54 protein-coding genes (1 of these 54 only partly in view) are annotated in these 56,421 nt (G+C 72.7%); 20 read left to right on the top strand and 34 right to left on the bottom strand.

The window, feature by feature from the left end:
• The 5 genes in view from H958_RS0113250 to H958_RS0113230 are tightly spaced (at most 10 nt apart) and all read left to right on the top strand, a layout consistent with a single transcriptional unit that may run on beyond the window.
• On the top strand, positions 1-211 hold the 3' portion of the coding sequence (locus H958_RS0113250; RefSeq protein ID WP_028059023.1) for a M20/M25/M40 family metallo-hydrolase. Its footprint begins 1,046 nt before the window's first position; 211 of the gene's 1,257 nt are visible here — the last part of the coding sequence; its start codon lies off the left edge, out of view; its stop codon occupies positions 209-211.
• On the top strand, positions 208-2,274 hold the full coding sequence (locus tag H958_RS0113245; protein WP_037410091.1) for a hydantoinase/oxoprolinase family protein: 2,067 nt from the start codon (positions 208-210) through the stop codon (positions 2,272-2,274). Before H958_RS0113250 ends, H958_RS0113245 begins: the two co-directional genes overlap by 4 nt.
• Positions 2,271-3,944 (top strand): hydantoinase B/oxoprolinase family protein, encoded by a 1,674-nt coding sequence (locus tag H958_RS0113240; RefSeq protein WP_037409922.1) that lies wholly within the window; start codon positions 2,271-2,273, stop codon positions 3,942-3,944. Before H958_RS0113245 ends, H958_RS0113240 begins: the two co-directional genes overlap by 4 nt.
• Positions 3,941-5,599, top strand: coding sequence for a hydantoinase B/oxoprolinase family protein (locus H958_RS0113235; protein ID WP_028059020.1), 1,659 nt, complete (start codon positions 3,941-3,943; stop codon positions 5,597-5,599). Before H958_RS0113240 ends, H958_RS0113235 begins: the two co-directional genes overlap by 4 nt.
• Positions 5,600-5,609: 10 nt before the next feature.
• Complete coding sequence (locus tag H958_RS0113230; protein ID WP_196807335.1) at positions 5,610-6,278, top strand: GntR family transcriptional regulator; 669 nt, start codon at positions 5,610-5,612, stop codon at positions 6,276-6,278.
• 36 nt (positions 6,279-6,314) lie between these two features.
• On the opposite strand, the gene H958_RS0113225 is transcribed toward H958_RS0113230, so the two are convergent.
• A complete protein-coding gene (locus tag H958_RS0113225; RefSeq protein ID WP_028059018.1) occupies positions 6,315-7,829 on the bottom strand; it encodes a phytoene desaturase family protein in 1,515 nt (504 codons plus the stop codon).
• A gap of 162 nt (positions 7,830-7,991) precedes the next feature.
• Here H958_RS0113225 and H958_RS0113220 point away from each other — a divergent pair, with 162 nt between their 5' ends.
• Complete coding sequence (locus tag H958_RS0113220) at positions 7,992-9,566, top strand: acyl-CoA synthetase (RefSeq protein ID WP_028059017.1); 1,575 nt, start codon at positions 7,992-7,994, stop codon at positions 9,564-9,566.
• A 60-nt stretch (positions 9,567-9,626) separates the two neighbouring features.
• The gene (locus H958_RS0113215) at positions 9,627-12,068 is read left to right on the top strand and encodes a transglutaminase-like domain-containing protein (RefSeq protein WP_028059016.1); all 2,442 of its coding nucleotides are present in this window, start codon (positions 9,627-9,629) and stop codon (positions 12,066-12,068) included.
• A 6-nt stretch (positions 12,069-12,074) separates the two neighbouring features.
• Here H958_RS0113215 and H958_RS0113210 read toward each other — a convergent pair whose 3' ends face one another.
• The 8 genes from H958_RS0113210 to H958_RS0113175 all read right to left on the bottom strand — a co-directional run bounded on the left by H958_RS0113210 (position 12,075) and on the right by H958_RS0113175 (position 24,281).
• Positions 12,075-14,207: a sensor histidine kinase gene (locus H958_RS0113210; RefSeq protein ID WP_196807334.1), complete on the bottom strand. Its 2,133-nt coding sequence runs from the start codon at positions 14,205-14,207 to the stop codon at positions 12,075-12,077.
• Between the two features lie 108 nt (positions 14,208-14,315).
• Positions 14,316-15,512 (bottom strand): alpha-hydroxy-acid oxidizing protein, encoded by a 1,197-nt coding sequence (locus tag H958_RS0113205; protein WP_051324193.1) that lies wholly within the window; start codon positions 15,510-15,512, stop codon positions 14,316-14,318.
• A gap of 90 nt (positions 15,513-15,602) precedes the next feature.
• Entirely contained in the window at positions 15,603-16,868 is a 1,266-nt protein-coding gene (locus H958_RS37020; protein ID WP_156027959.1) for a hypothetical protein, read from the bottom strand.
• A complete protein-coding gene (locus H958_RS37015; protein ID WP_051324192.1) occupies positions 16,865-19,540 on the bottom strand; it encodes an MMPL family transporter in 2,676 nt (891 codons plus the stop codon). Before H958_RS37015 ends, H958_RS37020 begins: the two co-directional genes overlap by 4 nt.
• 57 nt (positions 19,541-19,597) lie before the next feature.
• Complete coding sequence (locus tag H958_RS0113190) at positions 19,598-20,995, bottom strand: MFS transporter (protein ID WP_028059013.1); 1,398 nt, start codon at positions 20,993-20,995, stop codon at positions 19,598-19,600.
• Between the two features lie 19 nt (positions 20,996-21,014).
• Complete coding sequence (locus H958_RS0113185; protein WP_028059012.1) at positions 21,015-22,244, bottom strand: RNA polymerase sigma factor; 1,230 nt, start codon at positions 22,242-22,244, stop codon at positions 21,015-21,017.
• Positions 22,241-22,600 carry a YciI family protein gene (locus tag H958_RS0113180; protein WP_028059011.1) on the bottom strand — a complete coding sequence of 120 codons (360 nt, stop codon included), beginning with the start codon at positions 22,598-22,600 and terminating at the stop codon, positions 22,241-22,243. Before H958_RS0113180 ends, H958_RS0113185 begins: the two co-directional genes overlap by 4 nt.
• A 91-nt stretch (positions 22,601-22,691) precedes the next feature.
• Positions 22,692-24,281: an FAD-dependent thymidylate synthase gene (locus H958_RS0113175; protein ID WP_028059010.1), complete on the bottom strand. Its 1,590-nt coding sequence runs from the start codon at positions 24,279-24,281 to the stop codon at positions 22,692-22,694.
• A gap of 21 nt (positions 24,282-24,302) precedes the next feature.
• Between H958_RS0113175 and H958_RS0113170 the strand changes: the two genes are divergently transcribed.
• The gene (locus H958_RS0113170; RefSeq protein WP_051324191.1) at positions 24,303-24,743 is read left to right on the top strand and encodes a VOC family protein; all 441 of its coding nucleotides are present in this window, start codon (positions 24,303-24,305) and stop codon (positions 24,741-24,743) included.
• On the opposite strand, the gene H958_RS0113165 is transcribed toward H958_RS0113170, so the two are convergent.
• The 18 genes from H958_RS0113165 to H958_RS0113080 form a co-directional block, all read right to left on the bottom strand.
• On the bottom strand, positions 24,731-25,879 hold the full coding sequence (locus tag H958_RS0113165) for a hypothetical protein (protein ID WP_028059008.1): 1,149 nt from the start codon (positions 25,877-25,879) through the stop codon (positions 24,731-24,733). The two genes, H958_RS0113170 and H958_RS0113165, sit on opposite strands and share 13 nt — an antisense overlap.
• Positions 25,880-26,809: 930 nt before the next feature.
• Positions 26,810-28,363: an NADH-quinone oxidoreductase subunit N gene (locus H958_RS37010; RefSeq protein ID WP_051324190.1), complete on the bottom strand. Its 1,554-nt coding sequence runs from the start codon at positions 28,361-28,363 to the stop codon at positions 26,810-26,812.
• Positions 28,360-29,838, bottom strand: a complete 1,479-nt coding sequence (locus H958_RS37005) for a complex I subunit 4 family protein (RefSeq protein WP_037410079.1) — start codon at positions 29,836-29,838, stop codon at positions 28,360-28,362. Before H958_RS37005 ends, H958_RS37010 begins: the two co-directional genes overlap by 4 nt.
• Complete coding sequence (nuoL, locus tag H958_RS0113150) at positions 29,835-31,841, bottom strand: NADH-quinone oxidoreductase subunit L (protein WP_028059007.1); 2,007 nt, start codon at positions 31,839-31,841, stop codon at positions 29,835-29,837. The genes H958_RS37005 and nuoL overlap by 4 nt, the downstream gene beginning before the upstream one ends.
• Complete coding sequence (gene nuoK, locus H958_RS0113145) at positions 31,838-32,137, bottom strand: NADH-quinone oxidoreductase subunit NuoK (RefSeq protein ID WP_028059006.1); 300 nt, start codon at positions 32,135-32,137, stop codon at positions 31,838-31,840. Before nuoK ends, nuoL begins: the two co-directional genes overlap by 4 nt.
• A complete protein-coding gene (locus H958_RS37000; RefSeq protein WP_051324189.1) occupies positions 32,134-32,754 on the bottom strand; it encodes an NADH-quinone oxidoreductase subunit J family protein in 621 nt (206 codons plus the stop codon). Before H958_RS37000 ends, nuoK begins: the two co-directional genes overlap by 4 nt.
• Positions 32,755-32,768: 14 nt before the next feature.
• The gene (gene nuoI / locus H958_RS36995; RefSeq protein WP_028059005.1) at positions 32,769-33,299 is read right to left on the bottom strand and encodes an NADH-quinone oxidoreductase subunit NuoI; all 531 of its coding nucleotides are present in this window, start codon (positions 33,297-33,299) and stop codon (positions 32,769-32,771) included.
• Positions 33,300-33,366: 67 nt separating this feature from the next.
• Complete coding sequence (nuoH, locus tag H958_RS0113130) at positions 33,367-34,350, bottom strand: NADH-quinone oxidoreductase subunit NuoH (RefSeq protein WP_037410072.1); 984 nt, start codon at positions 34,348-34,350, stop codon at positions 33,367-33,369.
• Positions 34,351-34,397: 47 nt separating this feature from the next.
• Positions 34,398-36,995 (bottom strand): NADH-quinone oxidoreductase subunit NuoG, encoded by a 2,598-nt coding sequence (gene nuoG, locus H958_RS36990; RefSeq protein WP_081685833.1) that lies wholly within the window; start codon positions 36,993-36,995, stop codon positions 34,398-34,400.
• Positions 36,995-38,380, bottom strand: a complete 1,386-nt coding sequence (nuoF, locus tag H958_RS36985; protein ID WP_231379241.1) for an NADH-quinone oxidoreductase subunit NuoF — start codon at positions 38,378-38,380, stop codon at positions 36,995-36,997. The genes nuoG and nuoF overlap by 1 nt, the downstream gene beginning before the upstream one ends.
• Complete coding sequence (locus H958_RS36980) at positions 38,362-38,991, bottom strand: NADH-quinone oxidoreductase subunit NuoE family protein (protein WP_051324188.1); 630 nt, start codon at positions 38,989-38,991, stop codon at positions 38,362-38,364. The genes nuoF and H958_RS36980 overlap by 19 nt, the downstream gene beginning before the upstream one ends.
• A complete protein-coding gene (nuoD, locus tag H958_RS0113110; protein WP_231379240.1) occupies positions 38,988-40,250 on the bottom strand; it encodes an NADH dehydrogenase (quinone) subunit D in 1,263 nt (420 codons plus the stop codon). Before nuoD ends, H958_RS36980 begins: the two co-directional genes overlap by 4 nt.
• Positions 40,247-40,744: an NADH-quinone oxidoreductase subunit C gene (locus tag H958_RS0113105; protein ID WP_051324187.1), complete on the bottom strand. Its 498-nt coding sequence runs from the start codon at positions 40,742-40,744 to the stop codon at positions 40,247-40,249. The genes nuoD and H958_RS0113105 overlap by 4 nt, the downstream gene beginning before the upstream one ends.
• The gene (locus H958_RS36975; protein ID WP_196807339.1) at positions 40,737-41,309 is read right to left on the bottom strand and encodes an NADH-quinone oxidoreductase subunit B; all 573 of its coding nucleotides are present in this window, start codon (positions 41,307-41,309) and stop codon (positions 40,737-40,739) included. The genes H958_RS0113105 and H958_RS36975 overlap by 8 nt, the downstream gene beginning before the upstream one ends.
• Positions 41,310-41,374: 65 nt before the next feature.
• Positions 41,375-41,737: an NADH-quinone oxidoreductase subunit A gene (locus tag H958_RS0113095; protein ID WP_028059001.1), complete on the bottom strand. Its 363-nt coding sequence runs from the start codon at positions 41,735-41,737 to the stop codon at positions 41,375-41,377.
• A gap of 56 nt (positions 41,738-41,793) precedes the next feature.
• Positions 41,794-42,231: a hypothetical protein gene (locus H958_RS0113090; RefSeq protein WP_028059000.1), complete on the bottom strand. Its 438-nt coding sequence runs from the start codon at positions 42,229-42,231 to the stop codon at positions 41,794-41,796.
• A gap of 75 nt (positions 42,232-42,306) precedes the next feature.
• Positions 42,307-42,774 (bottom strand): flavin reductase family protein, encoded by a 468-nt coding sequence (locus tag H958_RS0113085; RefSeq protein ID WP_037410063.1) that lies wholly within the window; start codon positions 42,772-42,774, stop codon positions 42,307-42,309.
• Positions 42,774-43,142: a cupredoxin domain-containing protein gene (locus H958_RS0113080; protein WP_028058998.1), complete on the bottom strand. Its 369-nt coding sequence runs from the start codon at positions 43,140-43,142 to the stop codon at positions 42,774-42,776. The genes H958_RS0113085 and H958_RS0113080 overlap by 1 nt, the downstream gene beginning before the upstream one ends.
• Before the next feature lie 24 nt (positions 43,143-43,166).
• On the opposite strand from H958_RS0113080, the gene H958_RS0113075 reads away from it, so the two are divergent.
• Both H958_RS0113075 and serS read left to right on the top strand, forming a co-directional pair.
• On the top strand, positions 43,167-43,580 hold the full coding sequence (locus tag H958_RS0113075) for a c-type cytochrome (RefSeq protein ID WP_156027958.1): 414 nt from the start codon (positions 43,167-43,169) through the stop codon (positions 43,578-43,580).
• 5 nt (positions 43,581-43,585) lie between these two features.
• Complete coding sequence (gene serS / locus H958_RS0113070; protein ID WP_028058996.1) at positions 43,586-44,833, top strand: serine--tRNA ligase; 1,248 nt, start codon at positions 43,586-43,588, stop codon at positions 44,831-44,833.
• Here serS and H958_RS0113065 read toward each other — a convergent pair.
• Positions 44,830-45,591 (bottom strand): cyclase family protein, encoded by a 762-nt coding sequence (locus H958_RS0113065; protein ID WP_028058995.1) that lies wholly within the window; start codon positions 45,589-45,591, stop codon positions 44,830-44,832. The genes serS and H958_RS0113065 overlap by 4 nt on opposite strands.
• Positions 45,581-47,242: a thiamine pyrophosphate-binding protein gene (locus tag H958_RS0113060; RefSeq protein WP_028058994.1), complete on the bottom strand. Its 1,662-nt coding sequence runs from the start codon at positions 47,240-47,242 to the stop codon at positions 45,581-45,583. The genes H958_RS0113065 and H958_RS0113060 overlap by 11 nt, the downstream gene beginning before the upstream one ends.
• Positions 47,243-47,294: 52 nt before the next feature.
• Here H958_RS0113060 and H958_RS36970 point away from each other — a divergent pair, with 52 nt between their 5' ends.
• Entirely contained in the window at positions 47,295-48,500 is a 1,206-nt protein-coding gene (locus H958_RS36970; RefSeq protein WP_081685832.1) for an AbrB family transcriptional regulator, read from the top strand.
• A 28-nt stretch (positions 48,501-48,528) separates the two neighbouring features.
• Positions 48,529-49,446 carry a YciE/YciF ferroxidase family protein gene (locus H958_RS43315; protein WP_051324185.1) on the top strand — a complete coding sequence of 306 codons (918 nt, stop codon included), beginning with the start codon at positions 48,529-48,531 and terminating at the stop codon, positions 49,444-49,446.
• Here H958_RS43315 and lgt read toward each other — a convergent pair.
• Entirely contained in the window at positions 49,412-50,203 is a 792-nt protein-coding gene (lgt, locus tag H958_RS36960; protein WP_051324184.1) for a prolipoprotein diacylglyceryl transferase, read from the bottom strand. The two genes, H958_RS43315 and lgt, sit on opposite strands and share 35 nt — an antisense overlap.
• A 62-nt stretch (positions 50,204-50,265) precedes the next feature.
• Here lgt and H958_RS0113040 point away from each other — a divergent pair, with 62 nt between their 5' ends.
• From H958_RS0113040 to H958_RS0113025, 4 genes are all read left to right on the top strand, one after another.
• Positions 50,266-50,562 (top strand): hypothetical protein, encoded by a 297-nt coding sequence (locus tag H958_RS0113040; protein WP_028058993.1) that lies wholly within the window; start codon positions 50,266-50,268, stop codon positions 50,560-50,562.
• Positions 50,563-50,636: 74 nt separating this feature from the next.
• Positions 50,637-51,149, top strand: coding sequence for a YcnI family copper-binding membrane protein (locus H958_RS36955; RefSeq protein ID WP_037410058.1), 513 nt, complete (start codon positions 50,637-50,639; stop codon positions 51,147-51,149).
• Positions 51,146-51,493, top strand: coding sequence for a copper resistance CopC family protein (locus H958_RS0113030; protein ID WP_028058992.1), 348 nt, complete (start codon positions 51,146-51,148; stop codon positions 51,491-51,493). Before H958_RS36955 ends, H958_RS0113030 begins: the two co-directional genes overlap by 4 nt.
• Positions 51,494-51,539: 46 nt before the next feature.
• Positions 51,540-52,304, top strand: coding sequence for a VOC family protein (locus H958_RS0113025; RefSeq protein WP_028058991.1), 765 nt, complete (start codon positions 51,540-51,542; stop codon positions 52,302-52,304).
• Here the strand turns inward: H958_RS0113025 and H958_RS0113020 are convergent.
• A complete protein-coding gene (locus H958_RS0113020) occupies positions 52,285-52,677 on the bottom strand; it encodes a CBS domain-containing protein (RefSeq protein ID WP_028058990.1) in 393 nt (130 codons plus the stop codon). The two genes, H958_RS0113025 and H958_RS0113020, sit on opposite strands and share 20 nt — an antisense overlap.
• Before the next feature lie 39 nt (positions 52,678-52,716).
• On the opposite strand from H958_RS0113020, the gene H958_RS0113015 reads away from it, so the two are divergent.
• Positions 52,717-52,896 (top strand): hypothetical protein, encoded by a 180-nt coding sequence (locus H958_RS0113015; protein WP_028058989.1) that lies wholly within the window; start codon positions 52,717-52,719, stop codon positions 52,894-52,896.
• 22 nt (positions 52,897-52,918) lie between these two features.
• Here the strand turns inward: H958_RS0113015 and H958_RS0113010 are convergent, their stop codons facing one another.
• The gene (locus tag H958_RS0113010; RefSeq protein WP_028058988.1) at positions 52,919-53,371 is read right to left on the bottom strand and encodes a nuclear transport factor 2 family protein; all 453 of its coding nucleotides are present in this window, start codon (positions 53,369-53,371) and stop codon (positions 52,919-52,921) included.
• A 233-nt stretch (positions 53,372-53,604) separates the two neighbouring features.
• On the opposite strand from H958_RS0113010, the gene H958_RS0113005 reads away from it, so the two are divergent.
• On the top strand, positions 53,605-53,862 hold the full coding sequence (locus H958_RS0113005) for a hypothetical protein (RefSeq protein ID WP_028058987.1): 258 nt from the start codon (positions 53,605-53,607) through the stop codon (positions 53,860-53,862).
• A 22-nt stretch (positions 53,863-53,884) separates the two neighbouring features.
• Here H958_RS0113005 and H958_RS0113000 read toward each other — a convergent pair whose 3' ends face one another.
• Positions 53,885-54,289 (bottom strand): arsenate-mycothiol transferase ArsC, encoded by a 405-nt coding sequence (locus H958_RS0113000; RefSeq protein WP_028058986.1) that lies wholly within the window; start codon positions 54,287-54,289, stop codon positions 53,885-53,887.
• The gene (locus H958_RS36950) at positions 54,286-55,023 is read right to left on the bottom strand and encodes an aquaporin (RefSeq protein ID WP_037409920.1); all 738 of its coding nucleotides are present in this window, start codon (positions 55,021-55,023) and stop codon (positions 54,286-54,288) included. Before H958_RS36950 ends, H958_RS0113000 begins: the two co-directional genes overlap by 4 nt.
• 45 nt (positions 55,024-55,068) lie before the next feature.
• Between H958_RS36950 and H958_RS0112990 the strand changes: the two genes are divergently transcribed.
• Both H958_RS0112990 and arsM read left to right on the top strand, forming a co-directional pair.
• Positions 55,069-55,422: an ArsR/SmtB family transcription factor gene (locus H958_RS0112990; protein ID WP_037409919.1), complete on the top strand. Its 354-nt coding sequence runs from the start codon at positions 55,069-55,071 to the stop codon at positions 55,420-55,422.
• 143 nt (positions 55,423-55,565) lie between these two features.
• The gene (gene arsM, locus H958_RS0112985) at positions 55,566-56,333 is read left to right on the top strand and encodes an arsenite methyltransferase (RefSeq protein WP_028058984.1); all 768 of its coding nucleotides are present in this window, start codon (positions 55,566-55,568) and stop codon (positions 56,331-56,333) included.
• The last annotated feature ends 88 nt before the right edge of the window (positions 56,334-56,421 follow it).

The raw sequence follows: 56,421 nt of genomic DNA, 5'->3' as shown, positions 1-56,421 counted from the left end.
TGCGCTCAACGCGGCGCACGAGCGGATCCTCGGCGAATCCGTCGCGCCGCTCGTGAACACCGGCACGGTCGACACGCGCTACGCGGATCACGGGCTCTGCTACGGCGGGATCGGCGAGAACCTGCACGGGACCGACGAGTGGGTCGACGTCGACAGCCTGGTCCATGCCGCCACCGTCGTGGCGCTGACGACCGCGGGGTGGACGGCATGATCCGCGCGGCCACCGACGTCGGCGGGACGTTCACCGACCTCGTCTACTTCTCGACGGACCCGGAGACCGGGCGCCAGACGATCGTCACCGGCAAGGCCGACACGACGCCGCCGGACTTCGAGCGCGGCGTCATGGACGTGCTGCACAAGAGCGGCGTCGCGCTCTCGCAGATCGAGTTCGTCGCCCACGGGACGACGATCGTCATCAACGCGCTGACCGAGCGCAAGGGCGTCAAGACGGGCCTGATCACGACCGAGGGCTTCCGCGACTCGCTCGAGATCGCGCGCGGGAACCGCCCCGACTTCTTCAACCTCCACTACGAGAAGCCGGCGCCGTTCGTCCCGCGCCACCTGCGCCGCGAGGTCCCCGGCCGCATGGGCCAGACCGGCAGCGAGCGCGCGCCGCTGGTGCTCGACGGGCTGCCGGAGATCCTCGCCGACTTCCGCGAGCAGGGCGTGCAGGCGGTGGCGATCTGCCTGCTGCACTCCTACGCCAACCCGGCGCACGAGCTGGCCGTGCTCGAGCGCGTGCGCGAGCTGGAGCCCGAGCTCGCCGTCGCCGCGTCGCATCAGATCAGCCGCGAGTGGCGCGAGTACGAGCGCACGAGCACGACCGTGCTGTCGGCCTATATCCAGCCCGTCGCCGAGCGCTACCTCGGACGCCTGGCCGACCGTCTCACCGACGAGGGCTTCGACGGGCAGCTGTACATCATGCAGTCCAACTGCGGCGTGGACTCCGTCGCCAAGACCAAGGACATCCCGATCACGATGGTCGAGTCCGGCCCGTCGAGCGGGTTCTGGGCGGCCGCGCAGCTCGGGCGGCTGATCGGCGAGCCGAACGTGCTCGCGCTCGACATCGGCGGGACGACCGCGAAGTGCTCGCTGATCGAGGGCGGCGAGGTGCGGATCGTGTCCGACTACTGGATCGAGCGCAGCCGGCGCTCGGCCGGCTACCCGATCCAGCTGCCGGTCGTGGACCTGGTCGAGATCGGCAACGGCGGCGGCAGCATCGCGTGGGTCGACGACTTCGGCAAGCTCCACGTCGGGCCGCAGTCGGCGGGCGCGCAGCCGGGCCCGGCCTCCTACGGGCACGGCGGCGCCGACGTCACGACGACCGACGCCAACCTCGTGCTGGGACGGATCAACGCGCACAACTTCCGCGGCGGCGAGGAGGCCGACATGGGCGCGGTCGAGCACGCTCTCGGGCGGCTCGCCGGCGGCCTCGGCGTCGATCCGGAGGAGGCGGCCCGCGGCGTCGTGCGGATCGCCAACAACAACATGATCAACGCGCTCAAGCTCGTGTCGGTCAACCGCGGCTACGACCCGCGCGACTTCACGCTCGTCGCGTTCGGCGGCGGGGGCGGGATGCACGCCGTCGCGCTCGCGGCCGAGCTCGGCATGCACCGCGTGGTGATCCCCTTCGCCGCCGACGTGTTCTCCGCCTGGGGGATGCTGATGAGCGACCTGCGGCGCGACTACTTCGTCACGCGCCTGCTGGGCCTGGAGCCCGGCAGCGCGTCCGCCATCGACGACCTGCTGCGCGAGGTCACCGACGGCGCGCTCGCCCAGTTCGAGGACGAGCGGGTCGCCGCCGAGCGCGTGCGCTTCATCCGTTACGGCAAGCTGCGCTACGAGAACCAGGAGCACAGCGTCGAGGTGGCGCTGCCCGACGGGCCGATCGACGCCGCCGCGGTGGCCGAGATCGCCGAGACGTTCCACGCCGCCTACGAGCGCGAGTACACGTACCGGCTGGACGCTCCGGTCGAGTTCGTCGGCACGCACGTTGTGGCGATCGCCGAGGTCGGCAAGCTCACGCCCGCGCCCCTGCCGCCGGCGACGCGCCCGCTCGACGCCGCGCGTGCGGGACGCCGCCGCGTCGACTTCGCGACGGAGGGCGTGCACGAGTCCGACATCTATGCGGGCGAGCGGCTCGAGCCCGGGATGCGCTTCGACGGGCCCGCGATCGTGGAGACGAAGGGGTCGACGATCGTGGTCCACCCGGGCAACGAGGCGCGCGTGGACGACTACGGCAATGTGATCATCGAGCTGGGGGGCGAATCATGACCGGCGTCCAGGACCGCAGCGCCGCGGACCAGATCACGCTCGAGATCATCCAGGAGGCGCTCGCGGCGATCAGCGACGAGATGTTCGCGGCGTACCGCAAGACCGCCATGAGCGCGATCATCTACGAGGTCCTCGACATGGGGACCGGCATCACCGACGCCAATGGCGACCTCGCCTCCTCGGGCGCCGGGATCCCGGGCTTCGTCGGCGTGCTGGACAAGGCGGTCAAGCGCGTCATCGAGGTCAACGGCCTGGACGGCATCCGCCCCGGGGACGTCTACGTGACCAACGACCCGTTCTACGGCGGCGTCACGCATCTCAACGACGTGGTGCTCGCGTTGCCGGTGTTCGCCGGCGGGACGCTGATCGCGTGGACCGCGACGATCGCGCACTTCAACGACGTCGGCGGGATGGTCCCGGGCTCGATCTCCAATGAGGCGAACGAGATCTTCCAGGAGGGGCTGCGGCTCCCCGCCGTCAAGCTGATCGACGCCGGCACGCCGATCCATTCGGTGCTGGAGATCATGAAGGTCAACAGCCGCCTGCCGGACTACCTGCAGGGCGACCTGTGGGCCGGCGTCGCGGCCGTACGGCTGGGCGAGCGCCGGATCACGGAGCTGGCCGGGAAGTACGGCGTCGACCTCTACCTCGCCGCCGTCGAGGCCTACATGGACTACGGCGAGCAGGCGGCACGGCACGCGCTCGCCGCGCTGCCCGAGGGCCGCTTCGAGCTCGAGGAGCTGCAGGACAGCGGCCAGGTCTACAAGGTGATCGTCGAGATCGGCGACGACGCGTTCGTCGTCGACGTGCGCGACAACCCGGACCAGGACAGCGGGCCGAACAACGGCTCGCGCGACGGCGTGATGATCGCGGCGCAGATGGTGTTCATGAACGTCACCGGCGTGGGCGTCGCCAACGCGGGGTCGTTCCGGCCACTGGAGCTGCTCACGCGCCCGGGCTCGGTGTTCGACGCGCAGGAGCCGGCGGCGATGGCGATCTACTACGAGGTCGAGATCCGGCTCTACGACGCGATCCTGCGCTGCCTCGCCCCGCATCTCGGCGAGCGCCTGCCGGCGGGCGGCTTCTCCTCGATCTGTGGCACCTTCATCGGCGGCCTGCACCCCGACACCGGCCGGCACTTCACGATCGTCGAGCCGCAGCTCGGGGGCTGGGGCGCGTCGGCCTGGCGCGACGGCAACAGCGCCATGTTCAGCGGCTTCCACGGGGACACGTTCAACTGCCCGGCCGAGGTCGCCGAGGCGCGCTACGGGTTGTTCGTCGATCGGCTGGAGCTCAATCCGGCCGACGGAGGGGAGGGGCGCTTCCGCGGAGGCAAGGGCATCGTGCTGGAGTACCGTGTCCGCAGCAACGGCTGCTTCCTCACCGTGGCCTACACGCGCAGCGTGAACCTGCCGTGGGCGCTCGCGGGCGCCGAGGAGGGCTCGGCCAACTACGCGGAGGTGATCCGGCCCGACGGCACGGTCGAGCGCCACTCGGTGGTGACGGCGCTGACGGTCGACGAAGGCGACGTGATCCGCATCCACACCGGCAACGGCGCCGGCTATGGCGACCCGCGCGAGCGGCCGCGCGAGCAGGTGCTCGCCGACCTGCGCGACGGGCTGCTGAGCTCCGAGCGCGCCCGCGCGGTGTACGGCCTGCCGGGCGCATGACCTCGCTCGCCGCCGACCCGATCACGCTCGAGATCATCCAGGAGGCGCTGCAGGCGACCGGCGACGAGATGTTCGCAGTGCTGCGCAAGACCGCCATGAGCGCGATCATCTACGAGGTCCTCGACGCCGGTACGGGGGTGACCGATCGCCACGGTGAGCTCGCATCCGCCGGCGCGGGCATCCCGACGTTCGTCGGCGTGCTCGACAAGGCGGTGCGGCGGATCATCGAGCTGCACGCCGAGATCCGGCCCGGCGACGTGTTCGTGACCAACGACCCGTTCTACGGCGGCGTCACGCATCTCAACGACGTGGTCCTGGCGCTGCCGGTGTTCGCCGACGGCGAGCTGATCGCCTGGACCGCGACGATCGCGCACTTCAACGACGTCGGCGGGATGGTGCCCGGCTCGATCTCCAACGAGGCGAGCGAGATCTTCCAGGAGGGACTGCGGCTGCCCGCGGTCAAGCTGTTCGACGAAGGCCGGGCCGTCGAGCCGGTGCTGGAGATCATGAAGGTCAACAGCCGCCTGCCGGACTTCCTGCACGGCGACCTGTGGGCGGAGGTCGCGGCGGTGCGGCTCGGCGAGCGGCGCGTGCTCGAGCTGGCCCGCAAGTACGGCGTGGACACCTTCCTCACCGCCGTCGAGGAGCTGCTCGCGCACGGCGAGCGGGTGATGCGGCGCGCGCTGGCCGAGCTGCCCGAGGGCCGCTATGAGCTGGCCGAGCCGCAGGACGACGGCAAGACGTATCGCGTGGCCGTGGAGATCGGCGGCGGCGAGTTCGTCGTCGATCTGCGCGACAACCCGGAGCAGGATCGTGGCTCGGCCAACGTGTCGCGCGACGGCGCGGTGATCGCGGCGCAGATGGCGCTGATGACGATCACTCAGATCAGCGGCTCGGCGAGCTCGGGCCACTTCGTGCCGCTGCGCGTGCTCACGCGGCCGGGGACGGTGTTCGATCCCGCTCCGGAGGCGGCGTGCTCGATCTACTCCGAGGTGCGCATCCGGCTGTTCGACGTGATCCTGCGCTGCCTCGCCCCGCACCTCGGCGACCGCCTGCCGGCCGGCGGGTTCACGTCGGTCTGCGGCACGTTCATCAGCGGGAGGCATCCCGACACGGGCCGGCACTTCACGATCGTCGAGCCGCAGGTCGGCGGGTGGGGCGCGTCGGCGCGGCGCGACGGGAACAGCGCGATGTTCAGCCCGTTCCACGGCGACACCTTCAACTGCCCGGCCGAGATCGCCGAGGCGCGCTACGGGCTGTTCGTCGATCGGCTGGCGCTGAACCTCGCCGATGGCGGCGAGGGCCGCTTCCGTGGGGGCAAGGGCATCGTCCTCGAGTACCGCGTCCGGGCGAACGGCTGCTCCCTGACCTGCGCGTACACGCGCAGCGCGAACCTTCCGTGGTCGCTGGCGGGCGGCGCGGAGGGCTCGGCCAACTTCGTCGAGGTGGTCCGGGCGCGCGACGGGGCGCGCGAGCGCTATGCGGTCGCGTCGATGATCCCGCTCGCGGAAGGCGACGTGGTCCGCATCAACACGGGAAGCGGCGCCGGCTACGGGGATCCCCGCGAGCGGCCGCGCGAGCTCGTCGTCGCCGACCTGCGCGACGGGCTGCTCGCCGAGCGGCACGCGCGTGACGTCTACGGGCCGGTCGTGTGAGGAAGCGCCGGTGGCCGACCGCACCGAGCTGAGGTCGATCCGGCGGACGAACCTGCGCGAGGAGGCGGTCTCCATGCTGCGCGCGGCGATCCTCGGCGGCGAGCTGGAGCCCGGGTCCATCCACTCCGCGGCGAGCCTGGCGGACCGCCTCGGTGTCTCGCCCACGCCGGTGCGCGAGGCGATGCTCGCGCTGGTCCTCTCGGGCCTCGTCGAGGTGCTGCCCAACCGCGGCTTCCGCGTGACGGTGATCGATGAAAACGACCTGGACGAGATCTGCGCGTTGCGCCTGATGCTCGAGGTCCCCGCCATCGCGCTGGCGGTCGAGCGCGCGTCTGACGCGAGCCTCAACGGGCTGCGGACGCGGCTGGCGGAGCTCGAGGACGCCGCGGCCAACAGCGACGTGTCGGCCTTCCTCGTCGCCGACCGCGCGTTCCACCTCGAGCTGCTCGCGCTCGCCGGCAACCGCCGGCTGGTGCGCATCGTCGCGGAGCTGCGCGACCAGACGCGGATCGTCGGACTGCAGTCCCTGGCCGCGGCGGAGACGCTCGAGGCCATTGCCGCCGAGCACCGCCCGATCCTCGAGGCGATCCAGGCCCGCGACGTGGCGGCCGCCCAGCGGAGCATGACGGTGCACCTCGAGCACACGCGTGGCGCCTGGGCGGGGCACGCAGAGGCCTGACCGCGGCGCCTCTAGCAAGCGACGCCGCGAATCGCATCAACGGGCAACGATGCCCTGAGAGGAAGACGAGCGCAGCGCCGCCCGCGCCGCGGCATCCCCGGGGACGCCGTGCACGGCGCCGCCCGGGAACGTCGACGCGCCGCCGAGGAAAAGGCCGTCGAGCGGCGTCTTGTACGGCGAGAGCGCCGGGACGGGGCGGAAGATCACCTGCCGCAGCCGGTAGCTTCCGCCGCCGACGTCGCCGTCGATCAGGTTCGCGTCGCGCGCCTGGAGGTCGCTCGGGCCCATGACGTGGCGGGCGAGGATGCGGTCGCGGAAGCCGGGCGCGTAGCGCTCGACCTGCGCCTCCATCCGCTCGGCGTGCGGCGCCCAGTCGGCGGCCGCCGGCCCGTGCGTATAGGCCCACGCGGTGTGCTTGCCCTCCGGCGCGCGCGTCGGATCGGCGACGGTCTGCTGGCCGAGGAGCAGGAACGGGCGCTCCGGCAGTGCGGTCTGCGACGTGGCGACGGTGGCGAGGAACTCGTCCTCGGACCCGCCGACGTGCACCGTTCCCGCGGTCCGGGCCTGCGCGTTGCGCCACGGGATCGGCCCGTCGAGCGCCCAGTCGAGCTTCATCGTGGCGGCGCCGACGCGGTAGCGCGAGATCCCCGCGCGGTACCACGCCGACAGCGCGTCGCCGGTCATCCGCAGCAGGTCCTGCGGCATCACGGTGGCGACGACGACGGGCGCGGTCAGCGCCTCCCCGCCGGCCACGCGCACGCCGGTGACGCGCCCGCCGGCCGACGTGATCGCCTCCACGCGCGCGCCCGTGCGGACCTCTCCGCCGCGGCTGCGCAGATAGGAGACGAGCGCGTCGGTGAGCGCCTGCGCACCGCCGCGCGGGCTCGGCCAGCCGACCGCGTGGCCGAGCAGGTTCAGATAGAACGCGGCGATCGCGCTGCCGGCGCGGCCGGGCGGCGTGTCGCCGTGCAGCGCGGCGCTGTAGAGCCACGCGCGCGAGCCGCCGTCGCTGAACAGCCGGCGCGCGAGCCCGGTCGCCGAGCCCGGCAGCAGGCGCGCGAAGTCGAGCAGCCGCAGCGGGCCCGCGCGCGCGAGCAGGTGCAGCGGGCCGCCGAGCGGCGGGAAGCCGGAGAGCATCGTGTCGCGCACGGCGGCGAAGTGGTGCAGGAACGGCCGGGCGAACCGCGCCCACGCCTCGCCGTCGCCGCGGTGCAGCGCGTCGAGCGAGTACGCGGTGCGGGCGAGGTCCGGGTAGAGCACCGCCGCAAGCCCGCCGGGCAGCACGTGGGCCGACGCGGCCTCGGGCTGGATCCACGCGAGCCCGTGCTCGTGCAGCGGCATGCGCCTCCACACCGGCGACGCAGCGCCGGCCGGGTAGACCGAGGAGAACGTGTCGTGCCTGAAGCCCGGCAGCGTCAGCTCCTCGGTGCGCACCGCGCCTCCGGGATGGGCGGCGGCCTCGAGCACGAGTACGGAGCGGCCCGCCTCGGCGACGCGGATCGCCGCGGCGAGGCCGTTCGGGCCGCTGCCGATGACGAGCGCGTCGGTCAAGCGACCGCCCGCGCGGGCCGGGTCGAGCGACTCGCGGTCGTGGATGTCGTGGTCATACGTGCCAGCATCGTCGGGAATCGGTCCATCCGGGCCTGGAGACGCCCGCGGGCCCGGTCCGGGACTTATCCTCCCAGGGGTCGGCTGCAGAGGAGGAGAGCCCGGATGAGCACGACGTCGATCGCGTCCTACGAGGAGGCCGTCGCCTCGCACGAGTGGCGCGTGCCCGAGCACTACAACATCGCCGAGGACGTCTGCGACAAGCATCCTCCGGACAAGCTCGCGATGATCCACGAGCACTTCGACGGCACGGTGCGCGAGGTCCACTGGGGCGAGCTGCAGGAGGCGTCGAACCGGTTCGCCCACGTCCTGCGCGCGCACGGGGTCGAGAAGGGCGACCGCGTCGCGATGCTGCTTCCGCCGACACCCGAGACCGCCGCCGCGTTCTTCGGCACGTGGAAGACGGGCGCGATCCTGCTCTCGATGTCGGTCCTCTACGGCGACGACGGCATCCGCCACCGCGTCAGCGACTCCCAGGCGAAGGTGCTCGTCACCAACGCGGCCAACAAGGACCGCGTCGATCCCTCGCTGGTCGAGCACGTCCTGCTGCTCGACGACGACCTGCTGGCCTCCGGGTCGCCCGAGTTCCAGCGCGAGGACACGCTGGCCGAGGACCCGGCGCAGCTCTACTACACGTCCGGCACGACCGGCCTCGCCAAGGGCATCGTGCACGCGCACCGGTACCTGCTCGCGCACGAGGAGTTCATCTACTGCCACGACGTGCGCGACGGCGAGCGCTTCCACGGCATGGGCGAGTGGGCATGGGCGGCGGGCATCGCGCCGCTGCTCGGGCCGTGGCGCTTCGGCGCGGTCCAGCTCGTGCTCCAGCGCCAGGGCGGCTTCGACCCGCATCAGCAGCTCGACTTCCTCTCGCGCCACGGCGCCACCAACGTGTTCACGACGCCGACCGCGATGCGCTCGATGATGACCATCGCCGACGCGGGCACGCGCTACCCGCAGAAGTTCCGCATCGTCTGCTCGGCCGGCGAGCCGCTGAACCCGGAGGCGATCCGCTGGTTCCGCGAGCAGTACGGGCTCACGGTGCTCGACTACTACGGCCTGACCGAGTCCTACCCGCTGGTCGCCAACTACCCGTTCATGGAGGTCCGCGAGGGCTCGATGGGGCGGCCGATGCCCGGCTGGGACGTGCAGATCCTCGACGAGGACGAGCACCCCGTGCCGCAGGGCGAGCGCGGCGAGATCTGCCTGCGGGCGCGCTCGAACCCGCACTATCCGCTCGGCTACTGGCGCAACGAGGAGGCGGCGAGGGAGACCTTCGGCGGCGAGTGGTTCCACACCAAGGACGCGGCCCGCTTCGACGAGGACGGCTACGTCTGGTACGAGGGCCGTGCCGACGACGTGATCATCGCGGCGGGCTACCGCATCGGCCCGTTCGAGGTCGAGTCGGCGTGCCTCGAGCACCCGGCCGTCAAGGAGGCGGCGGCGGTCGCGTCGCCCGACGAGCGCCGCGGGCACGTGGTCAAGGCGTTCATCGTGCTCGCCGAGGGCCACGCCGCGTCCGACGAGCTGGTGGGCGAGATCCAGGCGCACGTGCGCTCGCGGCTGTCGGCCTACGCGTACCCGCGCAGGATCGAGTTCGTCGAGGACCTGCCGAAGACGCTCACCGGGAAGATCCGGCGGATCGAGCTCCGCCAGCGCGAATTCGGCGACGCTCGCTAGGGCTCGCGTCGCCGGAGGCTCCGCGTACCTGCGGGATCGGCGAGTGGCAGACTCATAACCGTGCAGCACGTCCGTGCAAGGGTCGATCGCGCCTCGCGGGCGCGCTCGTCCTCGCGCGCGCTGCTGCCGCAGTGGGTCGCGCGGCTGATCGGGTTCGCCGCGCTCGGTTCGATCGGCGCGCTGGAGTGGCAGCGGCTCATCGCGGGGCTCGGCTCAGGCCGCGCGCTGCTGTGGGTCCTCGCGGCGCTGGCCGGCGCGGTGACCGTGGTCGCCGCGGGGCGGGCGCCGCTCGGCTGGCCGCGCGCGTTCGCCCTCACCGGCGCGGTCGCCGGCGCGCTGCTCGCCGGATACGTCGCGTCGCGCACGCCGCTCGCCTACCTGCGCCCGCGCAACTGGGACCAGCTCGTCTCCGGGCTGGCGACGGGATTGCAGGCGCTCGGCACGGTCAAGCTTCCGTACGGCAGCGTGGACCCGTGGCCCTCGATCGCGCTGCAGGTGCTCGGCGCCGAGCTGCTCGTGCTGGCCGCGCTGATCGCGTTCTGGCCCCGGTTGCCGCGCTCGGCGCTTGCCGCGGCGGAGGTCCAAGGCCCCTGGACGGGAACCTCGGGCGACGCGGCGAGCGTCGCCCGCTTTGCGCCGCCCGAGCGCGGCTATCCCTTCATCGCGCTCGCGGTGCTGCTGATCGTGATCGCCTCGCCGGTGGTCTCGCTCGGGGGCCGCAGCTCGCTCCTCCTGGGGCTCGCGATCGCCGGGCTGACGGTGTGCTTCCTGTGGCTCGAGCGGCTGCCGCTGCGCCCCGGGCTCGGGGTCGCGGCGCTGGTCGGCGTCGCGCTCGCGGGCGCGCTGCCGCTGGCTGCCGTCGCGGACCGCAACGAGGCGTGGTTCGACTACCGCGCCTTCGCCGAGAGCCTCGGCCCGGACGATCCGGTGCGCTTCGACTGGACGCAGAGCTACGGGCCGATCGTCTGGCCGCGCAACGGCAACGAGGTGCTGCGGGTGAAGTCGCGGGATCCGCTGTACTGGAAGACGCGCGACCTCGACGACTTCGACGGCGTCGCCTGGGACGTGCGCACCGATCCCACGCCGGCTCAGCACAACGGCGACCAGTCGTGGGAGGCCGACGTGCCGGAGGACTTCCGCGACCGGCCCGCGTGGACGAGCACGATCGAGGTCAGCGTCCGGCGCATGCGCACGACGACGGTCGTCGGCGCCGGGACGATCATCGGCATCAAGGACGCGTCGCGCGACGTGCGGCCCGGGCTCGCGTCCGGTACCTGGGACGCTCCCGGCGGGCTGCGCCGCGGCGACTCCTACACGGCCGAGGTCCATGCGCCCGATCCCGAGCCGGCCGAGCTCGCGCAGGCCTCGTCGGTCGGCTCGTCGGCCGAGCGCAGCCTGCGCATCCCGCTGCTGCCAGGCCGCAAGCTGCCGGGCGGGCGGCTGGACGAACGCATCCGCTCCGGCGTCGCGCAGTTCCCGCCCTTCGGCTCGATCGGCTCGCCGTCGGTCGACTTTCCCGGCACCTACATGTCCGAGCAGTACGACGTCGACGCCGTCATGCGGCGCTCGTACTACGCCGCCACGTGGCAGCTCGCCAAGCGGCTCAAGCGCGGCACCGTGCAGCCCTACGACTACATCCGCAACGTCGACCGCTACCTGCACCGGCCGGAGTTCCGCTACTCCGAGCATCCGCCGGCCACGCCGGCAGGCCGCGCGCCGCTGGACTACTTCCTGACCACCTCGCACGAGGGCTACTGCCAGCACTACGCGGGCGCGATGGCGCTGCTGCTGCGGATGGGCGGCATCCCGGCGCGGGTGGCGACCGGCTTCAGCCCCGGCGGCTACTCGACGCGCAAGAAGGCGTGGATCGTGCGCGACACCGACGCGCACGCGTGGGTGGAGGCGTGGTTCGACCGCTACGGCTGGGTCACGCTCGACCCGACGCCCGACGCGACGCCGGCGCGCTCGCAGATCGCCGCGCTGACGGCTCCGCCCTCGGCGGCGCCGCTCGCACCCGACCGCGCGACGCCGGGTCCCGGCGGCGGCACGGGACCGGGCGCCGACAGCTCGGGCCGCGTGCGGCCGGACCTGCTGCTCGAGAACCAGAGCGGCGGCTCGGGGGGCGGGCTGGACGAGGGCAGCGTGCCGCGGTGGCTGTGGGGAGCCGGGATCGGCGTCCTGCTCGGCGCGCTCGCCGTCTTCGTGGCGCTGCTCCGGCGCCCGCGGGGAGCGGTGCCCGAGCTCGAGGACGCCCTGCGCCGGCTGGGCCGCCCGATCAGCACCGGCACGACGCTGCACCAGCTCGAGCGCCGGATCGGCAGCCACTCACCGGAGGCCGCGGGCTACCTGCGCGCGCTCACGGCGGGGCGCTATGCGCCGGTCCCGGCGGCGCCGACCCGCGCCGGCCGCCGCGCGCTGCGCCGCGCCCTCGCGCAGGGGCTCGGACCGGCCGGCCGGCTGCGCGCGCTGTGGGCGCTGCCGCCGCGATTGCGCGCGCGCTGAGCGGGCTCAGCCGGAGAGCGGGAGCGTCGCCACCACGACCGTGCCGCGGCCCGGCGGGCTCACGATCCGAAGGCGGCCCTCCAGCGCGGTGACCCGGTCCTGCATCCCGACCATCCCCGACCCCGTGGCGCTCGCGCCGCCGATCCCGTCGTCGCGGACCTCCACGCGCAGCGCGCCGTCCTCGACCGTGACGGTCACCCAGGCCTGGCTCGCCTGCGCGTGCTTGGAGACGTTGGTCAGCGCCTCGGCGACGAGGAAGTAGGCGGTGGCCTCGACCGAGGCGGCGAAGCGCGCCGACGGGACCTCGAGCGCGACGGGCACCGACGCGCGCGAGGCGAGCGCGTTGAGCCCCGCGCGCAGCCCGCCGTGCGTGAGATCGGCCGGGAGGATGCCGTGCGAGAGCTCGCGCAGCTCCCGCATCGCGGCCTGCGCCTCCTCGATCGCCTCCTCGACTGCCGGCGTGGCGGTGGACGACTCGCGGCGAAGCGTCTCGAGCGTGAGCTTGAGGATGATCAGCGTGTGCACGAGGCGCTGCTGGGCGCCGTCGTGCAGGTCCCGCACCACCTGCCGCCGCTGCTCGTCCGCCGCCTCCACGATCCGCGCGCGTGACGCGAAGAGCTCCTCGCGCGTCGCCGCGTGCGACACGGCCGTCGCGATCAGGTCGGCGAAGCGCGCCAGCCGCCGCTCGGTCCCGGGTGGCAGCGGGTCTTGCGACGACGTCCCCGCGATCAGCGCGCCCCAGACGCGGCCCTCGACGAGCACGGGCGCGCCGACCTCGGAGTGGACGCCGACGTGGCGGATCACCTCGGCGAGCGCCCCGGACGCGTCGGCGTAGCTGTCCATGCGCGCCGGCTCGCCGGTGTCGCGCACGAGCACGTTGACGCTCTCGCCGTCCAGCGGCAGCCGCGTCCCCGCGGGGACGTGCTCGCCGCGCGGGCTCCAGCCCGCCACGGTCAGGCTGAACCCGTCGGGGATGAAGCGGACGAGGTTGACGCTGCACGCCTCGAGCACGCGGCCGGTCTCCTCGCAGACGCCGTCGAAGACCACCTGCGGGTCGGCGCCGTCGGCCACCATCGTCGCCAGTCGCTGGAGCGCCGCCCGCTCGTCGGCGAGGCGGCGCAGGTCGGCGTGGGCCTGCGTGTTCGAGATCGCGGTCGCCACGAGCGCGGTGAACTGGTTCAGGTGGCTCTCCGCGTCGGGCGGCAGCGGCATCCGCTGGTCGGCGCAGGCGCACACCGAGCCCCAGAGCCGGCCGTCGACGACGATCGGCGCTCCGACCCCCGCGCGGAATCCGGCGCGCAGCGCGGCCTCGCCGAGCACACCGGGGACGTCCGCGTAGTCCTCCACCCGTGCGGGCCGGCCCGTCCTGCGCACCAACGAGGCCGCGGTCGGGCCGTCGAGCGGCCAGTTGGTACCGGGTTGGAACGGGTGGTTGCCGGTGGCGCCGGCGACCGTCGCCGTGCCGTCCGGCTCATAGCGGTACATCCCGATGAGCGGCAGGTTGAGCACCTCGGCGGCCTCGCGCGCGACGGCGGCGAACACGTCATCGGGCGTGGCGCCCTCCGCGACGAGCGTCGCCACCCGCAGCAGTGCGGCCTGCTCGTCGGCGAGCCGGCGCAGCTCCTCGCGCGCCTGGCTGTTGGAGATCGCGGTCGCCACGAGCTCCGTGAAGCCGGCGAGCCGCTCTTCGATGTGGTCGGGCAGCGGCCGGTCCCCCGCCGGGGAGGCGGCGATCACGCCCCACACGCGGCCGTCTACGACGATCGGGGCGCCGGCCACCGCGAGGACGCCGAACGGGCGGGTCGCGGCGGCGATCGGACTGCGCAGCTCGGCGACGTCATCGACCCGCGCGGGCCGGCCCGACCGCAGGACGCGCGCGACCAGCGATTCCTCGCCGAGCGGCCACCGCGTGCCGGCGCGCAGCGGGTGCGGCCGCTCGCCCCACGCCCCGACGACGGTGACGGCGTCGTCGGCGTCGTAGCGGAACGTCGCCACCAAGGGAAGCCGCAGGACGTGGGCGACCTCCTCGGCGATCGCCGCGAACACCTGCGCCGGCGGCGCGCCGCCGGCGGCGAGCGCCGCCACCCGGCGCAGCGAGGCCTGCTCCTCCACGAGGATCGCCTCATGCCCGTCGGGCATCGGGCGCGCTTGCACTGCCATCAAGCCCGGGTGCCGAACCGGATCACTCATTCGACGATAGCCCGCAGATCCGGCATGGACGTGAGAGACGCCGGATCCGGTGTGGAGTCACGCCCGCCGAACGCCGGCCCGCCGGAGAGCCTCGATGCTGGGGTAGCCGTCGATCGCCATCAACAGGTCCAGCTCGGCGAGGATCGCGCCCAGCTGGTGGACGACGCCGTCGGTCCCACCCACGGCGAGCGCGTAGGCATACGGCCTGCCGACGCCGACCGCGGTCGCGCCCATGGCGAGCGCCTTCGCGAGGTCCGAGCCGCTGCGCACGCCGGAGTCGAAGATCACCGGCATGTCGCCGGCGGCCGCGACGACGTCGGGCAGCAGGTCGATCGCCGCGAGCCCGCCGTTGGCCTGGCGGCCGCCGTGGTTGGAGCAATAGATCGCGTCCATGCCGTGATCGAGCGCGCGGCGCGCGTCGTCGGGATGGCAGATGCCCTTGAGCGCGATCGGCAGCTCCGTCAGCGAGCGCAGCCAGTCGAGGTCGTCCCACCGCAGCGACTGGCCCCAGATGCGCATCCACTCGCGCGCCGCCGCGTCGCGGTCCTCGCGCGGCGACGCGGCGAGCCGGCGCAGGAACGTCTCGTCGGTGAAGTAGTTCTCGAGGCAGTAGCCGCGCAGCTGCGGGAAGCTCGCGGCGTTGAGGTCGCGCGGCCGCCAGCCCGGCGTCCACGTGTCGAGCGTGACGACGATCGCCCTGAAGCCGGCCTGCTCGGCGCGGTGCACGAGGCTCGCCGCGAGGTCGCGGTCGCGCGGCGTGTAGAGCTGGAAGAACCCCGGCGTCTCGCCGAAGCGCGCGGCGACCGCCTCCATCGGATCCATCGTCAGCGTGGACGCGATCATCGGCACGCCGGTCCGCGCCGCCGCCTCGGCGACGTGCAGGTCGCCATGGAAGTCCTGGGCGCAGAGGCCGATCACGCCGACCGGGGACATCAGCAGCGGCGTCTGCAGGTCGATGCCCATCAGCTCGACCGACAGGTCGCGCTCATAGGCCCCGTTGAGCATCCGCGGGACGATGCCGTACTTCTGGAACGCGCTGACGTTGAGGCGCTGGGTGTACTCGTCCCCGCAGCCGCCGGCGACGTAGGAGTGCACCCACCAGGGCAGCGTCTCGGCGGCCTTGCGCTCGAGCGAGGCGAAGTCCACCGGGTACTTCGGGATCCGGCCTTCGAGCCCGTCGAGGTAGATGTCGAGCTGGAGATCGCCGAACTGACGCGCCGGTACGCGCGGTCGAGGAGGTTCGGGCAGCGCCATGTGGCCGACGGTAGGCGCCCCTCGCGTACGCGCCACGCACCCGATGGACGGCGAGAACCGATCCTTCGTCCGGTCGGCCGCCGGCGCCTCTCAGCGGACCGCGACGCCGAGCTCGCCGCGGACGCCGGTGAGCGACGTCCGCGCCCATCCGGCGACGTCGCCGACGCGATCGCGCACGAGCGCCGGCAGCAGTTCTCCGAACAGGGCGGGCGCGAGGCGCAGGGTGAGCGCTCCGGCGGCGCCGGCCGGCGCGGGCCGCAGCGGCGCCCGGGCCGCGGCCGGGAGGTCGGCGCGCGGGTCGGTGGAGAGCACGAGCGTGCGCCCGTAGACGCCGGCGCGTCCCGCGAGCCGGCCGTTCTGGACGATCGTGTAGGCGCCGTCGCGGGCGTGGTCGATGCGCACGTCGGCGACGCCGGTGAAGCGGATCAGGCCCGAGAGCGCGTCCAGGCGCGCCAGCTTGGTGGACCAGTCGCCGGGATCGCGGGGCGTGGCGCGGACGGTGAAGACGCGCAGGTCCGGTGTCGTGATCGTGGCGTCGGGGCCGAGATCGGAGAGGTCCGGGCGCAGGAAGCCCGGCGCGCGGTCGAGCACGTCGAGCGCGGAGAGCAGGCCGGCCGCGCGCAGGAACGCGAGCGTCTGCGCGGGGGAGCGGACGGCGGCGACGATCGGCCCGGAGCCCTGCATGCGCGGGACCGCGGTGCCGGCCGGCACGGGCAGGTCGGAGAGCGCGACCCCTGATGGGTCGGCGGCGACCTTGAACGGGAGCACCACCCGTTCCCCGCGGCTGACGAGGACGGCCGCGCCGGCCCGCAGCGAGCGCCCCCAGCGCGTGGCGGCGGCCTCCGGCGAGCGGCCGGCCAGCAGCGCGTGGGCATCGAACGCGACCCGCGCGCTGGAGCGCGGGAGGCCGGTGAAGCGGCGGTCGAAGGCGGCGCGGGCGCCGTCGGCGGGCGTCACGGGCGCCGGCCCGACGACGACCGTCCCACCGCGCTTGACCGCGCCCGGCGGCGCCGGCGCGCGGGTGATCGCCGCGAGCCACATCCTCCCGCCGTCGAGCGCGATCGCCATCCTGGAGCCGACGAGCGGCTGCACCTGCGCGGCGGTCAACGTCGACCCTGGCAGCCGCGGAACGAGCTGCGCCGCGGCGATCGCGATCGACGGGACGTCGGTGTCGAGGTCGAGGACGACGTCCGCGCCCGGCGGCATGAACGCCAGCGGCTCGATCCCGGTCGGCACGCGCGGCGCCGGCGGAGCGGTGTCCTTGCCGCCGCGCAGCAGCAGCACCAGCGCCACGGCGGCCGCGACCAGCACCGGCGCGGCGATCAGCAGCGCGCGCCGCCGCCGCGCCACGCTCATGCGAACAGCGGGTCGTAGTCCTCGGAGAGCTGTGCGCGCACGTAGGCGAGGTCGTCGGGCACGGCCTCCCCGAGCGTACTGAGCACGGCGCCCGCGTAGCCCGCCATCTCCGCCTCGGTGACGCCGTCGCCGCCGGCGCGGGCACGGGCGCGGGCGAGGAACTCGTCCTTGGAGAAGCGCTGCGGGCCCTCGCCGGAGCGGGTGAGCGCCTCGCGCAGCTCCCGCGGCAGGTGGTGGGCGAGGGTCCGCCGCTCGCGCCCGGAGATGCGCTCCCCCAGCGCGGCCAGCGTGCCCTGGGTCAGCAGCTCCGCCTCCTCCCACGGCAGCCCCGCGCGGTCGGCGACGCGCTCGACGATCTCCTCGGCCGGCATCCCGCGCACGCGCCTCCCCGGCCACCACGCCGCCTCGCCGAACAGCGAGGTGAGCGCCGGGACGAGCAGCGAACGCACGATGAAGGTGTCGAGCAGCACGCCGGCGGCCATCACGAACGCGAACTCGCGGAACGAGCGCAGCGGGATGGCGACGAGCAGCGCGAAGCTCGCGGCCAGCGCGATGCCCGCGACGGTGACGGCCTTGGCGGCGGCCGGCGTCGCCACCGCGATCGCCTCGCGCAGCCGCATCCAGCGCGCCTCCTCCCAGATGCGGCCGGCGACGAACACGTTGTAGTCCGAGCCGAGCGCCACGAGCAGCACGGCGGCGGCGAACGGGACGTAGTAGGTGAGGTCGTCGTGGCCGAGGACGTCCTGGAAGACGAACGTCGTGACGCCGAGGCTCGCGGCAAGGCCGAGGACGCTGACCCCGACGAGGTACAGCGGCGCGATCACGGCGCGCAGGAACAGCATCAGCAGCAGCAGGTTGACGGCGATCGCGACGATGCCGATGCGCCGCAGGTCGTGCAGGACGCCCTCGACGGTCGCCTGCGCGAGCGCCGTCTCGCCGCCGACGCCGGTGCGGGGCGCGCCGAGGCCGCTCTGCCGCAGCAGCGCGGGGAGGCGCGACTGCAGCGCCTGGAGCTTGTCGATCGCCGGCGCGCCGAGCGGGTCGGAGTCGAAGACCACCGCGAGGCGGGCGGCGTTCCCGTCGCGCGTGACGAGGATCGGCGGGGCCGGGGGAGGAGGCTGCCGGGTCGGCCCGATCACGGCGGCGACGCCGGGTTGTGCGCGGACGAGAGCCTCGAGCTTCGCGAGCTCCGGCCGGCGCGTCGCGATCTCGGGCTGCTCGAGGTCGATCTCCGTCGGCGAGAGCACGCCGGGCGCGAAGCCGTCGCTCGCCGCCGTCGCCGCCTCGCGCACGACGTTGCCGGGCGGGAGCGCGCTGATGAAGCCGAGGCCGAGCTGTGTGCGGCTCGCGCCGGTGGCGAGGATCGCCAGGGCGGCGATGCAGGCGACCCCGATCGGCAGCGCGACGGGGCGCGCGGACGCGATGCGGGCGATGATCAGGCGCCAGTGGCTGGTCTGCGCGATGCCGGCGAGCTCGCGCGTGCGGCTCAGCGCTGTGCGCGGGCGGGTGAAGGCCAGCAGGCGGGCGGCGCGCCCCGGGCGGTCGGCGGTGATGCCGCGGCGCGCGCGCTCGATCGTGCGCGCGTCGGTGTCCTGCCTCGGGTCCGGGCCGTTGGCGCCGCGGCGCCTGAGGTCGCCGCCGTAGAGGCGGGCGCCGAAGAGGGCCAGCAGCGCGGGGACGAGCGTGATCGAGACCGCGAGCGCGATCAGCGTCGTGAGCGCGAGACCCGGCCCGAAGGCGCGGAAGAAGCCGAGCTTGCCGACCACGAGCGCGCCGGTGCCGGCGGCGACGATCAGGCCGGCCGTGAAGACGATCGGGGCGGTACGGCGGGTCGCCGCGAGCGCCGCCTGGCGGCGGTCCTGTCCCCGGCGCAGGCGCCTGCGCGTCTCGGAGAGGAAGAAGACCGAATAGTCGGTCACGAGGCCGAGCAGCAGCACGACGATGATCGGCTCGACCTCGGCGGGCACGTCGGCGCCGGCCTTCTGCCCGGCCCACGGCAGGACGCGGATCGCGATCAGGTAGGCGATCGCGGCGGCGAAGAGGGTCACGAGCGGCGCGCCGAGCGAGCGGAACGCGAGTGCGGTGATGATCAGGACGAGCGCGATGCTGGCCGCCTCGACGATCGGCAGCGCGCGCTGGATCTCCTCGTACTGCGCGAGCCGCGCGGGCGCGGCGCCGGTGGTGCCGACGACGTGCTCGCCGCCGAGGTAGCGCCGCGCGTAGCGGTCGGCCATGTCGCGGCGCTCGTCGAGGCCGGCGGCGTCGCTGAAGAAGAGGTAGGAGAGCGCGGTCGTCGCCCGGTCGCCGGGGGCGAGCGGGGAGGTCGCCGCGTCGCTCACCGGCAGGACGGCCCGCAGGTTGGGGAGGTCCTCGGCGCGGTGGTCGCGCACGGCCAGCGCGGCTCTCGCGGCGCGCTCCTGCGTCGCCTGCGGAAGCCCGCCCGGCGCGCGCTGGACGACGACGGTGTCGGTGTAGAGCGGGAAGCCGAACATGCGCGTCGCGCGCTGCTGCTCCTGCGCGGCGCCGCCGCCCTGCGACACGAGGTCGTCGAGCGGCGCGCTGCCGGTGGCCCCGAGCGGGGGGAGGTGGATCGTCACGAGCACCGCGGCCGCGATCCACGCAACGGGGATCACGGCGCGCAGGCTCACGACCAGGCGGGCGAAGACGCGCATCGTCCCGGTAGATCCCCGCGTCTTCGGGCGGACAAACGGGGCGACCGCGCCCGCCGATCAGTCTGCGGCGAGCGCGGGCTTCGCGGCGACGAGCGTCCGGCGCCGCGGGCCGATCAGCGCGGCGAGCACCCCGAGCACCGAGAGGCCGACGCCGAACCACAGCGCGGCGGTGAAGCCGTCGGCGAACTCCTGCGGCGTGCCGTACGAGCCCTTGTGCGCGAAGACGGCGGCGAGGACGGCGACGCCGAAGACGCCGCCGAGCTCGCGCATCGCGCTGTTGGTCCCCGACGCGACGCCCGCCTCGCCCGGCGGGACCGAGCCCATGACCGCGTTCGAGACGGTCGGGAACGTCATCGAGGTGCCGATGCCCGCGACGGTCAGCGCGACGCCCAGCTCCGCGTAGCCCACGTCCGGCCCAGCGATCGCGGCGACCCAGGCGAGGCCGGCCGCCTGCAGGGCGAGGCCGAGCGCCATGAAGAGGCGGTTGCCGTAGCGGTCGGCGAGCGCTCCCGCCAGCGGCGCGACGAGCATCGGCGTCGCGGTCCAGGGCAGCAGGCGCACGCCGGTCTCGAGCGGCGAGTGCCCGAGCGCCGTCTGGAAGAACTGCGACATCAGGAACAGCGCGCCGAACAGCGCGGCGGCGAGGAAGAAGCCGACCGCGTTGGCGCTGGCGAACGTGCGGTCGCGGAAGAGGGAGAGCGGCAGCATCGGCGTCGGCGTGCGCCGCTCCCAGGCGACGAAGCCGGCGAGGATCGCGAGCCCTGCGGCGAGGCATCCCAGGACCTCGGCGCTGCCCCATCCGGCCGCGTTCGCGCGCACGAGTCCCCACGCGATCGCGAGCAGGCCGGTGCCGGCCAGCGCGAGTCCGGGCACGTCGAGCTGCGGCCGCGGCCCGAAGCTCTCGGTCAGCTTGGCGAGCGCGAGCGGGATCAGCGCGAGGCCGACCGGGACGTTGATCCAGAAGATCCAATGCCAGCCGACGCCGTCGACGACGGCGCCGCCGACGACCGGCCCCGCCGCGACGGCGAGACCGGTGATGCCGCCCCACAGGCCGATCGCGGCGCCGCGCTTGTGCACCGGGAAGGCTTCGCTGAGGAGCGTCAGCGTGAGCGGCATGACGACGGCGGCCGCGGCGCCTTGGACGGCGCGGGCGGCGATCAGCGCGCCGACGCTCGGCGACAGCGCGGCGGCCGCCGAGGCGAGCGTGAAGCCGGCGAGCCCGAAGGCGAAGGTCCGCTTGCGTCCGAAGCGGTCGCCGAGCGCGGCGCCGCTGAGCAAGAAGCACGCGAACGCGAGGTTGTAGGCGTTCACCGTCCACTCCAGGTCGGACAGGCTGGCGCCGAGATCGGCGCGCAGGGCGGGCAGCGCGGTGGTCACGACGAGCGTGTCCAGCGCGGTCATGAAGACGCCGAGTCCGGTGATGATCAGCGTCCAGGTCTGGCGGTGCGGGGTCATGCCCGTACGTCGCCGGTGCCTACGGCGGATCGACAATCCTGGCGCGCCGGCGCTCGAGCTCCGCCCGCTGGACGGCGTTCTCGCTCAGCTCGATCGCGCGCGAGTAGGCGTCCGCCGCGGCCTCCCGCTCGCCGGCGCGGCGCAGCAGATCCGCGTGCGCGGCGTGCAGCGGCACGTAGCAGGCCAGCGCCGGATCGCCGAGCAGCGGGGCGAGCGTGCCGAGGCCGGCGCGCGGGCCGCGCGCGAACCCGACCGCGACCGCGCGGTTGAGCTCGACCACCGGCGACGGCCGGTAGTGCGCGAGCGCCGCATAGAGGTCGGCGATCTCCGCCCAGTCGGGCTCCTCGGAGACGTGCAGCGCGGCGATCGCGGCCTGCACCTGGTAGGCGCCGGGGCGGCGCAGCGCCATCGCCCGCTCCAGCGCCATCTCGCCCTCGCGGATGCGGCCGCGATCCCAGAGCGAGCGATCCTGCTCGTCCAGCGCGACGTAGCGGCCCGCGGCGTCGACCCGCGCGGCGCGGCGGGCGTCGTGCAGCAGCATCAGCGCGAGCAGCCCGTGGACCTCGGCGTCGTCGGGCATCAGCCGCGCCAGCAGGCGGCCGAGCCGGATCGCCTCGCCGCACAGCTCTCCGCGCACGAGCCGGTCGCCGTGCGCGGCGTCGTAGCCCTCGTTGAAGATCAGGTAGATGACCGACAGGACGCCGTCGAGGCGGTCGACCAGCACGTCGTCGGGCGGGACGCGGTAGGGGATGTGCGCGTCGGCGATCTTGCGCTTGGCGCGCACGATGCGCTGCGCCATCGCCGGCTCGCTGGTGAGGAACGCGCGGGCGATCTCGGCCGTCGTGAGGCCGCCGAGGGCGCGCAGCGTGAGCGCCACCCGCGCCGGCATCGCCAGCGACGGGTGGCAGCACGTGAACATCAGGCGCAGGCGGTCGTCGGCCACGGCGCTCTCCTCGGCGGGCTCGTCGCCCTGCTCGAGCCGGCTCAGCTCCGCGAGCCGCAGCGCGCGGTCGGCGATCGACCGGTTGCGCCGCAGCCGGTCGATCGCGCGGCGCCGCGCGGTCGTCGTGATCCATGCGCCCGGGCTCGCGGGCACGCCGTCGCGCGGCCACGTCGCGACGGCCGCCGCGAACGCGTCCTGCAGCGCGTCCTCCGCGAGCTGGAAGTCGCCGACCTGGCGGATCAGCGTCGCCAGGACGGAGCCGCGCTCCTCGCGGAAGACGCGCTCGACGGCGTCGCCGGCGGTCACGCCGGGGCGGGCTGCTGCTCCATGATCGGGCGGACCTCGATCGACGCGAAGTCGGCGTTCGGGATCCGCGCGGCGTAGGCGAGCGCCTTGTCGAGGTCCGGGCAGTCGAGCAGGTAGAAGCCCGCGAGGAACTCCTTCGTCTCGGCGAACGGGCCGTCGGTCAGCTGCGTCTCGCCCTCGCGGATGCGCACCGTCGTGGCGGAGTCGGCGTCGTGCAGGCGGTCGCCGCCGAGATAGACGCCGTCGCGCTTGAGCTCCTCGGTGAAGGCGAGGAAGCGCCGCCCGCGCTCCGCGAGGTCGACACCGGCGGGCGGGCCGCCGACGGGCGTGTAGATGAGCAGTGAGTACCTGGGCATACGAGCCTCCGATGGTCGGTTCGTAGACCCGACGCTACGCCCCGGGCCGGTTCGACACGTCGCCACCGATGTGGCGCGCCGCCACTCTATGTCAGCTCGTCCGCGCCAGCCGCGACTCCCCGCGGATCTCGGCGAGGAGGCGCTCGAGGCGCGTCTCGGTCGAGAGGTCGACGTGCTTCATCGCGCCCGCGACGGCCGGGTCGCGCTCGGCGATCAGCGCGTGCATCGCCTGTGCGACGGCGCGGTAGCCCGCGTGGCCTTCGCGGGCGGAGCGCAGCTCGATCAGGTGCATCGCCTCGCGGGCGTCGAGGTCGAGCACGTAGCGGATGCGGTAGCCGAGGCACAGCGCATACGGCGCCGCCTCGGTCAGTCCGGCCTCCCACAGGCGCTCGTACTCGCCGCGCGAGCGCTCCAGGGCGGAGGCGTAGAGGTCCCCGCAGCCGGCGGCGACGACCTCCTCCGGGACGTCGGCGCCGAGATCGGGCGTGAGCGCCTGCCACTGCACGGTCAGCATGCGGTGGCGCTGGAGGTCGCGGAACGCGCCGTAGTCGGACACGATCTCGAAGCGGTAGCGCAGCGCCTCGAAGCCGCGGCCCGGACGATGGCGCCGGTTGGTGCGCTCGCCGACCAGCTCGGCGAGCATCCGCTCGCGCTCCTCGGCCGGCAGCGCCGCCACCGTGGCCAGCGCGCGCTCCTCCGGCACCCCGGTGGCCTCGAACACGAGGGCGGCGAGCAGCCGCGTCTCGTCGCCGTCGGCGTGCACCAGCCGGACCGACGGACGCTGCTCGGCCTCGTGGTCGCGGTCGAGCCCCAGCCGCGCGACCCAGCGCCGCTCGGCCTCGCGCCGCTCGGCCAGGTAGCCCATCCAGACGTCGCCGCGGCCCGCGCGCTCGACGCGCGAGACGAAGCTCGGCATCACCGCCTTGACGGCGTCCAGCACCATCGCGCCGTACGCCCGCGCCTCCGGCAGCGGGTGCGCGAGCAGGTGCAGGATCAGCTGCTCGTAGGCCTGGCCGGAGGCGTAGATGCCCATGTGCGAGAGCGATGCGGCGGGGAGCAGGCCGCGCAGGAGATCCAGCGACTTGGCCTTGACCGCGCGCCGGCGCGCCGCCTCCGACTCGCCCGCGCCGGCCGGGAACGTCTCCTCGACCCACGCCGTCACGCGCGGGAGCGCCTGCGCGTAGGCGGCGAACAGCGAGTCCATCGCCGCCTCGTACTCGGGGCCGAGCGAGGCGTCGCGGTAGTAGCGGTAGCCGCCGCCGGGCATCGATGACGAGTAGTCGATGTATCGCGTCGACTGCTCCAGGTACGCTGCGAGCCGCGGCCGCTGCAGCACCTTGGTCAGCACGTTGGAGACCCACTCGCACGCGATGTGCGCGCCGCCCAGCTGGGCGACCGAGTCGTCCCCATAGCCCACGAAGATCGTCTCGTACAGCTTGGCGGCGCGGGCACCTTCCTCGCCGTGCGCGAGGCTCGCGGCACCCGCCGGGAGCGAGTCGGCGAACTCGTCGAGGAACAGCCGCCGCAGCGTCCCCGGGTAGCGCGAGTAGCGGGCGAAGAGCGCGCCCTTGACGGTCTCCGGCAGGTTGACGAGCGCGAAGACGGGCCCATCCAGGTCTGAGAAATGCGGTGCGAGCCGCTCGCGCTCGGCGGCGGTGAAGGTGTCCGACGGGTAGATCACGGACAGGCCACACTACCTCTCATGACCGACGGCAAAGAGGTACCGGCCGCCGGCGGTGGCATCCCGGTGACCGGCGTCAGCGAGCTCGTCCTCGAGGTGGTCGACCTCGAGGCGGCCGAGGAGTTCTACGCCGGCGCGCTCGGCCTGCCCGTCGTCGAGCGCTGGCCCGACCGCGAGGCGATCTGGGTGATGGCCGGCGACCGCACGCGAATCGGGCTCTGGCGCCCGCAGGTCGGCCTCGCCCGAGGCCGCGGCGGGATCCACGTCCACTACGCGATGCACATCGCCGAGGCCGACTACGATGCCGCCGTCGCGCGCCTGCGCGAGCGCGGACTCGTGACGGGGGAGCACGCCTTCGCGACCTACGAGACCTCGCGCGCGGTGTACGCCGACGACCCCGATGGCAACGTCGTCGAGCTGTGGACGTGGGACGTGGCGAACCACCTGCGTCACCGCAGCTGATCCAGGCAGTCGAACCGCGACCGCTCCTTCGAGCCCGGCACCTTGGCGGTCGCGTCGATCAGCCGCTGCCCGACGCGCACCGCCGTGTGCGCGAACCCCAGCTCCTCGCCGAACTTGAGCGTGAGGCCGAGCTGCTTGGAGGTGTCGTCGACGGCGTACGTGGCGCGCTCGATCGTGCCCTCGGTGTCGATCCAGTCGAGCACGCGGCGCAGGTCGCGGACGTAACCCGGCGTCGGCGGCCGGAACATGCCCGCGCCGAGCAGCGGCTGGGCGACGAAGCGGTTGCCCGGCATGCGCAGGTCCAGCCGCCGAAGCGTCTCTGTCACCCGGTTGCCCCCGTCGCCCGGGACCACCGTGCGAAGCGCGAGCTGCGTCGCCGTGCCGCCCACGAACGTGTACTCGAGCACCATCCGCCCGGCGCCGAGGCCGGCGACCTGCGACCCGAGCGCCCTGAGCTCGGGATGGGAGAGCGCGACCTCGCCGAACAGCGTCAGCGTGTCGCCGGGGCCGGCGCGAACGCCGCTCGCAAGCTTCGCGGCCGCGCCGAGCGAGGCCAGGTCGAACCCGCCCCCCTTCACGCCCGCGCCGGCGCCCGCCTGCCCGCCGAGCGCGCCGGACTGCCAGTCCGGGTCCCGAGCGCTCGCCGGCAATCCGGCGATGAAGCGCTTGGCCGCGGCGCGATCGCCGAAGCGCCAGCCGCTCATGGTCTGCACGCGCAGGCCCGCCGACGCCTCGGCGCCGGCGTCGAGCTCGTAGCCCGCCTCGATCCCGACGCCGGCGACGAGCGCCGCGCTCCCGGCTTCGGTGTGGACGATCGAGACCGAGCCGTCGGACGCCACGGAGACGTTCCACTGGTTGTTCTCGCCGAGCCGGAAGTTGAGCAGCGAGACCTCGCTCTCACGGCCTGAGACACGGCTGCCCAGCGTGCACGGGAGCACGCGCTCCGCCGCGGCGTCACCCGCGCGGCAGTAGTCGCTCGCGACGATGCAGACGCCGAGCCGCACCGCGCGCGCGATGCCCCCGGCGAGCGCGGGGGCGCCCACCGCCGGTGCTGCGAGGACAAGCACGGCCGTCACGAGGGAGATGACGGCGACGTACTCCAGGCAGGCCTGGCCGGCGGTGGGCGATGGGCGCACGACCCCGATAGGACTCGCGCGCGCGGAACTCGCCCCGAAGCTGGCGCGCAGACGCGATCGAGCCCCGGGATCGTGGCCCGAGCATCGGCGCGCTCGGCGGGATCGGCGAACTGCGCGGGTGAGGGGATGCGGTTCCATCCCGCGTGCGGGGCTCCCGGTCAAGAGCGATCAGTCCTCGGGCGCGATCGCACACGAACGATCACCGGCGCGCACGAGGTCCGGGGGTGCCTCACAAACCTTCGAACTATTCGAAGTTTCGTGAGGCACCCCCTGGGCGCGCCGCTCCAAACGATCACCCGGCCTCGCGAACGGGGCAGGCAAGCTGACCCAAGCCCTTACCAGCGCAGTTCGCCGATCTCGCACGGCGGCGGCGCGGAGACCGGGGCGGCGGCGCGATCCCGCGGGCGGCGGCGCGGAGACCGCGGCTGGGCACGGAGACCGGGGCGGCGGCGCGGAGACCCCGCGGCGGCGCGGCGCAGAGAACCGGGCGGCGGCGCGCGGAGACCCGGGCGGCGGCGCGCTCCCGCGGGGGCGGCGCGGAGACCGGGGGACGGCGCGGACACCCAGGCGGCGGCGCGGTGCGGAGAAGCCGCGGCGGCGCGGCGCAGAGAACCGGGCGGCGGCGCGAAGACCGCGCCCGGGCGCGGAGACCGGCGCGACGGCGCGGTCCCGCGGGGGCGGCGCGGAAACCCGGGCGGCCGCGCGGAGACCCGTGCGACGGCGCGGTCCCGCGGGGGGCGGCGGCGCGGAAACCCGGGCGGCGGCGCGGAGACCGCGGCGGCGGCGCGGAGACCCCGCGGCGGCGCGGCACGGCGACCCCCCGGCGGCGCGGCGCGGAGACTCGCCGGCGGCCGGCGCAGGCCCCGCGCCGGCGCGGCGACCCCGCGGACACCCCCCGCGGTCCGTGACGCGGGCGATGCGGCCTACGGCCTACAGCAGCGAGGTGAAGGCCGCGCCCGCGTCCTTCGCGATGTCGAACAGCGGCCCGGGGTAGACGCCGAAGAAGATCGTCGCCGCCGCGCAGATCAGCGCGACGAACGCGACCTCGGGCTGGACCAGCCGCCGCGCGTGCCCCGGCTCCAGGCCCGCCGCGCGCGACGCCTCGTCGGCCTCGACCGAGCCGCCCGCGATCGCGGGACGGGTCCCGCCGCCCGCGAGCGCAGCCGCGGCCGGCACGACGGCGGGACGCATCCAGACCGCGGCGACGACCCGGAGGTAGTACGCCAGCGAGACCGCGGAGCCGAGCACGATCACGATTCCAAGCCAGGCGTAGCCGTTGTTCACGGCCGCGTCGATCAGGTAGATCTTGCCGAAGAAGCCCGCCGTCGCCGGGAAGCCGGCCAGCGCGAGCATCGAGATCGTCATCGGCCACGCCAGCCACGGGCGCGAGTCGCCGAGCCCGTAGAGCGATGAGATGTCGTCGCCCAGGCCCGTCTCGCGCTCGCGCGCCGTGATGACCGCGAAGGCCGCGACGTTCATCAGCATGTAGACCATCAGGTAGAAGATCGTCGCCCTCACGCCGAGCTGCGTCGTCACGACGACGCCGGCGAGCATGTAGCCCGCCTGCGCGACGGACGAGTAGGCGAGCATCCGCTTCAGCGACGACTGCCCGATCGCGCCGACGTTCCCGACCACGATCGTGACCACGGCGAGCGTCGCGAACGCCGGCGCCCACGTCGAGGACGCCTCGATCAGCGCCACGTCGAACAGCCGCAGCAGGACGCCGAACGCGGCCGCCTTGGTGGCGACGGCCATGAAGCCGGTGACCGGCGTCGGCGCGCCCTCGTAGACGTCGGGCGTCCACTGGTGGAACGGCGCGACCGACGCCTTGAACGCGAGCCCCGCGACGATCAGCGCCGTGCCCGTCAGGAACAGCACGTCGCCGGACATGCCGGGCGCGGCCTTGGCGATCGCGTCGAACGACGTCCCTCCCGAGGCGCCGTAGATCAGCGCCAGCCCGTACAGCAGCGTCGCCGAGCCGACCGAGCCGATGATCAGGTACTTCAGGCCCGACTCCAGCGAGTGCTCGCGCCGCATGTGCGTCGCGCACAGCACGTACAGCGGGATCGAGAGCAGCTCGAACCCGAGGAAGAGCACGACCAGGTCATTGGCCGCGACGAGCACGACCATGCCGAGGATCGAGGTGAGCAGCAGCGCGAAGTACTCGCCCTCGCCCGCCTCCGCCGTCGCGGTCGAGCGCCACGACAGCAGCACGGCGCCGATGCCCGCGGCGAGGAAGACGAAGGTCAGCGCCAGCGTGACGTTGTCGATCGCGAGCGCCCGCTCGACGATCGCGGTGTTGGCGTCCCACTGCCAGACGGCGAGGCCGGCGGTCACGCCGAGCGTCACGATCGTCAGCCCCGGCACGAGCCCGCGGCGCACGAAGCGCGAGCGGGCGAGGCCGAGCAGCAGCACCAGGCACGCGCCCGCCGTCAGCGCGATCAGGGGAGACAGCGCCTCCCAATCGATATGCGGACCCTTCATCGCTGCGTCACCGCCTGGACCGTCGACTTGACCGCGCCCTCGCCGGCGTTCAGCGCGAGCTGCGGGTAGAGGGCGAACGCCACGATCGCGACCACGAGCGGCACGAGCACCAGCGCGTCGCGCAATGTGATGTCGAACGACGTGACCTTCGGCCCGACGCGGTTGTGCATCGAGCGGATGTACATCCGCAGCGCGTAGACCGACGCCAGCACCACACCGGTCGAGGCGATGAGCGCGATCGCGAGCTTGGAGTTGAAGATGCCGAGCAGGATCAGGAACTCGCCGGCGAAGTTCGCCGATCCGGGCATGGCGAGCGTGGCGAGCACGGCGACGAGGAACAGCGACGCGAGCACCGGGGCGCGGAACGCGATCCCGCCGTAGTCGCGGATGTCGCCCGAGCCGCCGGCGCGCTCGGCCAGGAGCGCCACCACGAAGAACAGCGGCGCCACGACCAGGCCGTGGTTGACGGCCTGCAACAGCGCGCCCTGCGCGCCCTGGCCGGCGGAGTCCAGCGCGAAGATCCCGAGCGTGATGAAGCCGAGCTGCGCCACGGACGAGTAGCCGAGGATCAGCCGCGCCCGCGTCTCCGTGAACGCCATCACCGAGCCGTAGAGGATCGAGACCAGGGCGACCAGCAGGATCACGATCTGGAAGTCGTGCGCCGCCTCCGGGAACAGCGGGAGGACGAGGCGCAGGAAGCCGTAGGCCGCGACCTTCGAGACCACGCCGGAGAAGAACGCGAGCGCCGGCAGCGGCATCGTCCCGTAGGCGTCGGGCATCCAGCCGTGGAACGGGAACGCCGGCATCTTGATCAGGAACGCGAGCGCGAACGTGATGAAGATCCACTTCTGCGTGCCCTCGGGCAGCGGGATCTTCTGCAGGTCCGAGAGCACGAACGTCAGCGACCCGCCCGACTGGTCCTGCGCCAGCACGGCCGTCGCGACCGCGCCGGCGAGCATCAGGAGCGAGCCGACGAGCGTGTAGATGACCATCTTCACGGCCGCCGGGACGCGGTTCGGCCCGCCCCACTGCCCGACCAGGAAGTAGAACGGCACGAGCATCAGGTCGAAGAACAGGACGAACAGCGCCAGGTCCTGCGCGACGAAGGCGCCGAGCACGGCGGTCTCGCCGAGCCCGAAGTGGAAGGCGAACAGGCCGGGACGCTCCGGCGGGCGCACCATCAGCCACAGCGCGACGGCGAAGGCCACCGTGGCGGTCAGGAGCACGAGCCAGAGGTTCAGCCCGTCGATGCCGAGCTTGTAGCGGATGCCCAGCTCAGGGATCCACTTGTCGTCGGTGACGTGCTGCAGGCCGGCGACGCCGGTGTCGAAGTCGGCCACCAGCATGACCGCGTAGGCCAGCGGGATCAGCGTGCCGACGAGCAGCGTGAAGCCGACCGCGCCGCGGGGGGCGAACGCGCTCAGCACGCCGAACAGCAGCGGCCAGAAGACGAGGATGGTCAGATGGACGGTCATGCGGACACGAGGAAGTAGGCACCCAGGGCGGTCAGGCCGACCAGCAGGAGGGCGGCGTAGTAGCGCAGATAGCCGGTCTGAACGCCGCGGACGGCCGCCGACAGCGCGCGGATCGTCCCGCTCGCGCCGCCGACCAGCACGCCGTCGACGATCCCGCGCTCGATCGCTCCTTGGGCGAAGCGCCCGAACCACGCGACGGGCCGGACCACGAGGAAGTCGATGACCTCGTCGAAGTACCACTTGTTGACGAGGAAGCGGTGCAGCGCGCCGAAGCGCGTCGCGAGCTCCGGCCGGCGGCCGTCGCCCCACAGGCGCCAGGCGATCGCGATGCCGGCGAGGCCGATCGCGGCGCCGACGATCAGGCCGACCCACTGCGTGCCGGCGCTCGGCTCGAGGTCGGCGTAGAAGCGCGAGTCGGCGAACGTCGGCTCGAGGAACGTGTGCAGCGAGTTCGTGACGCCCGGGATCTGGAGGAAGCCGCCGATGATCGCGAGCACCGCGAGCGAGCCCATCGCGACCTTCATCGAGCCCTCGCGCTCGGCGATGTGGTGCTCCGGCCCGGGGAAGCCGACGTCGGTGTCCTCGACCTCGCCGGTCGCCGGGTTGGTCGGCTCGGGCGCGTGGTAGAGGTGGCCGTGCTCGAGCTCCTGCGCCTCCGGCGAAGGCTCGCCGAAGAACGCCCGGAAGATCATCCGGAACGTGTAGATCGCGGTCATGAACGCGCCGAGGTAGCCGGCCACGCCGAGGATCGTGTGCCAGCCGCCGCGGTCGAACTCGAGCGAGATGATCTCGTCCTTGGAGAAGAAGCCCGAGAACGGCGGGATGCCCGACAGCGCGAGGCCGCCGATGACCATGCACGCGAACGTGAACGGCATCGCCTTGCGGAAGCCCGACATCCGGTCGAGGTCCTGGATGCCGCCCATCGCGGAGATCACCGAGCCGGCCGCCATGAAGAGCAGCGCCTTGAAGAAGGCGTGCGTCATCAGGTGGAACATGCCGGCGGCGTAGGCGGCCGACGAGACGCCCATGATCATGTAGCCGATCTGGGACATCGTCGAGTAGGCGATGACCCGCTTGAGGTCGGTCACGACCAGGCCGATCGTGGCGGCCACCAGCAGCGTGATGCAGCCGATGATCGCGCCGACGGCGGCGGCGTCCGGCGCCCGCTCGAACAGCGGGTGCAGGCGCGCGATCAGGTAGACGCCGGCGGTCACCATCGTCGCCGCGTGGATCAGCGCGGACACGGGCGTCGGGCCCTCCATGGCGTCCGGGAGCCAGGTGTGCAGCGGGACCTGGGCGGACTTGGCGAACGCGCCGACCAGCAGCAGGATGCAGCCCGCCACGAGGCTGGGCTCGTTGACGGTGAAGGCCCGGTCGACCTCGTGGAAGGTCGTCAGGAAGTCCAGCGTGTGCGTGCCGCGGAAGATGAAGTAGGTGCCGAGCACGAGCCCGACGTCGCCGAGCACGTTGATGACGAACGCCTTGATGCCGGCCCTCGTCGCGGTCGTGCGGCGGTACCAGAAGCTGATCAGGAAGTAGGAGGCGGCGCCGACGAAGGCCCAGCCGACGATCAGCAGGAAGAAGTTCGCCGCCAGGACCAGCAGCAGCATGCTGAAGACGAAGAAGTTCAGGTAGGCGAAGAAGCGCGAGTAGCCGCGGTCGCCGCCCATGTAGGCGAAGGAGTAGAGATGGATCAGCGTCGAGACGCCCGCGACCACGAGGCACATCAGCGTCGACAGCGGGTCGACGAGGATCGACAGCTGCGCGTCGACCCCGACGGTCTTGGCGTAGTCCCAGCCGACGGAGACGACCTGGCGGTGCTCCTCGCCGAGGTCCTGCAGCTTGAAGAACATCGCGACCGCGCTGAGGAAGGCGAGCAGGATCGCGAGGACCCCGATCACACCGTGCAGCCGCTGCGGCAGCGCCTTGAAGGTGAGGCCGATCAGCAGCGATCCCGCAAGCGGGAACGCGAGCACGAGCCAGCCGTATGTCGTGACGGTCATCCCTGAAGCTCCCGCAGCTCATCGACGTCGATCGGCAGCCGGCGCCGGAAGAGCGCGACGACGAGACCGAGGCCGATGGCGACCTCGCAGGCCGCGACGACCATGACGATCAGCGCGAAGATCTGCCCGCCCATGTCGCCGTGGTTGCGCGCGAAGGCGACCAGCGCGAGGTTGGCGGCGTTGAGCATGAGCTCGAGGCAGAGGAGGATCACCAGCGGGTTGCGGCGCGTGAGGACGCCGGTGACGCCGATGCAGAAGATCAGCGCGGAGACCATCAGGTACCAGGTGATGCTCATCGGTTCGCGGGACCTCCGGCCTCGAGCATCGTCTCCCCGCCCGACTCGCCGGCCGTGAGCTCGCCCGAGCGCAGCAGGTCGGTCACCGAGATCTGGCGCGGATCGGCCAGGCCGGCGCGCCGGCGCGCGAGGATGACCGCGCCGACGGCGGCGATCAGCAGCAGCAGCGAGGCGAGCTCGAAGGCGACCAGGTACGTGGTCAGGAACAGGCGCCCGACCTCGGCCGGCTCGCCGAACGGCGTGTGATACGGGGCGCCTTCGCCGTCCAGGCCCGCGAGGCCGGTGCCGATCAGCGCGATCGCCAGCTCGACGAACAGCGCGAGCGCGAAGAAGCCCGAGAAGAGCTTCAGGCCGCGGCCGGTCCCGCCGGCGAGCGTCGGCTCCATCCCGCCCACGTAGGCGACGACGAAGACGTAGAGCACCATGACCGCGCCGGCGTAGACGATCACCTGCGCCGCCGCCACGAACTCGGCCCGCAGCAGCAGGAACAGCGCCGCGAGCGAGATCAGGTGGCACACGAGCGCGAGGACCGAATGGAACGGGTTGCGCAGGGCGACCGTTCCGACGGCCCCGGCGATGGCCCCGATCGCGGCCAGGAAGAAGAAGACCTCTGCCATTCCGCCGCGCCAGGCTACTCGTCCGCGGAGCGCAACGGAGTGCGCTCCAACGGCTCGGCGAGCAGCATCTCCTTGGTGAAGATCAGGTCGGACCGGTTGTAGTCCGCCATCTCATAGTCGTGGCCCATGGTGATCGCGTCGAAGGGACACGCGATCTCGCAGTAGCCGCAGAAGATGCAGCGCGACAGGTTGATCTCGTACACGGCCGCGTAGCGCTCGCCGGCGCTGACGCGGTTGTCGGGCGTGTTCTCGGCCGCGACGACGCGGATGCAGTCGGCGGGGCAGGCCGCCGCGCACAGCGAGCAGCCGACGCACTTCTCGAGGCCCGTGTCCTCGAAGCGGTGCAGCTTGTGGCGCCCGCGGAAGCGCGGGTAGACCGGCGTCTTCTCCTCGGGGTAGGAGTTGACCATCGGCCCCTCCACGAGGCGGCCGAAGGTCATCTTCAGGCCCTTCATCGTCGCCGCGAAGGCACGGTAGGTCCCGGCGGCCGCGCCTTGGCGCGGGCCCCGGACCACCTCGACGACGTCACCAGGGTCGTACGGCATCAGTGGTTCCTCCGATGTGCCCGTGCGTGCACGGGCGAGATGCAGGTGGATGCCTGGCGAGGACGCACTAGGAAAACACCACCACGAGGATCGCGGTCACAAGGGCATTGAGGGTGGCCAGCGGCAGCAGGATCTTCCACCCGAGGGACATCAGCTGGTCGTAGCGCAGGCGCGGGAGCGTCGCGCGGACCCAGATGAAGAAGAACACGAAGCCCAGCATCTTCACGATCACGATGATCGGGTCGACCCAGGTCGGCGGGCTCAGCCACGGCAGGTTCCACCCGCCGAAGAAGATCGTGACGATCAGTCCCGAGACGACGACGACGTTGAGGTACTCCGCCGCGAAGAACGCCGCGAAGCGCCCGCCGCCGTACTCCGTGTTGTAGCCGCCGACCAACTCGGCGTCGGCCTCGGCGAGATCGAACGGCGCGCGGTTGGTCTCGGCGAAGCCGGCGACCATGAAGATGATGAAGCCGAAGAACTGCGGGATGAAGAACGCGATGTGGGACGCCTGCCACTGGACGATGTCCACCAGCGACAGCGAGCCGACCATCATGATCACGCCCATCAGCGAGAGCCCCTGCGCGACCTCGTAGGAGATCAGCTGCGCGGCGGCGCGCATCGAGCCGAGGAACGAGTACTTCGACGCCGAGGACCAGCCGCCGAGCATCAGGCCGTAGAACGCGATGCCGCCGAAGGCGAACGCGTACAGGATGCCGATCGACGGGTCCAGCCCGTAGAGGCCGGTCTTGGTCCCGAAGATGTCGACCGTGTCGCTGAACGGGATGATCGCGATCGTCGCCGCGGCGGTCAGCATCGAGATCGCCGGCGCGACCGCGAACAGCCAGCCGGTCGACGTCGCGGGACGGAACTGCTCCTTGAAGACGAGCTTGCCGATGTCGGCGATCGGCTGCAGCGCGCCGAACGGGCCCACGCGGTTGGGTCCGTAGCGGTGCTGGAAGCGCCCGAGCACCTTGCGGTCGGCGACCAGCGCGATCGGCACCAGGTTGAAGACGACGAAGAAGATGATCAGCGCCTTGGCGAGCTGCATCCACCACGGCTCGAAATAGCCGACCTCGGCGATTACGGGATGGAGGTTCACGTGAGCTCCCGCGGCGGGATCGGCAGCGGCGCGGACGGCGGCATCTCGGACAGGCCCTCGGCGGCGGGGGTCAGCTGCTGCGGCACCGCGGAGGGCTCCCAGCTCGCGCCCGCGACGCGCTCGATCGTGACCAGCGCGCCGGTGAGCACGTTGACCGGATCGTCCTTCGTCGCCTCGGCGAGGAAGACGGTGCCCGACGGGATCGCGCTGCGCAGCTTCACGCCGGCCTCGACGCTCGAGCCGTTCTCGCGAACCGCGACGCGGTCGCCCTCGCGGACGCCGAGCGCCTCGGCGTCGGCCGGCGAGAGCTCGGCGATCTGGCGCGCGCGGGCGAAGTGCAGGATCGGCGACACGTCGACGTCCTTGTTGGCCCACAGCGGGCGCCACGTGCCGAGGCGCAGCGCGCCGTCCTGCGCGGGCGGAGCGGCCGGCGGGATCTCCAGCTTGGCGGGCTCCCACGCGGGCGAGACGAAGTCGTGGCGCTCGGGCCAGCGCACGCCGCGGCCGCCGATCTCGTCGAGCGTCAGGCCCTCGAAGAACGGCACCGTGGCGAACAGCTTCACCGACGCCTGCGCGCCGCTGATGTGGACGCCCTCGTCATGGCCGAGCGCGGCCGAGATGTCGGAGATGACCTGCCACAGCGGGCGCACGCCGGTGCCCGGCAGGCTCGCGACGGCGCGCGGGCGAGCGGTCGCCGGGCGCAGCCGCTGGACCCGCCCGTCGGGGTGCACGAGCGTGCCCTCCTTCTCCGGGTAGGCCTCGGCGGGGAAGACGACGTCCGCGTGCTCGCGGATCGAGTCGGTCATCACCGAGTCGACGGCGATCACCGTCTGCGCGGTGTGCAGCGCGCGATCCCAGAGGCGGCGGTTCGGGTGCGTGCGCAGCGGATCGGCGTTGTGCAGCCAGATCGTGTGCAGCTCGCCGTCGGCGAGCGCCTGGGCGATCCCCTGCGCGTCGAGGCCGGGCGCGGCGAGGGTGCTGTAGCCCGGGCCGTGGCCGGGCGCGAAGCCCGCCTCGCGCACGCCGCGGCCGTTCGGCGTCGCGGGAAGCTCCAGCAGGCCGGCGCCGGCGATCCCGCCGAGGTTCAGGCGCGAGGCGACGTTGAGCAGCGCGCGGCCGGCCTGGCCGCGCAGCGCCCGCTCGCCGTAGACGATCACGATCTCCTCGCCGCGCGCGCGCAGCGCGTCGACGAACTCGCGGATGGCCGTCGCGTTCGTGCCGGCGGCGCTCGCGGCGCCGCCGAGGTTGCCCCCGTCGCCCGAGAGCGCCGCGTCGAGCGCGACCAGGAACGCCTCGCCCGCACCGGGCGCGAAGCGCAGCGTCGCCGACGCGCTCGAGTCGAGCGCCGTCGGGCGCGCGCTCGCCACGGCCAGCTTCATGCCGTGGCGGCGGATGCCCTTGCGGATGCGCAGGTCCCAGACGGGCGCGTCGTCGATCGGGTCGCAGTCGACGAGCAGGACGGTGTGGGCGAACTCGAGGTCCGGGACCGTCGCCTGCAGCTTCGGATCGGCCAGCGCGCGCTGGACGTCGAGCGGCTGCTCGCCGTAGATGCGCGAGCTGAGGTGGTTGGACCCGAGGTGGCCGCGCAGGAGCTCCTGCAGCAGGAAGGCCTCCTCGTTGGTGCTCGTGCCGTCGGCGAGCGCCGCGGCGCGGTCGCCGGCCTTCTTGAGCGCGCCGGACGCGGCGGCGAGCGCCTTGTCCCAGCTCGCCGGGAACAGCTCGCTGCCCTCGCGCACGAGCGGCTGCGTGATGCGCTCGTCGACGTTGGCGGCCTGGTAGCTGAAGCGGCCCTTGTCGCACAGCCAGCCGTCGTCGACGCCTTCGTGATCGCGGGCGAGCACGCGCATCACGCGCTCGTCGCGGACCGTGAGCTCGACGTTGCACTGCGCGGCGCAGCCGGCGCAGACCGTGCCGGCGCCCTCGATGTCCCACGGCCGAGCGCGGAAGCGGTACGCGCGCGAGGTGAGCGCGCCGACCGGGCACAGCTCGATGATGTTGCCGGAGAACGGGGCGACGTACGGGTGCCCGTCGAACGTGCCGACGAACGAGCTCGCGCCGCGCTCGAGCAGGATCAGCTGGTAGTCCTCGGAGACCTCCTGCGAGAAGCGCACGCAGCGGTAGCAGAGGATGCAGCGCTCGCGGTCGATCGCGACCAGCGGCGACAGCTCGAGCGGCTTCTTGAAGTGGCGCTTGGGCTCGATGAAGCGCGACGTTCCCGGGCCCCAGCCGTAGGTGATGTCCTGCAGCGGGCACTCGCCGCCCTTGTCGCAGACGGGGCAGTCGAGCGGGTGGTTGACGAGCAGGAACTCGACCACCGCGCGCTGCGCCTGGTGCACCCGCTCGGTCTGCGTGTGCACGACCATGCCGTCGCGGACGGGCGTGGAGCACGCGGTCTGGAGCTTCGGGATGCCCTCGATCTCGACCAGGCACATGCGGCAGGCGCCGACCGGCTGGCCGAGCTTGGGCTCGTAGCAGAAGACGGGGATCTCGACGTCGCCGTACTTGGCCCCGTCGACGAGCATCACGCCCTCGGGCGCGGTGACCTCGCGCCCGTCGATCGAGAACGTGATCTGCTTGATCTCGGGACGGGGCATCAGTACGACACCGGCACGGGGTCGACACCGGCGGGGGCGAGCATCGGCTTGGGCCCGGCCTGCCGCCCGCGGTTGACCTGCGGGACCGCCGGGCCGAGGCCGGCGCGCTCGCGCGCGGTCTCCATGTACTCCTCGAACTCGGCGCGGAAGTGCTTGATCATCGAGCCGACCGGCATCGCCATCGCGTCGCCCAGCACGCACAGGCAGTTGCCCATGATCTGCTCGCAGACGCCGGCGATGATGTCGAGGTCCATCGGGGTCGCCTCGCCGTCCTTGATGCGCTTGAGCATCTTCTCGGTCCAGTTGGTCCCCTCGCGGCAGGGCGAGCACTTGCCGCAGGACTCGTGGCGGTAGAAGTGCGCCGTCTTGTACGCGACGTCGACGATCGAGGTCGAGTCGTCGAACACGATGATCGCGCCGGAGCCGAGCATCGAGCCGGCCTTCGCGAGCGTGTCGAAGTCGTAGCTGAGGTCCAGCACGTCGTCCGTGAGCGGCAGCACCGGGGCGCTCGAGCCGCCGGGGAAGAACGCCTTGAACGTGCGGCCGTCGAGCGGGCCGCCGGCGACGTCGAAGAGGATGTCGCGGACCTTGGTGCCGAGGATGATCTCGTAGTTGCCCGGGCGCTTGATCTGCCCCGAGATCGAGATCAGCTTCGTGCCGGTCGAGGTCTCCGTCCCGACCTTGGCGAACTGCTCGCCGCCGACGCGCAGGATGTACGGCACGTTCATCAGCGTCTCGACGTTGTTGACCAGCGTCGGGCCCTGGTAGAGGCCCTGGACGGCCGGGAACGGCGGCTTCAGGCGCGGGTTGCCGCGCTTGCCCTCCAGCGAGTCGAGCAGCGCCGTCTCCTCGCCGCAGATGTACGCGCCGGCGCCGCGGTGGACCACGAGGTCGATCGTGTGGTCGGAGCCGAGGATGTTCTCGCCGATGAAGCCGGCCGCGCGCGCCTCGCCGAGGGCGGCGTCGAGGATGTCGGCCTGGTGCTCGTACTCGCCGCGGATGAAGATGAAGGACTTGTTGGCGCCGATGCAGTAGGCGCCGATGATGATGCCCTCGATCAGCTGATGCGGGTTCTTCTGCATCAGCTCGCGGTCCTTGAAGGTGCCGGGCTCGGACTCGTCCGCGTTGCACACGAGGTACTTGTCCATCGTGCCCTTCGGGATGAACGACATCTTGCGGCCCATCGCGAAGCCGGCGCCGCCGCGGCCGCGCACGTTGGACGCGAGCATCTCCTCGAGTACCGCCGCGGGCTCCATCTGCAGCGCCTTGCGCAGCATCTCGTAGCCGCCGCGGCGCCGGTAGACGTCGATCGTGTTGAGCCCGGGCTCGTCGATGTCCTTGAACAGAACGGTGTCGATGCCGTCGATCACGAGTTCTCCTGCCAATGAATCGATGCCGCCTTGCGGCGGCGGAGCTGCTTGTCGGGGAGGACCTCGCGCCCGGCCTCGAGGTCCTCGACGATCGTCGTGCAGTCCTCGGCGGTCAGCGGCCCCACGTACTGCCCGTTGACGGACGCCATCGGGGCGATGTCGCACGCGCCGAGGCACTCGAAGGCGCGCACGTTGACCTTGACGCCGGCGACCGCCTTCATCGTCGCGTAGATGTCGTCGGCGCCGAGCAGCGAGCACGAGATGTTCGTGCAGACGTAGACGTCGTGCTCGGGCTTGGGCGCGAGCTCGAACATGTCGTAGAAGGTCGCGACCGCGGTCAGATACGCGGGCGTGAGGCGCATGACGCAGGCGGCCTGCTCGATCGCCGTCGGCGAGCACCAGCCGTGCTCGCCCTGGACCACCTTCAGCGCCGGGATGGCGGCCGAGCGGATGTCCGGGTACTTCGCCATCTGCGCCTCGATCGCCGTGCGCACGTGCGCGGGCACGGGCGTCGTCGCGGCATCGGGGACGACCGACGGGTCCTTGGACAGGTCGTTGGACTCGTCCCAGCCCGGGACGCGCGAGCCGTGCGCGTAGCGCTTGACCTGGAGCGGATCGATGCTCACCGGTCGATCCCCCCGAGGATCGGGTCGAGCATCGCCAGCGCGGCGATCAGGTCGGCGATGTAGAGGTCCTGGACCATCGGCTTGAACGCCTGCAGGTTCACGAACGAGGGGTCGCGCATGTGCACGCGCGCCGGCTTGGAGGAGCCGTCGGAGCGCACGTACACGCCCATCTCCCCGCGCGGGGACTCGATCGGGTAATAGAACTCGCCCGGCGGAACCCGGAAGCCCTCGGTGACGAGCTTGAAGTGATGGATCAGCGCCTCCATCGACGTCGCCAGCTCGTGCCGCGGCGGCAGCGCGTACTTGCGGTCGGACGTGATGTAGGGACCCTCGGGCAGGCCGTCGAGCGCCTGGTCGATGATCTTCACCGACTCGCGCATCTCGGCCATCCGGACCCGATAGCGGTCGTAGTTGTCGCCGACCGTCCCGACCGGGATCTTGAAGCTGAAGTCCTCGTAGGAGGAGTACGGCTGCGCCTTGCGCAGGTCCCACGGGTTGCCGGTGGCGCGCAGCAGCGGGCCCGTCACGCCGAGGTCGAGCATCGTCTGCTCGTCCACCGCCGCGACGCCGCGCAGGCGCTCGAGCACGATCTGGTTGTTGTCGATCAGCTCCTCGAACTGATCGAGCCGCTTCGGGAACATCGCGGTGAACGCGCGCGTCTTGCGCTCGAAGCCGGAGGGGATGTCCTCCGCCACGCCGCCGATCTGGAAGTAGCGCGTGTGCATGCGCTGGCCCGAGGACATCTCGAACAGGTCCAGGATCAGGTCGCGGTCGCGCCAGCCGTACCAGAAGACCGACATCGCGCCGAGGTCCAGGCCGCCGGTGGCGAGCCAGAGCAGGTGCGAGGCGATCCGGTTGAGCTCGGAGTGGATCACGCGCAGGTACTGCGCGCGCTTGGGCACCTCGAGGCCGATCAGCGTCTCCACCGCGCCGCAGTACGCGTGCGCGTTGAAGTAGTAGGCCAGGTAGTCCATCCGCTCGATGACCGGGATGACCTTCCAGTAGGACTTGTCCTCGCAGGTCTTCTCGATGCCGGTGTGCACGTAGCCGATCACCGGCTTGATGTCGCGCACGACCTCGCCCTCGAGCGTCGTTATCAGCCGCAGCACGCCGTGCGTCGCCGGGTGGTGCGGGCCGAGGTTGAGCGTCAGCAGCTCCTCGTGCTCCGGGTGCTCGACGTGCGCGAGGTCGATGGAGGACTCCATCTCGCGGTAGGAGAGGCCCGGCGCCGCGGTCGGGCGCGGCGTGACGTCGCTCACTTCCACCACCCCGGGAGGCTGCGCTCGTTGTTGGTGAACAGGACCGCCTCGCCGCCGATCGGGAAGTCGCGGCGCTGCGGATGCCCCTCGTAGTCCTCCGGCATGAGGATCCGGCGCAGGTCCGGATGCTCGTCGAAGACCACGCCGAACATGTCGTAGATCTCGCGCTCCTGGTGGTCCGCGGTCGGCCACTGCGGCGTGACCGAGGGGACGTTGGGCGCGTCGACCGGCACGCGGAGCTTGACCGTGATCCGGTCGACCTCCTTCATGTCCAGCAGCTCGTAGTGGACGCCCAGACGCGGCTCCTCGGGGAAGTAGTCGACCCCGTGGACGGACGCCATGAACCGGAAGCCCTTGCCGCGCAGCGCCTCCAGCACGTCGCGGATCGACTCCGGCTTGACGAGCAGTGCGGCCTTGTCGCGGAAGTAGGACGTCTCGATGACGGGGTCGCCCAGCTCCTGCGCGATCAGCTCGAGCCCGGTCGCGTCAGGCACGCGCGGTGCCCTCGATCTGCAGGTCGGAGTCGACGAACTCCTCGGTGCCGCGGCCGCCGTAGCGGGTGCGCCAGCCCTCGTCCGGCTTGGCCATGACCATCGCGCGCAGCTTCAGGATCCCGTAGACCAGCGACTCGGGGCGCGGCGGGCAGCCCGGGACGTGCAGGTCGACGGGCATGAACTTGTCCGCCGGCACGATCGCGTAGTTGTTGAAGACGCCCTGCGAGGAGGAGCAGGCGCCCATCGCGATCGCCCACTTGGGCTCGAGCATCTGGTCCCAGATGCGCCGGACGACCGGAGCCATCTTGATCGAGATGCGGCCCGAGATGATGATCAGGTCCGCCTGGCGCGGGGAGGCGCGGAAGGCCTCGAAGCCGAAGCGGGCGATGTCCATGCGCGCGTTGACGGCGGCCATCATCTCGATCGCGCAGCAGGCGAGGCCGAACGTGGCGGGCATGAAGGCGTTCGCGCGCGCCCAGTTGGCGGCCTTGTCGAGCGTCGTGGTCCAGACACGCTCCTCGACGTACTGATCGAGCTCGGGGCCGTCGAGCTCGCCCTTGAGCATCTGGCGCGCTTGGAGCTGGCGGGCGCGGAAGTCCCCGTCCTTGCCGTTGCCGAGCCGCTGGCGGCTTACTTCCATTCGAGCGCTCCCCTTCGCCACACGTAGACGAACGCCACGAACAGCAAGACGATGAACACGATGATCTCGACCAGCGCGAACGTTCCGAAGGCCTTCAGCTGGATCGCCACCGGGAACAGGAAGATGGTCTCGATGTCGAACAGGATGAAGAGCATCGCCACCAGGTAGAAGGAGATGCCGAAGCGCATCGACTTCTTGACCTCGGACGGGAGGCCGCTCTCATAGGGCTCGCCGGTCGCGGCACGGACGTGCTTCGGCTTGGGGCCGAGAAAGCTGTTCAGCGTGGCGAAGACCGCGCCGAGGATCGCCCCCAGCCCGACGAAGACCAGTGCCGGCAGATACGCGCGGATCACATCTGGGATTTGTAGCACCTTGTGCGGGCGTGTCACTTAGTGCCGAAACGCACGCGCTAAAGCCATCCTTGAGCGCGCAGGCACAGCAGCGTCACGACCGCCGCCGAGGCGGCCATCACGCCCGTCTCCCGGCGGATGATGCTCGCGACCAGCGCGTGCTGCTCGGGCTCCGGCAGCGTCGCGACCTGCTTGGCGTCCTCGAGGCCGCGCTGCTGCAGGACGATCTCGGCGGAGGCCAGGCGCAGCTGCTCGGCGACGAAGCTCACCGCGATCGGCATCAGGCCGTAGATCAGGTGCAGCCGCGGGAGGTCCTTGCCGTCGAGCAGGAGCGCCGCCCCGATTATCGCCTCGAGCATCACGAGGACCTGGCCGGCCCGCAGGAACGGGGCGAAGAGCCTGGTGGGCTGCGTCCTCCACGCGACCAGTCCGATCACGGCGGCAAGTGCGTTGACCGCGATCGTGATCGCGCCGAGGACAGCGTGAAGATCACGCATCGATCGACCTCCGGGAGTTTCGCCCCCTGGGCGAACGCTCCCAGCGAAACGAGCCCGCAGGGCGAGGCTTCGCCCTCATCCGTAGCCGCCGCGATACCAGATCAGCGGCTCGCCGGTCCCGGCCTCGGCCGCGGTGACGGTGCCGATCCCGATCGTGTGATCGCCGCCGGGAATGAGCTCCTGCAGCGTGCAGCCGACCCACGCGAGCACGCCTTCGATCACCGGGATGCCGTCGTGCACGCTGTGCGGGACCTCGGCGAACTTCTGGTCCTCCGGCGCCTTGGACGCGAACAGGCGCGCGAGCGGCTCCTGCCCCTTGGCGAGCACGTTGACGCCGAAGCGCTCGCCCTCGGCGACGACCGGGAGCGTGCGCGCGCCGTTGTCGAAGCAGACGAGCAGCAGCAGCGGGTCCAGCGAGAGCGAGCAGACCGCGTTGGCGGTCATGCCGACGGGACCGTTGGCGCTGGTGGCGGTGACGACGGTGACGCCCGTGGCGAAGTGGCCCATCACGGCGCGGAAGCGCTCGGGCGCGACGGTGCGCATCACCCCACCACCAGCGTGCCCGACATGCCCAGCTCCTCGTGGTTGGAGAGCGCGCAGTACATCGTGTACGTGCCGGCGGCCAGCTTGAACGTGCGCGACTTCGTGCCGTTGGGCGGGATCGTCGTGAGGTTCATGACGTTGTGGGTGGCGCTGCGGATCCGGAACGTATGGCCCAGCCGGCCGATGTTGTGCACGGTCACCGTCAGCGGCTCGCCCTTGGGGACGCGCAGCTTCTGCGGCCGGATCAGGTAGTCGTCGAGCGTGACCTTGAAGGACGCGGGTTCGCGCGTGGTCGCGGAACCGCCGCAGCCGGCGGCGGCGAGCAGGGCCGTGAGAGCGAGCGGCAGTGTGCGGGTCAGGGCGCGCATCGGTCCCCTATGCTGTCGCACCCGATGCCGAGAGCCCGTCGTCTGCTGCTCATCGCCGCCTTCAGCCTGTCCGCGACCGCGCTTGCGGGATGCGGAGAAGAGGGCATCTCCAGCCCGCCGAAGGAACGTGCGGCGGCCGACATCTTCGTCCAGCACTGCTCCGGGTGCCACACCCTCAAGCAGGCCGGGACGCAGGGATCCGCGACCGACGTGCGGACGCGCGAGTACAAGGACGGACCGAACTTCAACCAGCGCACCGAGACGGTGAACTGCGTCCTGTTCGCGATCCGCAACGGCGGTTTCTCCAGCGGCCCGATGCCCCAGAACATCCTCACCGGCCGGGAGGCCGAGGAGGTCGCCAAGTACGTGTCCGAGAACTCCAAGCCGGCGCCCACCGGGGCGACGGCCGTGAAGATCCCGGACTGCCCTGCGGGGTAGCCGCCGTGCTCGATCTCCGCTCCATCTCGCGCGACCCGGCGCCGGTGCGGGCGGCTCTGGCACGCCGGCGCGACGGCTCCGAGGAGCGGCTGGACCGCGCCCTGGAGCTGCAGGCGCGCCGGACCGCGCTGCGGCCCGAGCTCGAAGGCCTGCAGGCGCGCCGCAACGAGGCCTCCGCCGCCATCGGGCAGGCCAAGAAGGCGGGGGAGGATGCCTCGACGGCGATCGCCGAGATGCAGGACGTCGCCCGCCGCGTGAAGGAGCTCGAGGCGGAGTCGGCCGCCGTGGAGGCCGAGCTCGCCGAGGCGAACGCGTCGCTGCCCAACCCGCCGGACCCGAGCGCGGCGGACGCCGACACGGTGCTGCGAGATTGGAGCCCGCCCACCCCGGGCGCGTCCGCGGGCCGCGATCACCTCGAGCTCGCGGGCGGGATGATCGACATGGAGGCGGGCGCCAAGGTCGCCGGCTCGCGCTTCGCCTACCTCAAGGGCGATCTCGTGTTCCTCGAGCTGGCGCTGGTGCGCTGGGTGCTCGAGAAGCTGCGCGGGCATGGATTCGAACCGGTCATACCTCCCGTACTGGTGCGTGAGGAGGCGCTCTTCGGCACGGGCTTCCTGCCTGACACCGAGCAGCAGATCTACCGCCTCGCCGATGATCCGCTGTTCCTCAGCGGGACGTCGGAGGTCGCGCTGGCATCGCTGCACGCGGGCGAGATCATGGAGGCGGTCCCGCGCCGCTACGCCGGCTTCTCGCCCTGCTTCCGGCGCGAGGCCGGAGCCGCCGGGCGCGACACCCGCGGCATCTTCCGCGTGCACCAGTTCGACAAGGTGGAGATGTTCTCTTTCGTCGAGCCCTCTGAGTCGCCGGCCGAGCACGAGCGGCTGCTGGCGATCGAGGAGGAGATCCTGCAGGCCCTCGGCATCCCCTACCGCGTGGTCAACATCGCGGTCGACGATCTCGGCGGCTCGGCGGCGAAGAAGTACGACCTCGAGGCGTGGCTGCCGTCGCAGCAGCGCCACCGCGAGCTGACGTCGACGTCGAACACCACCGACTTCCAGGCGCGCCGGCTGGACATCCGCCACCGGCCCGAGGGCGGCAAGCCGGCCCACGTGCACACGCTCAACGGCACCGCGGTCGCGGTGGGGCGGACCCTGATCGCGCTGCTGGAGAACCACCAGCGCGAGGACGGGTCGGTCGAGATCCCGCACACGCTCGTCACCTACGGCGCACCTGAAGAGCTCAGAGGTCTTTAGGTGAGCGCGAAGACGCGGCTCGGGCTGCCCGTGCCGCGGACGAGCTTGAGCGGGGCGACGACGATCAGCGCGCCGGTCGGCGGGAGCTGGGCGAGGTTCGCGAGCTGCGTGAGCCCGTACTTGCCGGCGCCGAGCAGGAAGTTGTGGACCGGGAACGGCGGGTCGAAGGAGTGGGCGGCGCCGGCGTCGGTGCCGACGGTCTCGACGCCGACGCCCACGATCTGCGCCTCCTCGGCGAGGTAGCGGGCCGCCTCGACGTCCGGGCCGGGCGTGCGGCCGCCGTTGAGGAACTCGTCCTGGTCGTGGGCGCGGGCGTCCCAGCCGGTGCGCAGCAGGAGCCAGCCGCCCGCGGGCAGCGCGCCATGCTCGGCCTCGAAGGCCTTGATGTCGGCGAGCGTGAGCAGGTAGTCGGGATCGGCGGCCGACTCGGCCGACTTGTCGATCACCGCAGCGGGGCCGATCAGGCGCTCGGGCGGCACGCTCGCCACGTCCTCGCCGTCCCTGCCCGTGATCCAGTGGATCGGGGCGTCGAAGTGCGTCCCGACGTGCTCGCCGACGGTGAGCGTGTACCACGCCCAGGCGGGACCCTTGTCGTCGTACTCGCTGATCAACTCGCGCGTGAGGCCGGGGGTGTTGGCGAACGGCGGCGGGAGCTGGAGCACGGGCGTGCCCTCCGACAGCGGCTGCGTCAGATCGACGATGCGGACGCCGCCGCCGGCGAGCGCGGCAGCGAGATCGGAGATCGGGTCAGTGTCCACGGAAAGCCTCCTCAAGCCATTCGGCACAGATGTCGGGGTCGACCTTCGCGTCCAGCACCATCGGCCGCTCCGGGTCCTTCAGCCATTCGCGCACCGCGTCGAGATCGTTCGTCGCGCCCTCGCAGCCGGCGGCGCGTGCGAGCGCGGCGAAGTCGGTCGGCGGGAACTGCGCGAGCTCGACCGGCCAGCCCATCGGGCGGAAGTGGTGCACCTCGGCGCCGTAGGCGGCGTCGTTGTAGACGACGACGAGCAGCCTCGGGCGCAGCCGCGCCAGCGTCTCGAGCTCCGGCAGCGCCATCAGCATCCCGCCGTCGCCGACCGCGGCCACCGAGAGCCGGTCCGGCCGCGCGATCGCCGCCCCGATCGCGCTCGCGAGCCCGAGTCCGACGCACTGGAACGCCTGCGGGAACACGAAGCCGCGCTCGTCCGGGACGCGCAGGTACATCGCGGGCCAGCCCATGAACGCACCCGAGTCGACCGACACGATCCGCTCGGCCGGCAGGATCTCGTCAAGGGCGATCGAGAGCGTGCGCGGGTCGACCCAGTCGTGCGAGGGCTCGTACGGCTCGTCGCGCCAGCGCCGGGCGGCGATCTCCTCGGCGAGCGCGGGCGTGCGGCGTCCGCGCACGCCGCCGGGGGCGACGGTTGCCACTGCGTCGCGGGCGGCGGCCGCCACCGCGCCGTCGTCCGCGAGCGCGGCCAGCAGCGCCTCCGCCGTCTCGCGCGCGTCGCCGTGCACCGCGATGTCCACGCGCCGGTGGGCGCCCAGCGCCGCCTCGTCGCGGTCGACCTGGATCACCGTGGTCTCGGGCCCGATCAACGAGCCGTGGCGGGTCGTCCACATGTTCAGCGCCGCCCCGAACGCGATCACCACGTCCGACGCGGCGAGGAGCTCTTGCGCCAGGGGCGTCGAGAAGCCGCCGGAGATCCCGATGTCGTAGGGGTCGCCGGCGAACAGCCCGTTGGCGACCGCGGAGGTCGCGAGCACCGCCCCGATCGCGTCGCCCAACCGCCGCAGCGCCGGCCCGGCGCCCGCGAGCGCGGCGCCCCGCCCGGCGATGATCGCCGGCAGCTCGGCGCGGGCCAGGGCGGCGACGGCGTCGTCGAGCGAGCCGGGGCGCACCGGCGCGAGCGCGGGCAACAGCGGCGGCTCGGACAGCTCGGCCTCCTGTGCCTGCACATCCAGCGCCAGCATCAGCACCACGGTGCACCGCTCGACCTGCGCGCGCCGCACCGCGCGCGTCACGTCGGCCACGGCCGTCGCCGCGCCGTGGACGCGCTCGGGCACCGCGCCGACCGACTCCACCAGCGCGTCCTGGTCGATCCGGAAGTTCGAGCGGATCTGCGCCGCGGGCGTGTCCGCCGCCAGCACGATCAGCGGCGTCCGGCTCTTGGCCGCCTCGGTCAGAGCCGTCACGGTGTTCGTCAGTCCCGGCCCCTGGTGCACGCTGACCGCGGGCAGCCGTCCGGACACTCGCGCGTACCCGTCGGCCATCGAGACCGCGCCGCTCTCGTGCCGCGAGGAGTAGAACCGCGCGCCGGACGCGACGAGCGCGTTGGTCATCGCCAGGTTGCCGCTGCCCATCAGCCCGAACACGACCTCCACGCCGAGGGCGTGGAGCGTCCGGCCGACGAGCTCGGAGACCAGCATCAGGCCCAACGCTATCGACGCCGCGCCCGGCCCGCGTTCTAGTCTCGGATCGGTGCGCGGCGCGCTGCCATGGGTCCTCCTCGCCGCCGCCGTCGCCGTCACGGCGCTCCTGCTCGACCTCGCGGGGATGCCGTCGCCGACGCTGTTCGCCGCGCTGCTCGTCGGCATCGTCGTCGCGCTCCGCCGGCCCGACGCGTTCGCGTTGCCGAACGGCGTCTTCACCGGCGCCCAGGCGGTCACCGGCGTCACGCTCGGCGCCTACCTGCAGTCCTCCTCGCTGAGCGCGATCGCCGACTCGTGGCTGCCGGTCGGGCTCGTGAGCCTCGGGACGCTCGCGCTCAGCCTCGCCGCCGGCGTCGTGCTCTCGCGCACGACCGAGCTCGACCCGGCGACGGCGGCGCTGGGATCGATCGCCGGCGGCGCCTCGGGCATCGTCGGCATGTCGGACGAGCTCGGCGGCGACGATCGCCTCGTCGCGTTCATGCAGTACCTGCGCGTGCTCGTCGTGGTCCTGCTGACGCCCGCCGTCGCGGCGCTCACCGGCGGACACGCGGCCGGCGGCGGCTCGGCGGCGCCGGCGTTCGGCGAGGAGACCGGCTGGCTCCTGACGGTCCTCATCGCCCCGGTCGGCGTCCTCGGCGGCCGCCGGCTGCACCTCCCGTCGCTGATCGGGCCGATGCTGATCGCCGGCGCGCTCACGCTCGCGGGCGCCGGCTTCGCCGTCCCGCCGGTGCTGCGCGAGCTCGCCTTCGCGCTGATCGGCCTGATGGTCGGGCTGCGCTTCACCGTCGCGACGCTGCGGCAGGTCGGCCGGCTCGTCATCCCCGTGCTGATCTCGCTCGTCGCACTGCTCCTCGCGTGCTTCGGGCTCGCCGTGATCCTCCACCTCACCGCCGGCGTGTCGCTGCGCGACGCGTACTTCGCGACCACGCCCGGCGGCCTCTACGCGGTGCTGGCCATCGCGGTCGGAGCGGGCGCGGACACGACCTTCATCCTCGCCGTCCAGGCGCTGCGGGTGTTCGTGATGATCCTGCTCGCCCCGCTCGCGGTGCGCGCCGTCGTCCGCCCGGGTAGCCGGATCCGTATGAGCGAGACCCCGATCACGCCACAGGACCCCGACATCCCCGAGGAGCCGCCGCCCGCCGAGGACGGCTCGCCCGAGGTCGACGACCAGCCGCTCGGCGTGCCCCGCGACCTCGATCCCGAGGACGCCCCGCTGCCCGGGCTGCCGCGCAAGGAGCCGCCGCAGGCCGATTGAGCGCGCGGTCGCGGGGTAGTCCACGGACATGGCCCGCGATCTCGAAGAACAACTCGTCAAGTACCTGACCGACGCCCATGCGATGGAGGTCCAGGCGCTCGCGCAGATGCGCGCGGCGCCCCGCATCGCCGGCGACGCCAAGCTCGCCGACGCGTTCAGCGCCCACCTGGCCGAGACCGAGCGCCACGAGCAGCTCGTCCGCGAGCGCCTGGACGCGCACGGCGCTTCTCCCTCCAGGCTGGAGGACCTGCTCGGCGCGCTCAGCGGCAAGGGCTTCGTCCTGTTCGCCCGCTTCAACCCCGACACGCCCGGCAAGCTGGCGACGCACGCCTTCTCCTACGAGCACCTGGAGCTGGCGACCTACGACCTGCTCGAGCGCGTCGCCCAGCGCGCGCATGACGAGGAGACCGCCCGCGTCGCGCGCACGATCCGCGCCGAGGAGGACCAGATGTCGCGGCGCCTGAGCGCGCTCTGGGACGTGAGCGCCGCCGCGTCCGGCGAAGACGTGGGCGCCTACCTGGCCGACGCGCACGCGCTCGAGGCGCAGTCGGTCGAGCTGCTCAAGCGCGGCCGCAAGATCGCGGGCGAGACGGAGCTCGCGCGGCTGTTCGAGGAGCACCTGGCCGAGAGCGAGGAGCACAAGCGGCTGATCGAGGCGCGCGGCGAGACCAGCCGCCTCAAGGACGCCGCGCTGCGCCTCGGCGCGCTCAACTGGGGCGGGTTCTTCGCCTCCCAGCGCGACACGCCGGCCAAGCTCGCGGCGTTCGCGTACGCGTTCGAGCACCTCGAGATCGCGGGCTACGAGCACCTCCGGCGCCTCGGCGACCCGGAGGCGACGGCGCTCGCCGACCGCATCCTGCCCGAGGAGCGGGCCGCCGCCGAGAAGCTCTACGCCGCGTTCGAGCCCGCGCTCAATGCGTCACTGGACGCCGTTGTGAGCGCCTGAACCAGAGCAGGCCGGCGATCGTCAGGGCGACGGCGACGAACAGATTCAGCCGCAGGCCGAGGAAGTGGTGCGCCGGGTCGATCCGGACCGTCTCCTCGAAGATCCGGAAGGCCGAGTAGCCCGCGACGTAGAGCGCGAAGAGGCCGGGCGGGCGGATGTTGCGGTGGTGGCCGAGCCACACGAGGAAGCCCGCCAGGCCGAGGTTCCAGATGATCTCGTAGAGGAACGTGGGGTGGAACGTGGCGTCGTTCGCGTACTGCGCCGGCCGGTGCTCCGGATCGATCTCGAGCCCCCAGGGGAGCGAGGTCGGCTTGCCGAACAGCTCTTGGTTGAACCAGTTCCCGACGCGGCCGATCGACTGCGCGACCAGCAGCGCCGGCGCGCCCGCGTCCATGAAGCCGGCGACGTCCGCGCCCCGGCGCTTCACGCGCCACAGCCCGACGATCACGCCGAGCGCGATGCCGCCCCAGATGCCGAGGCCGCCCTTCCAGACCGCGAACGGTCCCCACCACGTGTGCGGCACCTCGTTCCAGCTCGTGATCACGTGGTAGAGGCGCCCGCCGATCAGGCCGGCGGGGAAGCCCCACAGCGCGACCTCGTCGACCAGCTCCGGATCGCCGCCGCGCGCCACCCAGCGGCGCCGCGTGATCATGACCGCGACCACGACGGCGACCGCGTACAGCAGCCCGTACGCGTGCAGGAAGAACGGGCCGATCTGGAACCCGCTGTCTGACGGGCTGGGGATGGAGGCGATCACGGATGCCGAGGCTAACGGCCTCGTTGCGCGACGAGCCGTCTTGCGCGTACTCTCTCCGCCTCATGAGCTTCCCACGCGCTCATTTCCTCCTGCTCGCGTTCGCGGCGGTCGCCGCGTGGGCGGTGGGCGGAAGCGACGTGGTGCTCTATCTCGCGCCGTTCCTCTTGGTCGCCGGGCTGCTGCTCAGCGGGCGCTACGTCGGCGAGGAGCGGATCCTCGCGTTCCGGCGCGCCCGCGGCGTCCCGAGGCTCCGGGTCGCGCTCGCGCGAGGGTGGTCCTCGCTCCCCGAGCGGCCGCTCGCCTCGCTGCTCGAGCGCACGCCGCGGACCCGGCGCGGTCCGCCCGCGCTCGCCGCCTGACGGTTCCGCGACGGGCTCGAGCCGCACCGGCTCGCCCATGACTCCATCCCGCATATCCAGGAGGAACGCTTCCCATGAAGCTGCTCATCGCCGCGGCGGCCGCCGCAGCGCTCGCGGTTCCCGCGAGCGCGCAGGCCCACGTGACGCTCAACCCGCGCAGCGTCGCGGCCGACTCGTTCGCGCGGCTTGACGTGCGCGTGCCCAACGAGCGCGACGCCGCCTCGACGAAGTCGATCGCGGTCAGCTTCCCCGAGGGCTTCCCGTCGGTCTCGTACAAGCCCGTCTGGGGCTGGAAGGCCAAGATCACGAAGGTCAAGCCGGCGACGCCGATCACGACCGAGGACGGCGAGATCACCGACCGGGTCGGGCGCATCACGTGGACCGCGACGAGCCGGCGGTTCTGGATCGCGCCGAGCTCGTTCGAGGAGTTCGGGCTCTCCATGCGCATGCCGGCCGCGCCGGCCGGCACGGTCCTGCGCTTCCCCGCGCGCCAGACGTACAGCAACGGCGAGGTCGTACGGTGGATCGGCGCGGCGGGCTCCGATGCGCCGGCGCCGACCGTCACGCTCACGGCGGCGGCGACATGAAGCGCCTGGCGCTTTGGCTGGTCGCGGTGTCGCTGCTCCCGGCCGGCGTCGCGTGGGCGCACACGAGCGTCAAGAGCGTCTCGCCGAAGAAGGGCTCCACGCGCGACGCCGTCCGCGAGGTCCATGTGACCTTCCAGGACCACGTCATCACGGGCCTGATCGAGGTCAAGCGCGGCGGCAGCGTCGTGCCGTACAGGCGCACCGGGCTCAAGCCGAGCAACCACGCGGTCGTCCAGTGGATCCCGCAGGCGGCGCTGCGGCCCGGCAGCTACACGGCCAACTGGCGCGCCCGCGCCGAGGACGGCCATAGCGAGAAGGGCTCCTGGAGATTCCGCGTGCGCTGAGCGCGCGGGCTTGCCCTGGCCGCGGTCCCGGAGGAGGATCGCGGCCATGAGCGAGCGCACCGCATACGAGCCGGGAACGCCGAGCTGGGTCGACCTGACGACCACCGATCCCGGCGCCGCCAAGGCGTTCTACGGCGGGCTGTTCGGCTGGGAGGCGCAGGACGCCGGGCCGGCCGAGGAGACCGGCGGCTACGCGATGTTCACGCTGCGCGGCAAGCAGGTCGCGGGTGTCGGCCCCGTGATGGCAGAGGGCCAGCCCGCGACGTGGTCGACCTACGTCTCCACCGACGACGTGGACGCCGCGGTGGCGCGGGCGCGCGGCGCGGGCGGGGCGGTGCTCGTGGAGCCGATGGACGTGACCGACGCGGGCCGGATGGCGGTCGTGGCGCATCCCGCCGGCGGCGCCGTCGGCTTCTGGCAGCCGCGCGACCACATCGGCGCCGAGCTCGTCAACGAGCCGGGAGCGCTGACCTGGACCCAGCTCCACACGAGCGACAAGGACGGCGCGCTCGCCTTCTACGGCGCCGTGTTCGGCTGGACGCTCGGCGACTGGGGCGGCATGCCCGTCATCAACCTCGGCGACCGCGGGATCGGCGGGATCATGGACATGCCGCCCGGGACGCCCGACGAGGTCCCGGCGTTCTGGATGACGATCTTCGCCGTCGACGACGCCGCCGCCGCGGCGGGGAAGGCGGGCGAGCTCGGAGGTTCGGTCGTGGTGCCGCCGAGCGAGGTCCCCGGGGTCGGCCGCTTCGCGATCCTGACCGACCCGCAGGGCGTCTACTTCGGCGTCATCGCGGCAACGGGCTAGCGCAGAACGCGCTCTTGGAGCGGTTCAGGCACACCAGCCCGTGGAGCCGGCCGTCGGCGTCGACGACCGGCACGCGGCTCGTGTGCTCGAGCAGCTCGAGCGCGCGCGGGATGCCCTCGTCCGGGCGCAGGCACGGCGTCCGGGCGTTGACCGCGGGCCCGATCGCGCCGTCGGCCGGAACGTCGTCGGGCGCCACCGTGCCGAGGAACCGGTCGCCGTCGGCGACCAGCAGCAGCTTGACGCTGGGGTTCTCGAACGTCTCGCGGACGGCGGCGGCCGGGGTGTCCGGCGCGATCGTCCGTGCCTCGGCGAGCATCACGTCGGCGACCGTCGGTCCGGCCTGGTCGAGCGGGATGTGCCGAGTCGAGCCCATGCGCGTGACCTCAAGGGTACGCAGGAGTACGCTCGCGACGTGAGGATCGCGGTCCCGTTCATCGCCGCCTTCGCCTGCCTGCTGGTCGCGAGCCGCCTCGACGTGCCGATCGCCGGGTTCGCGCTGTTCGTCGTCGCCCTCGGGCTCGTGTTCGACGGCGGCAGCGCGCTGTTCGCGCGCGTGACGAGCACAGGGGGCATGCGCGACCACCGGCAGTAGCGCCGGCCGGCTGCGTGCGCAGCTACCGGAGCGGGAACGTCTCGCCGTGCTCGGACTCCGGGCGCGGCCCGAGGAGGCGCCGCTCGCCCTCCTCGATCGCGACGTCGTTGATGCTCGCCTCGCGGCGCGCCATGTAGCCCTCGTCGTCGAACTGCCACAGCTCGTTGCCGTAGCTGCGCCACCACTGCCCGGAGGCGTCGCGGCACTCGTACTGGAAGCGCACGGCGATCAGGTCGCCCGTGAACGCCCACAGGTCCTTGCGCAGCACATAGTCCAGCTCGCGCTCCCACTTGCGGGTCAGAAACGCCACGATCTCGTCGCGCCCGGTGATGAACTCGCTGCGGTTGCGCCACTGCGAGCCGGCGGTGTACGCCCCGGCGACCGTCTCCGGGTCGCGCGTGTTCCAGGCGTCCTCGGCGGCCTGGACCTTCCGGCGCGCGGTCTCCTCGGTGAACGGCGGGACTGGGGGTCTCATCGGCGCATCCTCGCCGTCGCGGACCGTCGCGGGTCGGCACGTGGCGCGGCGATCGGCACGTTCAGGGCGTGCGGGTCGGTGTGCCAGCGCCAATGGTCCCGCGGGACAGCGCGCGCGGATGGCGGGCGCGGGAGCATCCGCTGCGTCACCGACGGGGTCGCGCCCACCGACGGCGCGCGGTGCGAACGAGCGACAGGCGGCAGCCCCGGCCGTCCCGTACCGAGGAGCGCCACATGTCTCCACGAAAGCCCCTGGCCGCGCTGACGGCCGTCACCGCCGCGGCGGCCCTCGCGGTCCCGGCGTCGAGCGCGAGCGCCGCGACGCCCGTGCCCGGCATTGCGGTCGCCTCCGGCCGCTTCGCGCCCGGGTCGCTGCCGTGCCAGATCCTGATCGGCCGCATCCGCTTCGCGGCGATGACCGGGAACACCGCGTGGGCGAGCACCCTGTCGACCGCGTTCATCTACTCCGGCTGCGGGGGCGCGGCGATCTAGCCGGCGTCCCGGGCGCCGCCGCTCACGCCCGCGCGTCGAGCTCGTCGAGCAGCTCGTCGACGCGGCGGGCGATGTCGTCGCGGGTGGAGCGGACTTCATCGAGCGGGCGGCCCTTGGGGTCGGGGAGGTCCCAGTCGATGTAGCGCTTGCCGGGGACGTAGGGGCAAGTGTCGCCGCAGCCCATCGTGACGACGACGTCGGCGCGCTCGGCCAGCTCGTTCGTGAGCGGTTGGGGGCGCCGGCCGGCGAGGTCGACGCCGAGTTCGCGCATGGCGGTGATGACCTCGGGATGGACGTGGCCGTTGGGGTCGGCGACGCTGCCGGCCGACTCGGCCGTGTGACGTCCGGCCGCTGCGCGCTCGAAGAGCGCCTGGCTGATCTGGGAGCGGCCGGCGTTATGGAGGCAGACGAAGAGGATGTGGCTCATGGGCGATCCTCCGCCAGCAGTCCGCCCAGCTCGTGCGGTATGACGACGTCGGCCGCGGCGCGCTCGACGCCGGGGTACAGGGCGCGAACCATGCCAACCGCCGCCAGGCCGCCGACGAGCTGGGCGATGACGAAGCCCGGAACCGACGCGGGCGCGATGCCGGCGAATGTGTCGGAGAACATGCGTCCGACGCTGATCGCCGGGTTGGCGAAGCTGGTCGAGCTCGTGAACCAGTAGGCGGCGCCGATGTACGCGCCGACGGCCGCGGGTGCCGTGGGCGCCCGATCGCTGCGGGCGAGCGCGAAGATCACAAGCAGCAGGCCGAGCGTCGCGATGACCTCGGCGAGAAGGTGCGCGGGGCTCGCGCGATGGTGCGTGGAGATGCTGATCGCGCTGAGCGCGAACATGCCGTTGGCGGTGACGGCGCCCGTGATGCAGCCGGCCACCTGGGCCGCGATGTAGGCGAGCGCGTCACGCCTGGAGAGGCCGCCGAAGGCGGCGTCGACGAGCGAGACGACGGGGTTGAAGTGTCCACCGGAGACCGGCCCGAACATGAGGATGATCGCGAACAGCCCGGCCGCGGTCGCGGCGGCGTTCTCCAGCAGTTGCAGCCCGACGTCGTCGGAGAGCTGCTGTGCCGCGATCCCGGATCCGATCACCAGCGCGGCGAGGAACGCGCTGCCGAGGAACTCCGCGAGCAGGCGACGCGAGAGCGGCGAGGTCACGACCCGCACGCTACTCCATTGACAATCGTCATTTCAATCGATACAAGTGAATAGATGGCTGTCGATCTGGAGCTCGCGCCCAAGACCAAGCGCCCCGCCGGCCAGCCCTGCTGCGAACCGGTCGTCTACCCCGATGTCGATCGCGAGCGCGCGATCCGGATGGCCGAAGTCGCGAAGGCGCTCGGCGATCCCGTGCGGCTGCAGCTCGTCGACGTGCTGCGCAAGCACGCCGGCAAGGTCTGCGTGTGCGAGCTGGTGCCCCTGTTCGACATCTCCCAGCCCACGCTGTCGTTCCACCTCAAGAAGCTCCGCGAGGCGGGGATCGTGGACTCGGAGCGGCGCGGCCTGTGGGCGTACTACTACGTGATCCCCGACGCGCTGCAGGAGCTGACCGCATGGCTGAGCTGACCGACGCGATCCCCGCGCCCACCGTCTCCTCCTGTTGCGCGCCGGAGGCGCAGGAGACGTGCTGCGAGCCGTCCGACAAGGCCGCCTGCTGCGACACGAGCGCCGCCGGCGGCAGCTGCGGCTGCTCCGCGGGGACCACCTCGATCGCCGGCGACCCCGACGCCCTGCGCGAGACCGTCCGCGAGCGCTACGCCGCGGCGGCGCTGCGCACCACCGACCCGGCCGCCGCCTCGGGCTGTTGCTCGAGCGACGGGGCCGTGATCACCGACGAGCAGGCCGCCCTCTTCGGCGCCGGCCTCTACGCCGGCGGCGAGCGCGACGAGCTGCCCGACACCGCGCTCATGGCCTCGCTCGGCTGCGGCAACCCGACCGCGATGGCCGACCTGCGCGACGGCATGACCGTGCTCGACCTCGGCTCCGGAGGCGGCATCGACGTCCTGCTCTCCGCCCGTCGCGTCGCCCCGTCCGGGACCGCCTATGGCCTCGACATGACCGACGAGATGCTCGATCTCGCGCGCCAGAACCAGACCAAGGCCGGAATCACGAACGTGCACTGGCTCAAGGGCCACATCGAAGCCATCCCGCTCCCCGCCGACACCGTCGACGTCGTCCTCTCCAACTGCGTCATCAACCTGTCCACCGACAAGCCGCAGGTCCTGCGCGAAGCCGCCCGCGTCCTCAAGCCCGGCGGCTGGTTCGCGGTCTCAGACGTCGTCGCCGACCCCGGCATGGACGACGCCACCCGGGCCGACATGCAGCAGTACGTCGGCTGCATCGCCGGCGCGCTGACCCGCGACGAATACGCCGAGTACCTCGCGGCCGCCGGCCTCGCCGACATCGAGATCACCGAGACCCACCGCGTCCACGAGCACGCCGGCTCCGCGATCATCCGCGCCCGCAAGCCGTTGTAGCGCCCGGGTCGGCCGGGTCGAGCCGCGAGCCGTCGCACCGACGGCTACCGAACCAAGCCCGGCGCGGCCCGCCTACGCGACGGTCTCA

The sequence above is a fragment of the Candidatus Solirubrobacter pratensis genome (assembly GCF_000425945.1).
Taxonomy (GTDB): domain Bacteria; phylum Actinomycetota; class Thermoleophilia; order Solirubrobacterales; family Solirubrobacteraceae; genus Solirubrobacter; species Solirubrobacter pratensis.
The sequence above is the reverse complement of the archived record's forward strand: the minus strand, read 5'-3'. Positions and strand labels throughout refer to the sequence as shown.

Coding starts and splice junctions, on each gene's coding strand:
- H958_RS0113245 (WP_037410091.1), top strand. CDS start 208: ATGATCCGCGCGGCCACCGACGTCGGCGGGACGTTCACCGACCTCGTC.
- H958_RS0113240 (WP_037409922.1), top strand. CDS start 2,271: ATGACCGGCGTCCAGGACCGCAGCGCCGCGGACCAGATCACGCTCGAG.
- H958_RS0113220 (WP_028059017.1), top strand. CDS start 7,992: ATGAGCACGACGTCGATCGCGTCCTACGAGGAGGCCGTCGCCTCGCAC.
- H958_RS0113205 (WP_051324193.1), bottom strand. CDS start 15,512: ATGGCGCTGCCCGAACCTCCTCGACCGCGCGTACCGGCGCGTCAGTTC.
- H958_RS0113190 (WP_028059013.1), bottom strand. CDS start 20,995: ATGACCCCGCACCGCCAGACCTGGACGCTGATCATCACCGGACTCGGC.
- H958_RS36975 (WP_196807339.1), bottom strand. CDS start 41,309: ATGCTCAAGGGCGAGCTCGACGGCCCCGAGCTCGATCAGTACGTCGAG.
- H958_RS0113075 (WP_156027958.1), top strand. CDS start 43,167: ATGCCGAGAGCCCGTCGTCTGCTGCTCATCGCCGCCTTCAGCCTGTCC.
- nuoI (WP_028059005.1), bottom strand. CDS start 33,299: ATGCCGTACGACCCTGGTGACGTCGTCGAGGTGGTCCGGGGCCCGCGC.
- H958_RS0113000 (WP_028058986.1), bottom strand. CDS start 54,289: ATGAGCCACATCCTCTTCGTCTGCCTCCATAACGCCGGCCGCTCCCAG.
- H958_RS0113005 (WP_028058987.1), top strand. CDS start 53,605: ATGTCTCCACGAAAGCCCCTGGCCGCGCTGACGGCCGTCACCGCCGCG.
- nuoL (WP_028059007.1), bottom strand. CDS start 31,841: ATGACCGTCACGACATACGGCTGGCTCGTGCTCGCGTTCCCGCTTGCG.
- nuoH (WP_037410072.1), bottom strand. CDS start 34,350: ATGCAGCTCGCCAAGGCGCTGATCATCTTCTTCGTCGTCTTCAACCTG.
- H958_RS37010 (WP_051324190.1), bottom strand. CDS start 28,363: ATGAAGGGTCCGCATATCGATTGGGAGGCGCTGTCTCCCCTGATCGCG.
- H958_RS0113090 (WP_028059000.1), bottom strand. CDS start 42,231: ATGCGTGATCTTCACGCTGTCCTCGGCGCGATCACGATCGCGGTCAAC.
- nuoG (WP_081685833.1), bottom strand. CDS start 36,995: ATGCCCCGTCCCGAGATCAAGCAGATCACGTTCTCGATCGACGGGCGC.
- H958_RS0113060 (WP_028058994.1), bottom strand. CDS start 47,242: ATGCTGGTCTCCGAGCTCGTCGGCCGGACGCTCCACGCCCTCGGCGTG.
- H958_RS0113010 (WP_028058988.1), bottom strand. CDS start 53,371: ATGAGACCCCCAGTCCCGCCGTTCACCGAGGAGACCGCGCGCCGGAAG.
- H958_RS0113170 (WP_051324191.1), top strand. CDS start 24,303: ATGACCGACGGCAAAGAGGTACCGGCCGCCGGCGGTGGCATCCCGGTG.
- H958_RS0113085 (WP_037410063.1), bottom strand. CDS start 42,774: ATGCGCACCGTCGCGCCCGAGCGCTTCCGCGCCGTGATGGGCCACTTC.
- H958_RS37005 (WP_037410079.1), bottom strand. CDS start 29,838: ATGACCGTCCATCTGACCATCCTCGTCTTCTGGCCGCTGCTGTTCGGC.
- H958_RS0112990 (WP_037409919.1), top strand. CDS start 55,069: ATGGCTGTCGATCTGGAGCTCGCGCCCAAGACCAAGCGCCCCGCCGGC.
- H958_RS37015 (WP_051324192.1), bottom strand. CDS start 19,540: ATGCGCGTCTTCGCCCGCCTGGTCGTGAGCCTGCGCGCCGTGATCCCC.
- H958_RS0113210 (WP_196807334.1), bottom strand. CDS start 14,207: ATGCCCGACGGGCATGAGGCGATCCTCGTGGAGGAGCAGGCCTCGCTG.
- H958_RS0113040 (WP_028058993.1), top strand. CDS start 50,266: ATGAGCTTCCCACGCGCTCATTTCCTCCTGCTCGCGTTCGCGGCGGTC.
- H958_RS0113030 (WP_028058992.1), top strand. CDS start 51,146: ATGAAGCGCCTGGCGCTTTGGCTGGTCGCGGTGTCGCTGCTCCCGGCC.
- H958_RS37020 (WP_156027959.1), bottom strand. CDS start 16,868: ATGAGCGTGGCGCGGCGGCGGCGCGCGCTGCTGATCGCCGCGCCGGTG.
- H958_RS37000 (WP_051324189.1), bottom strand. CDS start 32,754: ATGGCAGAGGTCTTCTTCTTCCTGGCCGCGATCGGGGCCATCGCCGGG.
- H958_RS0113180 (WP_028059011.1), bottom strand. CDS start 22,600: ATGCCCAGGTACTCACTGCTCATCTACACGCCCGTCGGCGGCCCGCCC.
- H958_RS43315 (WP_051324185.1), top strand. CDS start 48,529: ATGGCCCGCGATCTCGAAGAACAACTCGTCAAGTACCTGACCGACGCC.
- H958_RS0113080 (WP_028058998.1), bottom strand. CDS start 43,142: ATGCGCGCCCTGACCCGCACACTGCCGCTCGCTCTCACGGCCCTGCTC.
- H958_RS0113235 (WP_028059020.1), top strand. CDS start 3,941: ATGACCTCGCTCGCCGCCGACCCGATCACGCTCGAGATCATCCAGGAG.
- nuoK (WP_028059006.1), bottom strand. CDS start 32,137: ATGAGCATCACCTGGTACCTGATGGTCTCCGCGCTGATCTTCTGCATC.
- H958_RS0113020 (WP_028058990.1), bottom strand. CDS start 52,677: ATGGGCTCGACTCGGCACATCCCGCTCGACCAGGCCGGACCGACGGTC.
- H958_RS36955 (WP_037410058.1), top strand. CDS start 50,637: ATGAAGCTGCTCATCGCCGCGGCGGCCGCCGCAGCGCTCGCGGTTCCC.
- H958_RS0113025 (WP_028058991.1), top strand. CDS start 51,540: ATGAGCGAGCGCACCGCATACGAGCCGGGAACGCCGAGCTGGGTCGAC.